The following is a 56775-nucleotide window of genomic DNA, read 5'->3' as shown; positions in this document are numbered from 1 at the left end:
TGCCGGTAGTCCTCGCCGAACGAGGGCGGGCTGACAGACACCACGTTCGGGCCCTGCGCCATGCGTTGGCGAATCGCGTCGAGCAGCGGCTCCTTCGCCGGAGCGGAAGCGGCGTTTCCGTCCGGGAAGGTCACCAGGACCCGCACCGGGCCGAGCGCACCGGCGCCCAGTGCCTCGGCCGCGGCGTTGACGCCGCCGCGAATCTCGTGTGTCGGCTCGAACTGACGCTGCATGCTGTTGCCGAGCATCATCGAGAACGCGGGCGCGGCCAGCGCGATCAGCAGCGCGGCGGCGGCCGTCGCCGACAGCCACGGCCTGCGCATCACCCAGCCGGTCCAACGCGTCCAGAACCGGGACTGGGTGGCTTCTGGGCGTCTCGACCAGTGCAGGTACGACGAGCGTCGCGCCGCCGCCCGCCCGAACGTCGCCAGCACGGCCGGCGTCAGCGTCGTGGAGGTGAGCACCGCGACCGCGACCGCGAGGATGGCGCCGGTGGCCATCGACTCCAGCACCGGGGTTTGAATGAGGTAGATGCCGGTCACCGAGGCGATCACGGTCAGCCCGGACAGCACCACGGCCAGACCCGAAGTGGCCATCGCGGCGTCGGCGGCCTGGTCGGGGTCCCGTCCGGCGCGCAGCTCCTCGCGGAAGCGCATGAGGATGAACAGCGAGTAGTCGATCGCCAGCGCGATGCCGAACATGGACACCGTCGAGGTCACGAACACCGACATCGTCGTGAACATCGAGAGCAGGTAGACCAGCCCCATCGTCACCGCGACGGTGCAGACGCCGAGCACCAGCGGCACGGCCGCCGCGGCCAGCGACCCGAACACGGCGAGCAGAACGATCAGGACGATGGGCAGGTTCCACCGCTCTGCCTGGGCGATGTCGGTCTTGATGGCCCCGGACGCCGCGGCGCCCAGCGCGCCCTGGCCGATGACGTACAGCTTGACCCGGCCGTTCTCGATCTCCCCCGGATCCTCGCCGTCGATGCCGACCTTTTCGCGCAGCTTCTTGGCCACGTCCGTGGCGCCGGTGTTGTCGAAGTCCAGCTGCAGCGTGATCACGTAGGGCCGGTCCGGCTGCGGCGGGGGCTGTTGCGGGTTCGGGACGATCTTGACACTGGGCACCTCGGCGGCCAGGCGTTCGAGGTGCGCGACGGCGACGTTCATGTCCTGATACGAGGCATCGGCGCGCGGTGCGGCGACCAACGCCAGCGGCGAGGCGCCCTGGTCGGGGAAGTGCTCTTCGAGTTCGTGCTGCACGCGCAGCGACTGGGAGCCGTCGACCTCGAAACCGCCACCGGTGAGGTGGCTCGACTGGTTGAGCGCCAGCCAGATCGAGGGGACGAGCAGGAGCACCCAAACGGCGAAAACCGCCCAGCGATATCTGCGCAGTTTGCTACTCAAGCGCAACATGAATTGCTGGATTGGATCCCCCGCTTTCTCCTCGGCGTTTCGTAGCCGAAGCGTACAACAACCTGCGGTAAGGTGCCGGTCCCTTCGGTCTGCTCTCATGGTGCCTGAACGATCGGCCAGCAACGCCTGACGATGTCCCGATTCGTTCTCGCAACCAAGCCGAACGGCGTTACCGCCGACCGTCGCCCACCGGCGCACATCGGGCCCACATCCCACTGAATTGGCGGGGGTGACGCGACCGGTGGCAGGATGTGGCTTGGCCGTTTTCGGCGTCGGGGACTGATTGCCGTCCATCGCGAGAGCATTTGCGGGCCGTTGGAGATCGTCCGCAAATCGTTAGGAGTTGTCATGAAAACGACCGCCGGGCTGATACGTCGCAGCGTCGTCGGCGTCGTCGCTGCCTCTGCCGCGGGCGGGGCCCTGGCGGCCGCGCTGGTGTTGCCGTCCCTCTCGTCCGCTCCGTCGGCGACCGCCGCAAAGGACCCGTGCGCGGCCAGCGAAGTTGCCAGGACGATCGGAGACGTCGCCACCTCGACCGGTGACTATCTCGACGCGCACCCGCAGACGAACCAGGCGTTGACGACGATCTCCAAACAGCAGGCCGGGCCGCAGTCGCTGGGTGCGCTGAAGGCGTACTTCGACGCCAACCCGGAAGTCGCCGAGGACTTGCAGCAGCTGCAGCAGCCGCTGGCGAGCCTGTCGGGCAGGTGCAAACTTCCGCTCACGCTGCCCCAGGTGATGGGGCTGATGCAGGCCGCACAGCAGCAGGGCGCAGGTCTTCCCGCGGATTTGCCGGCGCAGGCGCCGACCGCGAGCACCCCCGCGCTGACCGCGCCGGGCGCGACGGCCCAACAACATGGGGCGTCACCGGTCTCGCAGGGCAACTCGCATTCGCCGTCGTCGGCCATCGCCGGCCTGCCCTGACCCGAAACGACGCACAGCCATCCGTCGCGGGTGGGTTTCAGCTGCGGATTTCGCGTTTTCGGCGATTCGTTGATCGCAAGGCAAGAAAGTCTGCGGACATTCTGCTTAGCTTTTCTTCGTTGGTCCCAGTTGGTAGACGTCGCTAACCACCCTGGTTACGACCACCCCACTTCCGATGAAGGAGCTCACCCATGTTTCTCTCGGCCCGTTCTGCGCGTCGTGCGGTTGCTGGCGCGGTCGGCACCGGCGCGATCGCCGGTGCGATGTTCTTCGGCGCGACGCCGCTCGCGGCCGCGGAGCCACCGAACTGCACCGCGGCCGATCTCGCCGGTGTGGCCTCCGGCGTCTCGGCGTCGACGTCGGCGTACCTGTTCACACATCCGGACGTCAACTGGTTCTTCACCAGCCTCGAAGGCCTGCCGCGCGACGAGGTCCGGGGCAAGGTGCAGGACTACCTGAACGCCAATCCTGCGGTCAAGGCCGACCTGACAGGGATCCGTCAGCCGCTGGTCGACATCAAGAACCGCTGCGGTGACACCGACGGCGACGGCCTCGCCGACAGCTAGGCCTGCGTTCGTTTGACACCTGGGCCGTCCGCTCGGCAGGAGGGTGCAGGTCCCACCGTGCTGATGGTCGACGACGACCCGGACGTCAGGACCTCGGTCGCGCGCGGATTGCGCCACTCGGGGTTCGACGTGCGGGTCGCCGCGACCGCTAAGGAAGCGCTGCGTCTGCTGTCCAACGAGTCGCACGACGCGTTGGTCCTCGACGTGCAGATGCCCGAACTCGACGGCGTCGCGGTGGTCACCGCGCTGCGGGCATTGGGTAACGACATCCCGATCTGTGTGCTCTCGGCGCGCGACACGGTCAACGACCGGATCCCGGGCTGGAAGCCGGCGCCGACGACTACCTGACCAAACCCTTCGACCTCGGCGAGTTGGTGGCCCGGCTGCACGCGTTGCTGCGCCGGGCCAGCCACTCCGATCACCAGTCCGACACCATGACGGTCGGGCCGTTGACCATCGACACCGCGCGCCGCCTGGTGTTCGTCGCGGGAGAACGGGTCGATCTGACGAAGCGGGAGTTCGACCTGCTGGCGGTGCTCGTCGACAACGCCGGTGTGGTGCTGAGCCGGCAGCGGCTCCTGGAGATGGTGTGGGGCTACGACTTCGACGTCGAGACCAATGTCGCCGATGTGTTCATCTCCTACCTGCGGCGCAAGCTCGAACGCGACGGGCTGCCGCGGGTGATCCACACCGTGCGCGGCATCGGCTACGTCTTACGGGAAGAGTCCTGAGGCGAGCTTGCGAGCCGAACAACGATCAAGCGGCGAGCTTGCGAGCCGAACGATCGAGTACGGCCGCGTGAAGGTGCCGCGGGTCATGCGTTCGGCGTCGCTGCGCACCCGGGTGGCGGTCGCCGCGGGAGCGGCGGCGTCCGCGGTCGTCGCCGCGTTCCTCGTGCTCACGTCGGTGGTGTTGGCGAGCAACGATGAGGCACAACTCGATCGGCGGCTCGACTCGATCATCGACGCCAGCGTGTTGTCCGAACAGCAGCAGGGGACTTCGCCAGACGGCAGGGGAGACCCGCGCCGCGGCGTCTTGACGACCGGCCGCTCGCGATCGACGGGAGAGGTGGTGTTCCAGCGCGGTTTCCAGTTGCCGCCGCTGCCGCCGGGCACCGAAACCGTCGAGGTCAACGGTCTCGAATACCGCGTGCGCACCATTCCGGTGGACCAGGACGGCGGGGTGTTGATGTCGATCGGTATCCGTGCCGACAGTATCCTGCTGAGCCCCAACAGGATTCCGCTCTACACCGGCGTCGGCGCCCTGGCGGTTCTGGTGGCCGCCGGGATGGGCTGGTTACTGGCGGGCCCGGCGGTGCGTCCGCTGCGCAGGCTCACCGAGCACACCAAGAAGCTGGGCAAGGACACCGCCGGCATGCTCCAGGTGCGCGGAGTGCGCGAGGCTGAGGACCTCTCGGAGGCGATGGCCGAAATGCTCAGCCGGCTGGCGGCCGCGCGGCAGGCCACCACGAACTCCCTCCAGGCGGCGCAGGATTTCGCCGCCAACGCCGCACACGAACTGCGTACCCCGTTGACCGCGATGCGCGCGGACCTCGACACGTTGCGCATCCACGACCTGCCCGCCGACGAGCGCGCCGAGGTGGTGCAGGACCTTTCGCGGGCCCAGCGCAGGGTGGAGGCGATCATCACCGCGCTCGGTCAGTTGGCCTCCGGGCAGCTCGCACGCGCCGAGGACCGCGAAACCATCGATGTCGCAGAGCTGTTGGACCGGGTGGCCCGCGAAAACGCCCGCGCACGCGGTGCCCTCGACATCGAGGTCGAGGCCGACGACGACCTGGGCACGATCTGGGGCTGGCCCGGCGGGCTGCGCCTGGCGGTCGACAACCTGGTGCGCAACGCGATCACCCACGGCAGGGCGAGCCGCATCGTTCTTTCCGCGCACCGGATGAACGGCACGATGACGATCGTCGTCGACGACAACGGGTGTGGCCTTCCCGCCGACGAGCACAAGGCCGTTCTCGGGCGCTTCTCCCGCGGCAGCACCGCCGCGCCGGGTGGCTCGGGTCTCGGGCTCGCCCTCGTGGCGCAGCAGGCGGCGCTGCACGGGGGTCGCATCGAGCTCTCCGACGGACCGCTGGGCGGCCTGCGCGCGACCCTTACGGTGTCAGCGGCGAGTCATGACGTGGATCCCCACGCGCCAGCCGAGTAGCAGCACCGCTGTCGAAATCGAGGCGACCACAACGAAACTCGGCGCCACCCCGGCTGACGTCAGCTTGCGTAGCAGCATCCCCAGCACGATCGTGCACACCCACACCGCGAGGCCGGTCGGGATCAGGGAATAGGGGCGCCGCCACCCGAGTGAGAGCACCCACCCGGCAAGGGCGCCCGACATGAACGGCCACGCGGTCTGGGCGATACCGGTCAGATCCAGGCCCTCGTCGTGGCTGCGCCGCCCGATGGTGGCGAACACGATCAGGCAGGCCACGTCGGTGGCCAGTGCGGTCAGGGCGGGCCGGGCCTGTTCTGAGCTATCGATCGGCATAGGTCATCACATCCAGTTCCAGTGGCATGGCGGTCTTTTCGTCACGAGAGGCGACTCCGGGCTGAAACTGTGCGGAGGCACCCTCGAAGAGGGTGCCGATGGCGTCATCACCGTCGGCGAGCCTCGCGTCGAGCCGGAAGTCGTTGAATACAAACGGCAACCCGTTGGAGCCCAACGGGTCCGGTGAGCTCATGACCTGGAAGTGCAGGTGTGGTGCGGTGGAATTGCCGGTGTTGCCGACGTTGCCGATCACCTGCCCCGCGGTCAGTCGGTCACCGGGTTTGACGGCCACGGTGCCGGTTTTGATATGCGCATACAGCGCGTAGTTCCCGTCGCCGAGGTCCTGGACGACGTGGTTGCCTGCGTACTGGTTCAGCGGTAAGCCGGTCGGGTCGCGGCCGGGCACCTGCTCGGGCAGGCCGTCGAGCACGGAGATCACCCGCCCGTCACCGACGGCGTGGATGTCGGCGCCGAAGTAGGCGAAACTCTCGGGCTTCGACGGGTCGCCGGTGACCAGGCGTCCGTCGGGGTCGAGCTGGACGTAGTCGATCGCGAATCGTTCTGCGGCCCACAGCCGGCCGTTGACCGGGTTGAGCGCCGTGCGGTGGGCGCTGGTGCCGCAGCATCCGCCGCCGTCGACCCAGTTCGGCCCCCGCAACGGGGGCCGGATGACAACGGGTTCGCGGGGCTGCACTTCGACCGGGGCGATGTCGACGGTCTGATCGGCGGGAAAGAGTGGATCTTGGGGGTCGGGATTGGTCAGTGCGACGGCGTGCGTGAGCCGACTCGGCGTCTGCACGTCGTCGTCGAGGCTGACATCGAACAACACGATCGCCGTCTGCGCAGGACCGAGTCTCGTTGTGGGGCTGGGTATTCCGATGATCCGCGACCAATGCGCCAACTGGTCACCCTGGAGGTCGAGCAGGGCGACGTCGCGGTCCAGCACGGTGATCGACTTCATGGTCAACGGGTGCGGCAGCGTGTTGGTCAGGCTGATCTCGTACACCAGATGCTTCTTGCCGTCGGTGGCGCGCACCGGCACGGGCTGGCTGATGGCTTCTCCGATGATCGGCGTGGCCACCGACGGGGCGGGGCCTCTCCTCGGTCCCTGCGCCGCCGATGCCGTCGTGGTCTCGGGCGAGGGTGGGGCAGGCGATGTCGCGGCGGGGCGGTCGGCGCCCTGCGAACACGCGGCGATCAGCGCGACGGCGCCGAGAGCGGCTACTGCCGGTCGCATGCGTCGGGGTCGACGTCGGTGCCGGTGCGGAACATGAAGAAGAACACCACCCATCCGATCGCGGCGATGAAGATCCAGCTGATTAACCGGAAGATCAGCATCGCCGAGATCGCCGAGGCCAGCGTCATTCCGCTTGACACCAGGCCGGGCACCAGCACCGCCTCCACCACCAGCAACCCGCCGGGCATGAGGGGGATGGAGCCGACCGCGCGGGCGGCGACGTAGGCGACGACGACCCCGAGCAGCGACGGTCGCCCGCCGGCCGCGTAACAGGCGAACAACAGCGTGCCCACGCCGGTCACCAACGTGAACATCGACCAGGTGGACGCGACCGCGAGCTGGCGCCTGCTCAGCTTCACCGACTCGAGCTGAGCCAGCGTCTCACGCCATTTGGTCAGCCCGTTGTGGGCGGGTTTCGCGCGGACGTAGTTCACCCACGACAGCACCCGCACCCCGATGCCGTCGAGCAGATCCGGTCGCGAGGCCACCGCCTGCGCCAGCACGATCAGCATGATGAACCCGGCCAGCGTGAAGATCAGCGAGAACGGGTTGTGCTTGGCGCCGAGGAAGAACGCGCTGCCCAACCCCAGCAACGCCAGGCTGATCACCTGCAGCGCACCCGACATCACCAGCTGCCAGGAGGCGATGACCGGAGTGGCGCCCCAGAGCCGCTGCTGGCGGTAGATGAACGTCGCCGACAGCACCGGTCCGCCCGGAAGCGTCGTGCTCAGGGAATTGCCCGCGTAGAACGCGGCCTGCGAACGCCATTGCCGCACAGGAACTCCCGCGGACCGCAGCAGCTTGCGTTGGATGTCGCCGAAGAAGTGCATCGACGCCAGCGCGGTGCCCACCGCCGCCAGCACCCACCACCACTTCGCGGTGTAGAGGCTGTGCCACGCCTTGGCGAGCTGATCCCACACCAGTCCGAGTTCGACGCTCAGCACGACGGCGGCGACGGCGAGGACGGCCCACCGCAGCCACCAGTACTTGCCGCGCAGAGAGCGCCCTTGGCTGTGGGCCGCACTCGCAGGCGCGTCGTGTGCCACGGAGTAAGGGTAAGGCGTGGTGCTGCGCTTTTAAGAGATCCGTCGCGGCGACTGCCAGGCCGTTACGCTATCGGGATGCCTGGGGGCCCATCTGTTGATGACGAGTCCGTCTCACCTCTCGTTCGCAAGGGGGCAGCCTGGTCGTGGCGTCTTCTCGTCATCCTCGCCGCCCTCGTCGCCCTGCTGTGGGTGTTCAAGCAACTCGAGATCATCGTCGTACCGGTCGCGCTGGCGACGATCCTGGCGGCCCTGCTGATGCCTGCGGTCGACTTCCTCGACCGGCGGGGAGCGCCCCGGGCCGGGGCGGTGGCGCTGATGTTGCTCAGCGGATTCGCCGTGGTCGGCGGGATCCTGTCCTTCGTCGTCACCCAGTTCATCGAGGGTGCACCGGAGCTGACCCAGCAGGTCAGCCGCAGCATCGACGGCATGCGCAACTGGCTGATCGAGGGCCCGCTACACCTGAGCCGGGATCAGATCGACAACGCGGGTAACGCCGCGATCGAGGCCCTCCAGAACAACCAGGAAAGGGTGACAACCGGCGCGCTGTCGACGGCGGGCACGGTGACCGAGATCGTGACCGGCGCCGTGCTGGTGTTGTTCACGCTGATCTTCCTGCTACAGGGCGGGCGCAACATCTTCGCGTTCGTCACCCAGATCTTTCCCGTCCACGTCCGTGACCGGGTGCGCGACGCGGGCCGCGCGGGCTTTCACTCGCTGATCGGATACGTGCGGGCCACCTTCCTGGTCGCGCTCGTCGACGCCGTCGGCATCGGCACCGGCCTGGCGATCATGGGGGTTCCGCTGGCGTTGCCGCTGGCCTCGCTCGTGTTCCTCGGTGCATTCATTCCGCTGGTCGGCGCCGTGGTGGCAGGCGCGCTCGCGGTGGTCGTCGCGTTGATCGCGAAAGGCTTCATCTACGCGTTGATCACGCTCGGATTGGTCATCGCGGTACAGCAGCTGGAAGGCCACGTGCTGCAGCCGTTGGTGATGGGCCGCGCCGTGTCCATTCATCCGCTCGCGATCGTGTTGGTGATCGCCGGCGGCGGGGTGCTCGCGGGAATCGTGGGTGCGCTGCTGGCGGTGCCGGTGTTGGCATTCCTCAACAGCGCCGTGCGCGTGCTGACGGCGCGGGATCCCGACGTGGAGAAGGAAGCCCTCGAAGCCGACGAGGGTCCTCTGGTCAAGGCCGAAAGCGACGACGTCGACTGAACTTCGCGACGAAAAGCGGCTACAGCCGGCCTTCGCGCCGCAGCAGGTCCTGTGCGCTGACGCCGCCGCGGCGCTGACGCTCCTCATCCTCGCGGGTGTTGAGCTTCTCGGTCGCCGCCTCGGCGTCGTCGGCCTGCTTGCTCGGGGTGGGGATGGCTTGGGTCTTGTCAGAATCTCCGGCCGCGTCGGGATTCTGCGCCGCGGCGGGGTCGCGCACGGGCTCGGGCGGCCGCGACCGCGGTGTCGGGATCGCGGTGGTCGGCTCGTTGCCGGGCGCGGGAGGCGCAACGCGCGGGCGTTCCCTGCCTTCGGGCGCGGTCGGCATCGCCCTGGTGGGTTCGGCCGACGGCCGTTGCGGGGTGGGCGCCGGTGGCGCGGGCGGTGTGCCGGTGCCGCGCAGTTCGCCCAGCCACGACTCGATCTCGCGCTCCTCCCGCGGCGGGCGACCCCCGCCCGGACGGGCCGGAGCCGACGCGGGCGGGGCGGGCGGCGCCGGTGGCCGGGTGGCCTGGCGTGCCGTCGCCGCGGCATTGCTCACCGCGTTGCGCACCGCGTTCTTCGCGATCGACAACCGGGTGGTCTGCGGTTCGTCGGCCGGTGCCGCGGGTGGTGGGGTCGTGCTGGGGATGCGCGTCGTGCCGGAGGCCGAGGGGACCCGCTGCGGCGCCGCGGCGCGGGTGGCGCCGGGGCGCGACCCCGAGACCGGATGCGTCGGATCGTGCGGCGGGCGCGGCCGAGGCGGTACCGGTGCGCCCGCACCGACCAGCGCCTCGGGGTCCTCGACGGTCTCGCGCACCGCGGGGCGTTTGCGCTCGTCGGGCAGCTCGGTCTCACCAAGGCCCATGCGCTCCTGGATGCGCTTCATCCACCGCGGTGCCCACCAGCAGTCGTCGCCGAGGAGCTTCATCACGGCGGGCACGAGGAACATCCGGACGATGGTGGCGTCGAGAAGCAGCGCGATCAGCAACCCGAATGCCAGGTACTTCATCATCACCAGGTCGGAGAACACGAACGCGCCCGCGACCACCGCGAGGACCAGCGCCGCACCGGTGATCAGCCGGCCTGTGGTCGCGGTGCCGACACGGATGGCTTCGGCGGTGGACAGACCGCGCTCGCGGGCCTCCACCATGCGGGACACCAGGAACACCTCGTAGTCGGTCGACAGGCCCCAGATCACCGCGATGATCAACCCGATCATCGGCGCCATCAGCGGCTGCGGTGTGTAGTTCATCAGCCCGGAGCCGTGCCCCACGACGAACATCCACGTCAACACGCCCATCGTCGAACCCAACGTGAGCGCGCTCATCACCGCGGCCTTGATCGGCAACACCACCGATCCGAACGCCAGGAACATCAGGATCGTCGTCGTGACGATGAGGATGGTCACCATCAGCGGGAGCTTGTCGAACAGGCTGTGAATGCTGTCCTGCTCCAACGCCGGGGTTCCACCGACCGAGATCGACAACCCGCGCGGGGGCACGATGTCGCGAAGTTCCTCGACCTTCTTCGCCGCGTCGTTACGGTTCACGAGGCCGTTCTGGATCACCCGAACCGAGGGGTCTTGCGAGCCGCCCTCCTGGTAGGGGCGGGGCTGCCACATCTTGGTCGGGTCGTCCTCGGGCTGGATGAAGCCGGGGATCGTCAACGCCTTGCTGCGGATCTCCGCGACCTGCTGATCGGTGACGGGTTCGCCGTTGTCGTTCTCGATCACCAGCGTCAGGGGCTCGGTGCGGAAACCGGGGAACGACCTGTCGAAGGCCTCCTGCGCCTGGCGCACGGCGTTGTCCGGCGGTAGGTACTTCTCGCTGATGCCGCCGAGCGAGAGCTGCCCCAGGGGGATGATCATGAGGATCATCACGATGACGATGGGTGCGGCGAAAGCGATCGGCCGCTTCATCACCCGGTTGACCAGCTTGCCCCAGAAGCCCTTCTCGACCTCGGCGCGGGTCTTGGTCTTCTGGGTCTTCTCGGCCAGCCAGTTCAGCCACCACACCGTCGGCTTGCGAACCAGCGGGCTCATGCTCGCGGCAGCGAGCACCAAGATGGTGCCCGCGACGAAGATCGCGATGGCCAGCAGCAGATAGAAGATTCCCGTTCCGAGGGTGTCCTTCGCGGCGAACAGGCCGACGAAGATCCAGGCGAACGAGCCGATATAGCCGAGCACCAGGCCCAGCAGGGCGTAGTTGGCGCCCTTGTCGTAGGTCCGGCGGATCTGCGCCCTGGCGATGTGTCCGACGGGGATCGCAGCGAACGGCACCAGCACACCGAGCGGGATCGACGCGATCGCCAGCGGGTTGGTGCGGTCGGTGGTCTCCGCGGGTGACGGGGCCGGATAGGGCTTGGTGAACCGCAGCAGGGTGCGCACACCGAGCGCGTCCACGCGGGGGCCGAGCAGGGCCAGCGCCGCGGCCAGCACTGTCACCGACAGGATCGCGGCCAGCATGACCGAGGCGATGATCGCGTAGGTGATGGACTTCAGGAAGCCCTGCGGGAACAGCAGCAGCGGCACCGACGACGCCACCAGGATGACCGCGGAGAACATGATCGTGCGGCCCGAGGTCATCACGGTGCGGCGAACCGCCGCCTCGGTGTCGTAACCCTCGGCGATCTCCTCGCGGAACCGGCTCACCATGAACAGGCCGTAGTCCACCGCGATACCCAAGCCCATCAGCGTCACCACCGGCTGGGCGAAGAAGTGCACCGGCATGAACTCCGCGAGCAGCCGCATGATGCCCAGCGCGCCGGCGATCGTCAGACCGCCGATGAGGCCGGGGAGCGCCGCGGCGACGACACCACCGAAGACGAAGAACAGCACCACACACACCAGCGGGATGGCGGCGACCTCGGCGCGCCGCTGGTCCTCGCCGATGCTGCCGGTCAGTTCACTGGCCAGCGGGTTCAGGCCGGCCAACTCGATGCGACCGCCGTTGAGCTGTTGCAGGTCCGATTCGACGGCCTGGTAGTTCTTCAGGATCTCGTCGTCGGTGTTGCCCTGCAGGGGGATGCTCACGAACGTCTTCGACAGATCGCTGGTCTTCATCTGCTGGACGGTCGCGTTTGCGGCGTCCGGCGCCCGCAGCCAGCCGACCCAGCTCACCACCTGGTCGGGATGATCCTTGACGAAGTTGTCGAGCTCGCCGACGACGTCGCTCTGCCATTGCGGGTTGTCGACCTTCTGCCCGTCGGGCGGAGTGAGTATGGCCACCACATGGCTGGTTCGGTCGCGGCCGAAGGCCTCGTCGGCCACCACCGATGCGTGGACCGACTGGCTGCCTTCGTCGTAGAAGCCGCTCTGGGTGACGTGGTTGCCGAGGCTGATCCCGAAGATGCCGCCACCGAGGCAGAGCGCGACCATGACGCCGATGACGATGTATCGATACCGGTACACCGTTCGACCCCACCAGGCGAACACGTAAGCTCCTTACTCGATTCTCTCGAAGTCGATGGCGACCTCTGAGCGGTTCAGTTGTTGACCCGCGAGGTCAATAGCGAGGACAGCGGCCGGAACGGCTGCAACCATGCCCCCTGCTCGGGCAGCGAATCGAGGCCGATTCGCGGTAACGGCTCCCGGAAGACATTGGGGATGTCCTCCAGGTCGACGAACTCCAAGGTATCCGACGCTAGCGCCCAGCTCGCATGTTCGCGAAATCCGAGCACCTGGACGGGGATGCCGTCGCGGGCGATCTCTTCCAACGGTTGTTTGAAGGCCTGCCCGTCGGCCGAAGCCACCACCAGCCCGGCCAGACCCTCGTCGCGGCGCAGCGCGATGTGGTCCAGCATGTCGCTGTCGACGTCGCTGTCCTCGTCGATCTTCGGCTTGGCGAAGACCGCGAACCCCACGTTACGCAGCGCCTCAACCCAAGGCCGGACGACGTCGGCGCTGCCGGGTGCGATGTTGGTGAAGACGGTGGCTTCCGGCTCGAGCGAGACGGGACGGGCAGTTCCCTCGAGTTGGGAAGACAGTTCGGCCGTGCGCGTCAGCAGCCAGCGGCCCAACGCGTCGAAGCGTGGCCGGTGCGCGGCCGTCGGCCTGCCGCCGAGGATCGAGCCGAGTCCCATGTCGAGGTTCGGCGCGTCCCAGACCAACAGCACCCGGGCCGTCGCATCGGCCGGGGCCGGCGACTCGGGAGGCGCCACATCTTCCATGTGCCCGATGTCCTCGGTGAGGCTCATAGCCTCTCCCACAGCAACTCGGTGACGGCGCTGCCGGCGTGCTGCGCCTTGCCTTCGTATTTGGTGACCGGTCGTTCGACGGAGATCGGAAGCGCGTCCGACGGGCTCACCCGCCGCAGCCGCGGCTCCGCATCGCCGACCTCGGCGATCTGCTCGGCGTACCCCGCGTGATCGGTCGCTGCGTGGAAGACACCGCCGGGACGCAGCCGGTCGGCGATCAACCCGACGGTGGCCGGCTGCAGCAGACGGCGCTTGTGGTGGCGGGCCTTGGGCCACGGGTCGGGGAAGAACACCCGCACTCCGGTCAGCGAGCCGGGTCCGAACATGTGCTGCAGCACGTCGACGCCGTCGCCGCGGACCAGCCGGATGTTGGGCACCCCTTCGCGTTCGATGCCGGACAGCAGCTGGGCCAGCCCCCGTCGGTACACCTCGACCGCGACGACGTCGAGATCAGGCTCGGCCTTGGCCATCGCGAGCGTCGAGGTGCCGGCCCCGCAGCCGATCTCCACCACCACGGGTGCCGACCGCCCGAACCACCCGTCGGTGTCGACCAGCGGAGCGGGCACATCACCGTCGCGCGCCTGCATGCCGATCTCGGGCCACAGCCGATTCCATGTCGCCTGCTGTGCGGCCGACAGCGTGGTACGCCGCGTGCGGAAGCTGGTGACGCGGGGATAGCGGTGCTCTGGGCCGGCCGGTGGACGGGAAGCCTCGGGTCCCGAAGTCGACCCCTCGGCGACGTCGGGCCCGGGCAGATGCATTCGTCCATGGTCGCTCATCGACAGTGGAGTACCCGCATCGTGGTACAGATTGATACCCACTAGAGACCTGTGAGCGCCGTGCTCCGCCAGCGGAAACGCTGATGGAAGGGGAGCGCACATGGACCAATATCCTGACCCACGATTTCTGGGCGGTGCTAAGTGACGCCCAAGCTGCTGTTTAAGCGGACGCGCACGCTCACGCCGGGCGGCCACCCAGGCGCCGGCATCACGGTCCACTCGCGCGGCGACGGGATCATCGTGCGCATCAACGACCAGGTCGGGCGCTGGTACGAGGTCTTCCTCGACACGGCCGCCACCGAGAACCTCGTCGAGATGCTGACCGAAGACCCCACGGTGTGGGGCTGGCGGCCTACCGCCCGACCTTAGGCGCTTGGTCTCCCTATCAGCGCATTCCGGTCGTTGAATGTCGTCAATTCAGCAATTTCACTATAGGAACTCTATAACTGGACTATAGGTTTGCTATAGCTCCACTATAGCTGTACTATAGGCTTTATCGAAACACGCAGAAGCAGCTAATACGTCAAAAACCGGCCATTATACCTGCCTAGTGATTAATTAGCTAGACCTTGATTCTTGCGCGCTGCACTCACTATTGTTAGCCCAAGTCTGAACCGCGGAAATACCGTCGGAGGCGGACCGGCCTTTGGAGGGCAGAATCATGAGTGAAATCGGTACCACGGAAGTCGGCGCGCACCTCGTGCTGAGCTGCCCGTTGAATCATCACGTCGGCAACTTGACGCAGGCGTCGCCGGACGCTCCGGACGACCTCGTCTTCGGCCAGCAGCCGTGGGGCGTCTACGTCGAGGGTGAGAACTTCGTGGTCGAGTGCCCCGACTGCGGCGGCGGCACCAAGGTGTACGACAACGCGCAGGCGCTCAAGGACGAGCTGAACGCGGAGCTGGCCGAATACCCCGAGGGGTCGCGCGTGACTCACAACCTCGCCTTGTGGAAAGGAAACTGACCGGCGCGCTGCCGACACGGAACGCGTTCCACGTCGTTGTCGGATCTGCCCTCTACCCTTGATAAGGAGGGAGGCTGATTCTGTTGGCAGGTCGCGGATGGGGACCGTGGTCGCGCATCAAGCTGAACGCGCTGGAGGACTACCTCAACGCGTTCACGACCGCATCATCCCGCACCAAGACCCTCTACCTCGACCTGTTCGCGGGCGCGCCGCAGAACTTCGAGCGCGGGAAAGGCACGGTGATACTCGGTTCCGGTCATCGCGCGCTGGCGGCAGCCCCACCGTTCAGCCGGGTGGTGCTGTGTGAGCTTCAGCCGAGAACCGCAGCGCGACTGGATAACACCCTCCGAGAGGCGCATCCAGGGCGCGACCTAGCTAGTCGTCCTCGCCGGAGACTGCAACGTAGAGATGCCCAGATACCTGCGAACGCTCACGCCCGACTGGCGAAGGTACGCAGCGGCTTTCGCGATGGTGGACCAGTACAGCGCCGAGGTGACCTGGGACACGCTGAAATTCCTGTCAGAGTGGCGGCAGAACCAGCGGGGGTTCAAGGTCGAACTCTTTCTGTACTTCGGCCACGGGTTGTTGCCGCGGGGCCTGAAGCTGGCGGGCAAACCCGACCCCGCATACGCGGCCAAAGTCGATGCCATGTTCGGCACCCGCCAGTGGCGGGAGCTGTGGGACGCTCGGTACGACGGCGTGATCGACGCGGCGCAGTTTCGCGCTGAACTCGTGAACCTTATGCGGTGGCGCCTCGAGCGCGATCTCGGATACCAGACCACGATTCCGCTCGAGTTCACCAACACCACCGGCCATCCGATCTACACGGTGATCTTCGCGACGTCCAACGACACCGGCGAGAAAATCATGGCCGATGTATTCGCGAAACATGGTGTCGCGCTTGAGCGTATGAGGAAGTTGGCGAAGGCCGAACGCCAGCTGAAGAAGGAGGACCCGGGTCTGTTCCTCGCTGACGAAGTCGCTGACATGCTGATGAGCGGAACTGATGGCCGGGAGCCACTACTTCCGCCGATCGAACCGATGCGCTACACGCGCAACCCTATGCAACAGCACTAGGCATCTCGTCCCAGACGCGCCCATCAAGTTCCCGCCCAAGCGATTTCGGTGTCCGACCACCCCACTGCTTGAAGAAGAACGCGATGTTGGCGTCGGTGCATGCATCACGGATTCCGCGTGCCCAACCGACCTGCATGGGTCGGTAGTTCGGCCCCGATTCGCCTCCGGCGATCACCCACTGGATGCCGTCCAAGTTGATGCCGTCGAGAGGCCCGATTAGGGGTTCGCAGGACAGGAAGCGTACTGCGGCGGGTACTTCTCGCAGGTGATCCACCCGCTTCAGCGCCGCCCCGTTCTCCACCGACACACCCATCCAGAGGTTCGGCGGCCAGTCGAGGTTGTCGGCAACCCGGCGCAGGCGGAGACTCCGTTTCGTCAGTACCTGATACGTGTGCTGTGGGGTGTCGCGGCAGACGTCGAACACGTCCCGGATGAACGCTATCGGGACCCTGGCGTGGAACAGGTCGGACATCGAGTTGACGAACACCGTCCGTGGATTGCGCCATCGGCGCGGCTCGTCTAGCGCCTTGTGATGGATCGTTACGCCGAATCCTGGACCAGAAGTTCTCGGGTCGCCATCGTTCTGGTACTTGAGTGATCCCATCGCCTTCAAACGCTTCGCGAGCGACATGGCGTAGCAGTGCTCGCAGCCCGGAGAGACTCGGTCGCATCCTGTGACCGGATTCCAGGTCGCCTCAGTCCATTCAATCGCCGAGCGATCAGACATGCCACTCTCCTTCCCCCACGCCCCCAAAGGCACTGAATTACAGCGATGTAATTCAACCAGAGGTTAGTGGGCAATACCGACAGTGTCGCCGACGGAACGCCTCCGACAAGCTGGATTGCTACGCCTTGCTCACACGGCCAGAAAGTGCCAGACCCAGGCGACATCAGAGAAGCAAGGCCAACCGCGGGGTGACGTGTACCGGGCAGGGGCCATACCGGCGGCTTATCCCCAAGTTCAAGCACGGCCGCTCCCACGACGCCGTCCGAGGTGTCACGATCGTCGAAGGCGGGCCGGGGGTGCTGTTCACCCGCGCCCACGACAGGGGAAGGTCACCAGATTTTCGTCGACACGTTGCTGCAAATCTGTGAAGACCGCCGCGATCCGCGGCTGACGGCGATCGCCAGGCGCCTCTGCGCGCCGACGCGGGTCGCGGTGCGGGGCCGCGAGGGCGTGGGCCGCGCGACCGTGGCCGCCGCGTTGACGGCCGCGGGCGTGGTCGTGTCATCCGACGGCGCCGATGTCGGCGTGCTGGTGATCGCCGAGGCGCTCAAACCCGAGGACCGGACACTTCTCGAGGAGACCGGGGGACCTGCCGTCGTCGTCATGAACAAGGCCGACCTCGCTGGCTTCGGCGCGGCAGGGCCGATGGCGCACGCCTATCACCGAGCCGCCCGGTGTCGGGCCCTGACCGGGCTGCCGACGGTGCCGATGGTCGCGCTGCTCGCCGACGTGAACCTGACCGGCGAGTTGCTCGATGCGCTGGCGACTCTGCTCACCGAACCCGCCGACCTGTCGTCGACCGACGCGTTCGTGGAGGCGCCGCACCGGCTGCCGCGGGAGGTGCGCGAGCGGTTGCTCGCTGCGCTGGACAGGTTCGGCATCGCGCACGCGGTGCTCGCGCTGAGCCGCGGCGCGAGCCTCGAATCGTTGCCGAACCACCTGCGCAAGCTCAGCCAGGTCGACCGGGTCGTGGAGTACGTCGCTGCGGAGGGGGCGCCGCTGCGGTACCGGAGGCTGCGCACCGCGGTGACCCAGTTACGCGCGCTCGCAACGCAATCCGACGATTCGCGGCTGGCCGACCTGTTGGTGACCGATGATGCCGTCCTCGCGGTGATGACGGCGGCAGTCGATGTCGTCGAGGCCGCGGGGGCGAGCGTCGACCGGGGCGACGACGCGGATTCGCATCTGCGCCGGGCCGTGCAGTGGCGGCGATACGGCAACGGCCCGGTCAACGCGCTGCACCGCGCCTGCGCCGCGGACATCAGCCGAGGTTCGCTTCGCCTGTTGGGACGGTCCCGATGACGGCCGACGTGACGAGCGCCGATCAACTCGCGTCGGCCGATGCGGTGGTCGCGGCCGTCGAACCGGGGTTGGCCCCGCCGGCGGTGCGCCCCCGGGATGTCGTGCTGGTGACGGGGCCCTGGCTGGCGGGTACGACGAGCGTGGCGGCGGCGCTGCGGGAGCGGATGCCCGAGCACACCTTCGTCGAGGCGGAGGATCTCGGGCAGGCCGAAGCCCCCGCAGCTGTGGTGTTCGTCGTGTCGGCGGTGTCACCACTGGCCGAATCCGACTGTGAGCTGGTCGATTTGGTCTCGCGACATACCGACCTCGTGGTCGGTGTGGTGTCGAAAATCGACACCCACCGCAACTGGCGCGAGGTGCTGGCCGCCGATCGCGCCGCACTGGCCAACCGCTCGCCGCGGTACGCCAGCGTGCCGTGGGTGGGCGCGGCCGCCGCGCCGGATCTGGGGGAGCCGCGGGTCGACGAACTCGTGGGCCTGCTGCGGCAGCGGCTGGCCGACCCTGAGCTGGAACGACGAAACCGCCTGCGGGCGTGGGAGACTCGGCTCGAATCGATGGCACGCCAGTACCGCGCCGACGGTGACGGCGCCCATCGACGCGCCCGCGTGGCGGCGTTGCACGAGAGTCGTGACGACATCGTGCGGACTCGCCGGGTGTCGAAGTCCGAACGCAGCATCGCCCTGCGCACCCAGATTCAGCAGGCCCGCGTTCAGTTGGGATATCTCGCGCGTAACCGCTGCACCGCGGTGCGGGCCGAACTCGCCGAGGACGCGTCGGCGCTGGGCCGCAGGGCCCTCGGTGACTTCGAGTCGCGGGTGCGCCGGCGACTCGGCGAGGTCGTCGAGGAGGTCGACCAGGGTGTCACCGCGCATTTGGCCGAGGTGGCGGCTCACGTCGGATTGACCGCTCCGACAGTGTCCGACGCGCCGACGGTCCCCGAGATCGTCCCGCCGCGGTTGAAGTCGCGGCGGCTGGAGAGGCAGCTGACGATGATCCTCGGCGCCGGCTTCGGTCTGGGCGTGGCGCTGGCCGTCACCCGTTTGTTCACCGGACTGGCGCCCGGTCTGACCGTCGCCGGTCTAATGGCCGGGGGTCTGGTGGGGCTGGTGTTGACCGTGTGGGTGGTCGGCATTCGTGGGGTGCTGCAGGACAGGGCGATGCTGGACCGCTGGCTCACCGACGTCACCGCCGCGGTCAAGGCCGCGCTCGACGAACGTGTGGCGACGCGGGTGCTGGCCGCCGAGAGTGCGCTGGCGTCGGAGTTGGCCGCCCGGGACGAACGCGAGGCCGCCAGCGCCGCGGAACGGATCACCGCGATCGATGCCGAACTGCGCCAGCACGCGCTCGAGACCGCACGAGCCGCCGCCGAACGCGACCGCAGGCTGCCGTCGCTGCAGCGCGCGCTGGACGCCGTACGCGCGGAGTTGTACGGGCGTGTGGATTCGCCGAGGGTCTCCGCGGACGACCCTCAGCCGACCGAGGGCGATCGCTTTCCGGGTTGACACGCGTCAAGTCACGGCGTTCGATCGGGAAAAGACCTGTGAAACAGCTATCTGAATCGTTCCTGTGAGTGATCGGACACACTCCCGATTCACCGCGGGCTTCTCACCCGCGATAACCTCGGTATAGGGAGACCGCAGCGCTGCCTGTCCCTGTCTGGGTGGCGCACACGGAGCCTTGGGTCCTGGCAGCAACAGACACAGGAGATTTTTCATGACCGCAGCGACCATCCCGGGTTTGGACACCGCACCGACGAAGCACAAGGGTCTGCTCGCTTGGGTTCAAGAGGTCGCCGAGCTGACGCAGCCCGACCGCGTGGTTTTCACCGACGGATCTGACGAAGAGAACGCCCGGCTGTGCGAGCAGCTGGTGGCGGCGGGCACCTTCACCAAGCTCGACGAGAAGAAGAAGCCGAACTCGTACCTCGCGCTGTCCGACCCGTCCGACGTGGCCCGTGTGGAGTCACGCACCTTCATCTGCACCGAGAAAGAGATCGACGCCGGCCCGACCAACAACTGGATGGATCCGTCGGAGATGCGCGGCATCATGACGGACCTCTACCGCGGGTGTATGCGCGGCCGCACCATGTACGTGGTGCCCTTCTGCATGGGCCCGCTGGGCGCCGAGGACCCGAAGCTGGGCGTCGAGATCACCGACTCCGAGTACGTCGTCGTGTCGATGCGGACGATGACCCGCATGGGCAAGGCCGCGCTCGACAAGATGGGCACCGACGGTTTCTTCGTCAAGGCGCTGCACTCGATCGGCGCGCCACTGGAGCCCGGCCAGAAGGACGTGCCCTGGCCGTGCAACGACACGAAGTACATCACCCACTTCCCGGAGACCCGCGAGATCTGGAGCTTCGGCTCCGGTTACGGCGGCAACGCGCTGCTGGGCAAGAAGTGCTACTCGCTGCGCATCGCCTCGGCGATGGCGCACGACGAGGGCTGGCTCGCCGAGCACATGCTGATCCTCAAGCTGATCTCCCCGGAGAACAAGGCCTACTTCGTCGCCGCGGCGTTCCCGTCGGCGTGCGGTAAGACCAACCTCGCGATGCTGCAGCCCACGATTCCGGGCTGGCGCGCCGAGACCATCGGCGACGACATCGCCTGGATGCGCTTCGGCAAGGACGGACGCCTGTACGCCGTCAACCCCGAGTTCGGCTTCTTCGGCGTCGCGCCGGGCACCAACTGGTCGTCGAACCCGAACGCGATGAAGACCATCGAGGCCGGCAACACGGTGTTCACCAACGTCGCGCTGACCAGTGACAACGACGTGTGGTGGGAGGGCCTCGAGGGCGAGCCGCAGAACCTCACCGATTGGAAGGGCCGCGAGTGGACGCCGGACTCGGAGGAGAAGGCCGCGCATCCGAACTCGCGCTACTGCACCCCGATGTCGCAGTGCCCCACGCTCGCGCCCGAGTGGGACGACCCGCAGGGTGTGCCGATTTCGGCGATCCTGTTCGGCGCCCGCCGCAAGACGACGGTGCCGCTGGTGACACAGGCCCGCGACTGGCAGCACGGCGTGTTCATCGGTGCCACGATGGGCTCCGAGCAGACCGCTGCCGCCGAAGGCAAGGTCGGCACCGTCCGCCGCGACCCGATGGCCATGCTGCCGTTCCTGGGTTACAACGTCGGTGACTACTTCGCGCACTGGATCGACATCGGCAAGCAGTCCGACGAGTCGAAGATGCCGAAGATCTTCTTTGTTAACTGGTTCCGCCGCGGCGACGACGGCCGCTTCCTGTGGCCGGGCTTCGGTGAGAACAGCCGCGTGATGAAGTGGATCATCGACCGCATCGAGCAGAAGGCCGGCGGCCGCACCACACCGATCGGCACCGTGCCCACGGCCGAGGATCTCGACCTGAACGGGTTGGATGTCGATGCCGCCGACGTGAACGCCGCGCTCGAGGTGAACGTCGACGAGTGGCGCCAGGAGCTGCCGCTCATCGAGGAGTGGTTCGAGTTCGTCGGCGAGAAGCTGCCGACCGGTATCAAGGACGAGTTCGACGCGCTCAAGCACCGCCTCGACGCCGAATAACCCCGCGAGCGTGCGTGTTTGCACACAACACGCCGCGCAAATACGACACTTTGAGCACGCTCACCGCACTGTGAGCGTGCTCAAGTGTCGTCGGGGGCTCTCGGACCGTTGGAACCCGGTTCACTCGCCGTGATGCGGGACCTCGCGAGCACGCCGGCATCGGAAACCGACACCACTTGACACCTGTCAACTCGGCGCATCGTAGAGTCAGCCCATGCAGATCCGCGAACATGCCGAGGCCACGCCCGACAAGCCCGCCGTCATCATGCATCCCAGTGGCATCACGGTGACGTTCGCCGAGCTCGAGGCGCGCGCCAACCGGTTGGCCCACCACTTCCGGCAGGCGGGACTGGTCGAAGGGGACACCGTCGCCGTCCTGATGGAGAACAACGAACACCTGCACGTCGTGATGTGGGCGGCCCGGCGCAGCGGCCTGTACTACGCGGTGATCAACACGCACCTGACCGCAGCCGAAGCGGCCTACATCGTCGACAACAGCGGCGCCAAGGCGATCATCGGATCACAGGCGATGCGTAAGGTTTGCGAGGAGCTGGCGGAGCACCTGCCCAACGGACTGCCCGATCTGCTGCTTCTCGCCGACGACGACCTCGATGGCTGGCAGCGTTACCCGCAGTGCGTTGCGGATCATCCGGAAACCCCCATCCCCGACGAGATCGAGGGTGACCTACTGCAGTACTCGTCCGGAACCACCGGACGCCCCAAAGGGATTCGCCGCGAGTTGCCCCATGTTTCCCCCGCGCAGGCCGGCAACATGCTGTCCGCCCTGCTGATGGCCATCCAAATGGACAGTGATTCGGTGTATCTCAGCCCGGCGCCGCTGTACCACACCGCGCCGTGTATGTGGACGATGTCCGCGCAGGCCATGGGGGCCAACACGGTGATCATGGGGAAGTTCGAGCCCGAGGAGGCGCTGATAGCCATCCAGAAGTACGGGGTCACCAGCGGGCAGTTCGTGCCCGCGATGTTCGTCCGAATGCTCAAACTCCCGGCTGATATCCGCGAATCGTATGACCTCTCGTCGATCCGCCGAGTCGTGCATGCCGCCGCGCCCTGTCCGGTCGACATCAAGAAGCAGATGATCGACTGGTGGGGTCCGGTCATCGACGAGTACTACTCGTCCTCCGAGGGTGCGGGCATCACCTTCATCACCGCCGAGGACTGGCTCAACCACCCGGGCTCGGTGGGCAAGCCGCTGCTGGGTGAGGCGCATGTGCTCGGTGAGGACGGCGAGGAACTGCCGCCGGGACAGCCCGGGCAGATCTACTTCGACATGGGCCCAATGAGTTTCGTCTACCACAACGATCCGGTGAAGACGGCCGAGTCGCGTGAGAGGCACGGGTGGGTAACGGTCGGCGACGTGGGCTATCTCGACGAGGACGGCTACATGTTCCTCACGGACCGCAAACACCACATGATCATTTCCGGTGGGGTGAACATCTATCCGCAGGAAGCCGAGAACCTATTGATCACCCATCCGAAGGTGTTGGACGCAGCGGTGTTTGGAGTGGACGACGAAGAGATGGGCCAGCGCGTGAAGGGTGTGGTGCAGACCGTCGACCCCGCAGACGCGACCGACGAGTTCGCCGAGGAACTGCTCGAGTGGCTGCGGGAACGCCTGGCCCACTACAAGTGTCCGCGGTCGATCTCGTTCGAGGCACAACTGCCCCGTACGGAGACCGGTAAGATGCTCAAGCAGGAGCTGGTCAAGAAGTACTCGTGACCCACGTCGAATTGCCCTCGGGCATCATCGTGGCGATCGAATCGCCCACCGATGAAGCCACATTCACCCTGTCCGAACATGACTCCGACGACCGTCGGGTCATCACGGTCGCGTCTGTGGCCGATGCCCTCGCCGAAGTGACGCAGCGGTGCACCCAGTGGCCGCATGCCGCGGGCATCTGCGACGACGTCCTTCGCGCCGTCGACCCCACCGCCCCCACCGTCGCCGGCGTCATCACCGAATCGCTGGCGTATTCCACGCTGCAGTCGGGGCCGGAGTTCGCACGCTGGCTCGAGGAGCGCGGACCCTCGCAGGTTCCCGAGATCCCCGATCCCGTTGTGGCCGAACGTATCGACGATACCGTCCATGTGCGGTTCAACCGGGTGCGGCGGCACAACGCGTTCTCCACCGACGCCCGCGGCGCACTTCTGGAGGCGCTGGAGGTCGCGCGGGTCGACCCGTCGGTCACCGAGGTGATCCTGTCCGGCAACGGGCCGTCGTTCTGCAGCGGCGGTGATCTCGCCGAGTTCGGTAGCTTCGTCGATCCCGCAAGCGCACATTTTGCCCGCACCCGCTACAGCCCCGCGCTGGTGCTGGCCGAGTTGACTGACCGCCTCGGCAAGCGCTGCCGTGCGCGGGTTTACGGTCAAGTACTCGGCAGCGGATTGGAGATGGCGGCGTTCTGCGGGCACATCGAGTCGAGCCCGAACGCCGTCTTCGGGCTGCCGGAGCTGACTCTCGGGCTGATCCCCGGTGCCGGCGGCACGGTGAGCATCACCCGTCGGATCGGCCGCTGGCGCACGGCCTATCTGGTGTTGTCGGGCCGCACCATCGATCCGCCGACGGCGCTGCGGTGGGGGCTGATCGACGCCATCGTGTGATTTCGGTGCTGAAACGATCGCTGCGCGACTGTTAGGACACCGAAGTCACGTCAACCCGAGCGGCGCAACGTCACCCGGTAGGTGTACTGCTCGGGCAGGAAATGGCTGACCGACAGTTCGACCGGCCGGCGTTCTGCATCCGAGTACAACCGGTCGACACGCAGCATCGGATGACCGGGTTCGCACCGCACCGCGTCCGCGACCTCACCATCGGCGGGGGCGACCGTGATCGATTGTGCGGCCTCGACAATCGGTGCACTCAGATGCGGCTCGAGCAGTCCGATGACGGTTTGGGTGCCGACCGCCCCGTCGGTCAACTCCGGTGAGTCCGCCACCGCCGCTGCCACCGTCGGCGCCAGATGCACCGTGGTCAGCACGAACGGCACCCCGGGGTCGGTGCCGTGCAACCGCCGAAACACCACCGTGTACACGATGTCGTCGTCGAGTCGCAACCTGCTGGCGGCTTCGACGTCGACCCGGCGCCGCAGTCCGCCCAGCACCTCCATCGTGGTGTCGTCGGACAGGCTCATCAGGTCGTCGATCGAGCCGAACTGGCGCAGATAGCGCCGCCCCGAACCGCTGGCGTACGTACCGCGGCCCGGCACCCGGTACACCACACCCTCGGCCACCAGGTCCTGGAACGCCCGGCGCACGGTCTGGCGCGACAGACCATGCGCGGCAACGAGTTCCGATTCCGTCGGAAGCCTGGCCCCGTCGCGGTAACGGCCGGCCGCGATCTGCTCGCGCAACTGGTCGCGCAGGGTCTGGTACGCCGGCGCGGACCTCATCGCCTACAGGCCACCTCGTGACACCAACTGCGAGGCGATCACGTTGCGCTGGATCTCGTTGGTGCCCTCGCCGACGATCATCAACGGCGCGTCGCGGAAATACCTTTCGACGTCGTACTCCGTGGAATAGCCGTACCCGCCGTGGATGCGGACCGCGTTGAGCGCGATCTCCATCGCGACCTCGGAGGCGAACAACTTCGCCATCCCGGCCTCCATATCGCAGCGCTCGCCGCTGTCGTAGCGCTCGGCGGCGTAGCGCGTCAACTGGCGGGCGGCGGTGAGCTTGGTGGCCATGTCGGCCAGGTAGTTGCCGATCGACTGGTGCTTCCAGATCGGCTGCCCGAAGCTCTCGCGCTCCTGCGCGTACCGAAGCGCATCCTCCAACGCGGCCGTCGCCACGCCGAGCGCCCGCGATGCGACCTGGATACGGCCCGTCTCAAGGCCTTTCATCATCTGGGCGAAGCCCTTACCCGGTTCGCCGCCGAGGATCGCCGACGCGGGCACGCGGCAGTCCTCGAATACCAACTCACACGATTCGACGCCCTTGTACCCGAGCTTGGGCAGATCACGCGACACCGACAGCCCCGTCATGCCCTGCTCGACGAGCACCACCGAGATTCCCTTGTGGCGCGGAGTCGCGGCCGGATCGGTCTTGCACAACAGCGCGATCAGACCGGATCGCCGCGCATTCGAAATCCAGGTCTTCACCCCGTTGATGGTCAGGCCGTCGCCTTCGGACGGCAGCGCCGTCGTCGACATGTTCTGCAGATCCGAACCACCGCCGGGTTCGGTCAGCGCCATCGTCGCGCGGATCTCGCCCGTCGCCATCGCAGGCAGATAGCGGCGCTTCTGCTCCTCGGTGCCGAACAGCACCAGGAGCTTGGCGACGACGGTGTGCCCGCCCATCGCCCCGGCCAGGCTCATCCAGCCTCGGGACAGCTCCTGGGTCACCTCGACGTAGCAGGGCATCGACACCGGCGAACCGCCGTATTCCTCGGGGATTGCCAGACCGTATATGCCGATCTGCTTCATCTGCTCGATCCACGCCTCGGGGTATTCGTTGGCGTGTTCGACGTCGCGTACTCGCGGTTTGACCTCGCGGTCGATGAAGGCCCGCACGGTGGCGACCAGCATCGTCTCTTCCTCGTTCATGTACGGCCATATTGACACTTTGTGCGGCCCAATGCCAGAGTGGGCATCCGTGAGCGGCCCGTACTTCGACGATCTGCACGTCGGACAGGTTTTCGACACCGCGCCGCCGATGACGTTGACCTCGGGTGCGGCCGCCGTACACCAGTCGATCGTGGGGGACCGGCTACGCCTTGCGCTCGACGGCGAGCTGGCGACCGCGGTCACCGGTGCGACCGGTCCGCTGGCGCATCCGGCCCTGGTCTGCGACGTGGCGATCGGTCAGACCACCCTGGCCACCCAGCGGGTGAAGGCCAACCTGTTCTACCGCGGCCTGGTGTTTCACCGGTTCCCCGTCATCGGTGACACCCTGTTCACCCGCACCGAAGTGGTCGGGCTCAAGGAGAACTCCACCAAGCCCGGCAGGGCGCGGACCGGATTGGCCGCACTGCGGATGACCACCGTCGACGACCTCGGCCGCCTGGTGCTCGACTTTCACCGCTGCGCGATGCTGCCGCTGCGCGACAGCGCCGGCGACACCGGGCACGCCGACGACCTGTCGACGATCGGCGCCGAGACCCCGCCCGTACCCGATCCGACCGCGGACTGGGACGCCGAGGCGTACCGCGCGAAGGTGCCGGGGGCCCACTTCGCCCCGGGACTCGCGGGAACGGTGCTGCACAGCTCCGCCGACGTGGTGAGCAGCGCACCCGAGCTCGCCCGGTTGACGTTGAACATCGCTGCGACACACCACGACTGGCGGGTCAACAACCGGCGGCTGGTCTACGGCGGCCACACCATCGGGCTGGCGCTGGCCCAGGTGACGCGGGTGTTGCCCAACTTGGTGACCGTCCTCGGTTGGCAGTCCTGCGACCACACCGGGCCGGTGTACGAAGGGGACACGCTCTACAGCGAGGTGCACATCGAGAAGGCCGAGCCGCTTGCGGACGGTCGCGGCGGCCTTCTGACGGTGCGCTCGCTGGTGTACGCGGTCGATGAGCAGGACCGCAGCGTGCTTGATTGGCGCTTCACCGCCCTGCAATTCTGAGCCGCTCCCACCCCGGGCGGCGCACGCGTGCGAAGTAAGCCGACAATGGGCGCGTGACGTCGACGATGTTGACTGTCCCCACCGCCGTGCTCGACCGGGCCGGGCGGGTCGCTGACGCCTTCGAAACCTTCACCGGCGTGCGGGTCGACGCCGCCGAGTTGATCGGCGGGCGAGCCGCGCTGCTGGGCCGCTCGCCGGCCGGGCAAGTGTCGGCGGGCGGCGCAACGCGCCTGATGCGCAGCCGTGACGGCTGGTGTGCCCTCACGTTGGCGAGACCCGACGACATCGCCGCGGTTCCGGCGCTGATCTCGGCCGATGAGGTCGACGATCCGTGGGCGGCCGTGCAGGGCTGGGTCGCCGAAAACGACTGTGCCGACATGACGGAGCGCGCCCGGTTGCTCGGCCTGCCGGCCGCGGGCCTCGCCGAGACCCCTGCCGAGGCCCCGCGGGTGTACCCGTTCGGCGCGGCCACCGCGACGCGGGGTCCAGAGAGCCTCCTGGTCGCGGACCTCTCGGCGCTGTGGGCAGGACCGCTGTGTGGACGGTTGCTCGCGTCGGCGGGCGCGACCGTCGTCAAGGTCGAGAGCGCCGCACGGCCCGACGGTGCCCGCCACGGGCCGCAATCGTTCTTCGACTGGATGAATGCCGGAAAGCTGTCCTACAGCGTCGATTTCGATGAGCCCTCAGGTCTGCGTACGTTGCTGGCCGCCGCGGACGTCGTGATCGAGTCGTCGCGGCCCGCGGCGTTGGTTCGCCGCGGTCTCGCCCCGACCGACGTGACGCCGCGAGACGGCCGAGTGTGGCTGCGGGTCACCGGTCACGGTACGGACGGTGGCCGCGAGAACTGGGTCGCGTTCGGCGATGACGCCGCCGTGTCGGGCGGCCTGGCCGGGGGCGAGCCCGACGAGCCGGAGTTCTGCGGCGATGCGATCGCCGACCCGTTGACCGGTCTCGAGGCGGCGCTGGCCGTCGCGCAGTCGTTGCGCAGCGGGGGAGGCGAACTGATCGAGATGTCGATGGCCGCCGTCGCCGCCACCTACGCGCAGTTACCGCGGGACGACCAATCACCCTGTGCCGCTGCACCGCAACTGTCGGCCGCCGCGTCACCGCTGGGGGCGGACAATGAGGAAGTGGAGCAGCTGATCGAGCAGCGACGGCTCGCGACTTGCTGATCCAGCGGGCCACCCTGCTCGACGGCACCGCCGTCGACATCCGGGTCGCGGAACGCATCACCGCCGTCGAGCCGACGCTGACGCCTCTTCACGGCGAGCCGGTCTACGACGCCGCCGGTCGGACCGTCATACCGGGACTTCACGATCACCATGTCCACCTGCGGTCCGCCGCAGCGGCTTTGCGGTCGGTGCGGGTCGGCCCGGCCGAGGTGCGCAACCGGGCGCAGCTGGCCCGCGCGCTGGCGAACGCGGACCCCGGCCCCGACGGCTGGGTACGGGCCGTGGGTTATCACGAGGCGGTGGCCGGCCACCTCGACCGCGCCGTGCTCGACGAGGTGGCGCCCACACTTCCGGTCCGGGTGCAATACCGCAGCGGGGTGCTGTGGACACTGAACTCGGCGGGACTGGCACACGTCGGAATGGCAGACCACCCCGACGGGCGCTTGCTCAGCGTCGACACCTCGTGGTCGGATGCCCTGCAGCGCAACGACACCGGACTGGGTGAGGTCAGCGAACGGCTCAGCGGTCTGGGCGTCACCGGCGTCACCGACGCCACCCCGGACCTCGAGATCGACGACATGGTCCGGCTTTTGGATACCCATCGCCGCGGCGAGCTGCAGCAGCGCGTGCTGTTCCTAGCGCCCGGTAAGCGAATCCTGCACGACACCGACCTCGACCTCGACGGTCTCACCTCGTGGATCGCCGGACGGCACGACGAGGGCGCACCGGTCGCCGTGCACTGTGTGACCGCAGCGCAGCTCATCGTCACTCTCGCCGCGCTGCAGGCGTCCGGAACGCATCCGGGGGACCGCATCGAGCATGCCTCCGTCGTTCCCGACGACGGCATCGCGTCCCTCGCCGCGAGCGGTGTCACCGTGGTGACGCAGCCGAACTTCGTCGTCGAGCGCGGCGATCAGTACCTCGATGACGTGCCCGCCGACCAACACCATGAATTGTGGCGCGTCACTTCGCTGTTGCGCGCCGGTGTGCCGGTCGCGCTGTCGACCGATATGCCGTTCGGCGAGGGTGACCCGTGGGCGACGATGCGTGCCGCGGTGCGACGGGTGACCGGCAGCGGCGCGGTGCTCGGTGCGGACGAACGCATCACCGCGCCCGAAGCGCTGGCCATGTTCTTCGGTACCGGGGATGATCCGGTGCGGCGCCGAACTGTCGCGCCCGGGGAGCCAGGCGATCTGGTGGTGCTCGAGCCGTCCCCCGACGATGTGTTCGGGACGCTGGCGTCGGATATGGTCGCCGCCACCGTGATCGCGGGCGAGGTGGTGTTCGAGCGCGGGTGACTCAAGCGGCCGCCGGCGCCAACGCTCGCTGCAGCATCGCGCACTGGCTGTCGAAGAACCGTTGTGAAACAGAGGCTTTCGGGACGATGCCGTCGAATCCGTGGAACGCGCCCTCGACGATCTCGACGTCGCACGGCACACCTGCGGCCTTGAGTCGTTCGGCGTACTCGAGATCCTCGTCGTGGAAGAGGTCCAGCGTTCCGACCCCGATCCAGGCCGGTGGCAACCCGGCCAGGTCGTTGCGGCGAGCCGGCACGGCCACGGCGGGATCGGCGCCGCCGAGATAGGCCGACCAACCGAACTTGTTACTCGACTTGTTCCACAGGCGAAGCCCGGGGTTGTCCAGTTCGCGGCGATCGACGGTGCGGTCGTCGAGCATCGGGTAGACCAGCAGTTGGGCTGAGGGTGTGACTTCGCCGCGGTCGCGCGCCAGCAGCGCCAGTTGGGCGGCCAATCCGCCTCCGGCGCTGGCGCCTCCGATCGCGACACGGCCTGAGTCCACGGACGGCAACGCCGTCAACCACTTCAGCGCCGCATAGCAGTCCTCCAGCGCGGCCGGGTACGCGTGTTCGGGCGCCAACCGGTAGTCGACGGAGGCCACCGTGACGCCCAGGCGCCTCGCGAACCGGCGGCACAGTTCGTTGTCCTGGCCGGGATGGCCGATGAGATAGCCCCCGCCGTGAATCCACAGCAGCGCGGGCCCAATTCCCGTACCTCCGGGCGGCCGGTACAGCCAGACGTCGACTCCCGACGGCAGGGTCAGCGCCTCGACATCGCGTGGCACCCGGCGCCACATGCGCCGGGTGACCATGCGCACGATCGGCAGCGTCGCGGGGGTGATCACCTGCTTGGGGGCGAGGCGGGCAGCGCGGCGCAGGTCGGGATGGAAGTCGGTGAACGGCATCCGACCAGTATTACGTCACCGGCGCCAAGCGGCGTGCCATATTGTTTATACAAACGGGCTTGTATAAACTAACGGCAGCTCGTGGTAGGAGAACCCGTGATGCACAGATCAGCCGCCTATGTCGCACTGGAGCATGAACACCACGAGATCGACCGCGCAATGGAAGGCTTTCTGGAAAAGCTCCGCGCCGGCATCCTCGAACCCGAAGCGCTCACCCCGGCACTCGAAAAGCTGCGCCGCCACATCTACCTCGAAGAGGTCATCGTGTTCCCGCCGATCCGTGAGGCCGGGATGGTGATGCCGATCTTCGTGATGATGCGTGAACACGGCCAAATATGGCGAGCCATGGACACATTGGACGATCTGCTCGCAGCGTCTGACACCGACAGGATCGAGGCGGCCTGCTGCATGCTGCTCGATCAGTTGCACGAGCACAATTCCAAAGAGGAACCAATTGTCTACCCGCACATCGACACTGATCTCAGTGCGCATACGCGCGCGGAATTGACTCGGTTATCCGAGACGGGCCTCGTTCCGGAGGGATGGGTCTGCAGGCACGCCCGTGGTGTGGGCGCGATTCCCCGGTAAGGCCGATGAGAACTGAACCGCTGATCAAATCAAGGAGGCGTCATGCGCGTTGTAGTGGACCGCGATCGGTGTGAGGGCAATGCGTTCTGCGTGAAGTATGCGCCCGAGGTTTTCGAACTCGATGACGACGACTACGCGGTGGTGATCGCGGACCCGGTGCCGCCCGAGTTCGAGGCGCACGCGGCCAGGGCCGTCGACGAATGCCCGCGCGCGGCGATCACCCGCCAGGACTAGGCTTCGCGCCGGTGTTCGGACGTCTGTGAGAACTCGGAGGGTCGATGACACGACGCGATGAGGTACTGACGGCGCTAAGGGCTGCGGGGACGCCCTTGAGCGTCCTCGACGTGGCCGAGCGGTTGTCGATCCATCCCAACACCGCGCGCTTTCATCTGGAGGCGTTGCTCGAGCGCGGGCGGGTCGAGATGATCAAGCCCAGCCGCACGAAACCGGGTCGGCCCCCGCTGATGTTCCGTGCGACAACGGGTATGGACCCGGACGGCCCCCGCGACTACCGGGTGCTTGCCGGGGTGCTCGCCGATGCCTTGGCGCGCCAGCGCGACCCGCAACGACGTGCGGTCGCTGCCGGCCGCGCTTGGGCGAAGAAAGAGGCCGACGGCGCCGAACAGCCGATTGACCGGGATCAGGCCTTCGAGCGCCTCACGAACCTCCTCGACGCAATGGGATTCGCCCCGCAAGAGCGCTCGCGCAACGATGATCTCGATGAGATCGGGTTGCACAATTGCCCGTTTCTCGAGCTGGCGGACACCCGCCGCGACATCATCTGTCCCGTGCATCTCGGTCTCATGCAGGGCGCGTTGACCGCTTGGGACGCGCCGATCACCGTGGACGCGTTGACCCCCTTCGCAGAGCCAGGGCTCTGTATCGCACATATGGCGCCGAGGAGGCGAGTTCAATGACAGTCGCACAGGCCGTCTCGATCGCGGTCACCTTTGTCTGGTTGGGCATGGTGCTCGCCATCTCGTTCATCGAGGCCCCGCTGAAGTTTCGGGCCCCGGGGGTGTCCATGCAGATCGGGCTCGGCATCGGCCGGTTGGTGTTCCGCGCACTCAACAGCATCGAGGCCGCGCTGGCTGTGGTCCTGGTCATCGCCGTGGCGATTGCGCGGCCGTCAGGGGTTGCTGTCATCGCGGTCGGTGTCGTCGTCGTGGCGTTGGCCGCTCAACTGGTCGCGGTCCGTCCGGCGCTGAACCGCCGCTCGGATGTCGTGCTGGCCACCCCGCCGGGACAGGCGCCGACGGGCCGGTCACGCGCCCACTACGGTTACGTCGCGCTCGAGCTCGTCAAGGTGGTCGCGCTGATCGTCGGCGGAATCACGTTGCTGGCCTGACTATTTCAGCAACGGGTCGCGCGGCAGTCCGAGGATGCGCTCGGCGATCGTGTTGCGGGTGATCTCGGAGGTGCCGCCGGCGATCGTCATCGCCCGGTTACCGAGATAGGCCAGCGTCAACGTCGGGGTCTGTCCGACGACGGCCGCGGAACCGGCCAACTCCATCGCCAGTTCGGTCATCCGCTGCCCGGATTCGGCGACCAGGAGCTTGGTGACGTTGCCCTCGGGCCCGGGTTCCGAACCCGCGATCGCGCGGGTCACCCGCCGCAGGTTCAACAACCGCAACGTGTGCGTCTCGGCGATCACCTCGCCGGCCCGCCGCAGGTACGTCGCCCGGGTCTCGGCCGAGGCGTTGTCGAGCAACTTGACCAGATCGGCCGCGGTGAACCCGGTCGTGCCACCCGAACCGCCGCCGATCGAGATGCGCTCATTGCCCAGCGTCGCGCGGGCCACCAGCCAACCCTTGTTCACATCCCCGACGACGTCGGCGTCCGGGACGAAGACGTCGTCGAAGAACACCTCGTTGAAGTGCGCATGGCCGGTCAGCCCGCGAAGCGGATTCACCGTCACACCAGGGGCTTTCATGTCGATGGCCATCATCGTCACGCCCGCGTGCTTGGGTGCGTCCGGGTCGGTGCGCACGGTGGCAAGACCCCACTGGCACTGGTGGGCCAGACTGGTCCACACCTTCTGGCCGGTCACGCGCCAGCCGCCGTCGACCTTTTTCGCCGATGTGCGCACGGCCGCGGCATCGGAACCCGCGCCGGGTTCGGAGAACAGCTGACACCACATCACCTCGCCGCGCAGCACGGGTTCGACCCAACGCTCCCGCTGGTCGTCGGTTCCCGCCTGGGCGATGGTCAGCGTGACCCAGCCGGTGATGCCCAGGTCGGGCCGCTCGACGTCGGCGAACTCCTCTTCGATGACCAGCTGCTCGAGCACCTCCGCGGCGCGTCCCCACGGTGTGGGCCAGTGCGGCACCAGATAGCCGGAGTCGACGAGGAAGTCGCGTTGTTGGTCGGCGGGCAGGGAGCGCAGCTTCGCGACCGCTTCGCGCGCCTGTTCGCGGAACTGCTCGGCTTCCGGCGGCAGGGTGAACGTCGCACCACGCGCCTGGCCGCTGCGCTGCGCTTCGACGACATCGAGCAGCGGATCGCCGGCCTCGGCCATCAGCGCCGCGAGCGTTCTCGCGCGTCGCAGATACAGGTGGGAATCGTGTTCCCAGGTGAAGCCGATCCCGCCGTGTAGCTGAATGTTGGTCTGCGCGTTGAAGATCTGTGTTCGGATGGCGTGCGCCGCTGCGACCGCGGCGGCGAACGACGCACTGTCCAGGTCATCGGCGCGGGCGGCATCCCATGTCGCGGCCGTTGTCACCTCGGCGTTGACGAGCATGTTGGCCGCGTGGTGCTTGACGGCCTGAAATGTCCCGATCGTCCGGCCGAACTGCTCACGGACCTTGGCGTATTCGACGGCCATCTCCATGCTGGCCCAGCTCACGCCGACGGCCTCGGCCGATGCGAGGATACGAAAGACCGTGTGCACCTTACGGGCTGCGCCGCGAAGCAGACGCTCCTCGGCGACCGTCACACCGCTCAACGTGACCTTGCCGAGGCTGCGCGAGGTGTCCATCGACTCGAGCGGGATGATCGTGACGCCCTCGGCCGCGGAATCGATGACGACGACGTCGTCACCCGCGACCACGACCAGCAGGTTCGCGTCGGGAGCGCCCAGCACCGCGGGGCTCTCACCGGTCACGACCAGATCGGATCCGATTGTCACGCTGCCCGAGACCGCGAGCGCACCGACGGTGCTGCCGTCGGCCAGACCTGGAAGCAGTTGCGCGCGAAGTGAATCGGATGCACACCGGTCGATCACGACGGCCGCCGCCACGGTGGGCAGAAACGGCCCGGGGCACAGTTCGCGTCCCTGGGCTTCGAGCACCACCGCCAGCTCCGCGAGCCCGAAACCGGACCCGCCGTACTCTTCGGCGACCGCCAGGCCGGTCCATCCCAGGCCCGCCGCGGCCGACCAGATCTCGGCGGGGTGCGACGAGCCGCCCTCCAGCGTCGAGCGGGCTGCCGCCCGGCTGTTGACACGGTTGAGCTGGCCGAACGCCGCATCGGCGAGGTCGACGTGCTCTTCGGTGATGGCAAGCGCTGACTTACTCACGTGGGAGTCCTCTTCGAAGTTGACGGTCGGCAAGTCACGCTAAACCATCTGCGCAGGTCACGGTATAGGCCTCCGACATCCCGAAATGTGAACGGTAGACACTTCAAGAAGTTGTCTTGTCCGTACGGACCGCCGAGGTACAGTCGCGCAATGACGGTGCGACCGGATGCCCGGTACCCAGGTCCGACCTTCTGGACACGCGCGCGGTGGTTGCTGAACGCCGGCCCCTCCGACTACATGCTGGCGATGAGCGTGGCCTCGGCTTCGCTGCCCGTCATCGGAAAGCACCTGGAGCCGTTGGGCACCCTGGCCGCGGTGACCGCCTGGGGCTCCCGCCACGCGCCGGACTTTCTGGGCTCGACGGTGAAGTCGTGGTTTAGCCCGGGCGACGCCGAGCAAAAAGAGGCCGAGCGCAACAGCACCAACGCCGTCACCCAAGCCGCGCTGCGCGGCGTCGTCAACGCCAAGGACCTCGCGATCGAGTGGCCCGCGCCCGAGTCGGTGCCGCCGTTGTGGAAGCTGCGCGAGCACCGGCGCAACGTCTATCGCACGTCGGTGCAGTACGGGCCGCGGCCTTCGCAATTGCTCGACGTGTGGCGGCCCAAGGAGTTACCCGCCGAGCCCGCTCCGGTGCTGATCTTCGTACCGGGCGGCGCATGGGTCCACGGCAAGCGCATCCTGCAGGGTTACGCGTTGATGTCACACCTCGCCGAGAAGGGCTGGGTCTGCCTGTCCATCGACTACCGCGTGGCGCCACACCACCGGTGGCCGGCGCATATCCACGACGTGAAGACCGCGATCGCGTGGGCGCGCGCGAACGTCGACAAGTTCGGCGGCGACCGCGACTTCGTGGCGATCGCGGGCACCTCGGCGGGCGGGCACCTGGCGGCGCTCGCGGGCCTGACACCCAACGATCCCGAGCTGCAGGCCGATCTGCCCGACGATTCGGACACGTCCGTCGACGCGGTGGTCCCGATCTACGGACGCTACTGCTGGGAGGATCGCTCGACCGTCGAACGCGTGCGGTTCATCGACTTCCTGGAACGCGTCGTCGTCGGACACAAGGTGGCCCGAGATCCCGGTGTCTATCGCAAGGCGTCCCCGATCGCGCAGGCGCATCCCGACGCACCGCCGTTCCTGATCGTGCACGGCACCGGCGACAGTGTCATCCCGGTGGCGCAGGCCCGTGCGTTCGTCGAACGGCTGCGGGCGGTGTCGCGGTCCGTGGTGAGTTACATCGAACTGCCCGGCGCCGGGCATGCGTTCGATATGACCGACGGCGCCCGTACCGGATCTGCCACGACGGCAATAGGATTGTTTCTGAACCAGATTCACCGGAACCGGGCGCTGGTCGGGGCCAAAGAGGTTATATAGGCTCCTCCGGAGGGAGGGGTGGCGACGTGAAGAGGCTCAGCGGCTGGGACGCGATCCTGCTGTATTCCGAGACCCCCACGGTGCATATGCACACCCTCAAGCTGGCGGTGATCGACCTTTCCGAGCTGGGTGATCGCCCCTTCGGCGTCGACGAGTTCCGCCGCGTCATCCACCGGCGGCTCTACAAACTCGACCCGTTCCGCTACGAGCTCGTCGACATTCCGTTCAAGTTCCATCACCCGATGTGGCGGGAGAACTGCGAGGTGGACCTCGAGTACCACGTGCGGCCCTGGCGGGTGGACAGTCCCGGCGGGCGCCGCCAGCTCGACGAAGCGATCGGCCAGATCGCCAGCACACCGCTGGACCGGAGCCGGCCGTTGTGGGAGATGTATTTCATCGAGGGCCTGGCCAACGGACGCATCGCGGTGCTCGGCAAGATCCACCACGCCCTGGCCGACGGGGTCGCCTCGGCGAATCTGTTGGCCCGCGGTATGGATCTACAGCAAGGACCGCAGGCCGAGCGCGACTCGTACGCAACGGATCCACCGCCGGGGAGGGCGGAGTTGGTGCGGACCGCGTTCACCGACCACCTGCGTCAGATCGGCCGGCTGCCGGGTGTCATGCGCTATACGGCGCAGGGCATCCAACGGGTGCGCAAGAGCGCCAAGAAGCTCTCCCCCGAACTCACCCGGCCGTTCACCCCGCCACCGTCGTTCATGAACCACCGCGTCGACGCGCAACGCAAGTTCGCCACGGCCACCCTGTCGCTCGCCGACATCAAGGAGACGGCCAAGCATTTGGGCGTCACCGTCAACGACATGGTCCTCGCGATATCGGCGGGCGCGTTGCGCGAGCTGTCCCTGAAGTATGACGGGCACGCCGATCATCCTCTGTTGGCTTCCGTCCCAGTCAGTTTCGACTTTTCACCCGACCGGATCTCCGGCAACTACTTTTCCGGGGTCATGATGACCGTGCCCATTCAGCTCGAGGATCCGCTGCAGCGGGTGCAGGCGGCACACGACGCCGCGGTGGAGGCCAAGGAGACTCATCACCTGATGGGTCCGGAACTGGTGAGCCGGTGGTCGGCGTACTTCCCGCCGCGGCCGGCCGAGCGGCTGTTCCACTGGCTGGCCGAAAAGGACGGCCAGAACAAGGTATTGAACCTACCGATCTCCAACGTGCCCGGCCCCCGCCAACCGGGTCGGGTCGGCGGGGCGTTGGTCACCGAGATCTACTCCGTCGGCCCGCTCACCACCGGCAGCGGCCTCAACATCACGGTGTGGAGCTACGTCGACCAGCTCAACATCTCGGTGCTGTCCGACGGTGCGACACTCGACGACCCGCACGAGCTGACCGACGCGATGGTCGCCGCGTTCGTCGAAATACGCCGGGCGGCAGGGCTTTCCGATGAACTGACGGTGGTCGAGTCCGCGATGGCGCAATAGGACGGCTTGCGCTCAGACAGCTACGCGCCGGCCGATTTCGCCTGCGGCAACTGGCCGCTCGATCGTTGCCGCTGCGCGTGCACCCACGACAGAAACCGCTCGACCGCGGCAGCGGTGTAGTGCGCACGCGGTGAGCCGTAGAAGTCGAATGCGTGCTGAGCGTGCGGGATTTCGGCGTATGCGACGGTGGACGTCGACACCTTGCGCAGCGCCTCGACGAACTCGCGGCCCTCCTGCACCGGGATGATCGAGTCGTCCTGGCCGTGGAGCACGAAAAACGGTGGGGCGTCGGGACGTACGCGCATGATCGACGAGGCGTCGACGTACGTCTGCTTGTGCTCGGTGATGGGCTTCTTCACGACGAACTTCTGCAGGAAGGCGATGAACTCCTTGCGGCCCGAGCCCCGCGCCGACACCCAGTCGTAGCGGCCGTAGATCGGCACCGCGGCCGCCACGGACGTGTCGGCGTCCTCGAATCCCGGCTGCCACTGCGGATCATCCGGCGTGAGCGCGGCCAGCGAGGACAGGTGGCCGCCCGCGGAGCCACCCGTGATCGCGACGAAGTCGGGGTCCCCGCCGTAGTCGGCGATGTTCTCCTTGATCCACGCCAGGGCGCGTTTGACATCGATGATGTGTGCGGGCCAGGTGTTCCGCGGGCTCACCCGGTAGTCGATCGACACGCACACCCAGCCGCGCTCGGCCATGTAGCTGAGCAGGGGATAGGCCTGAGGTCTGCGCATACCGATGGCCCACGCACCGCCGGGCACCTGCAGCAGCACCGGCGCCTTGCCGTCGCGCGGCAGATCGGCGCGCCGCCAGATGTCGGCGCGGTTGACCCGGCCGTGGGGCCCGTACTGGACGGTGTTGGCCCGCTCGACGTAGCGGCGGCGCACCAATTCATTCGGCGGGATGCCGACGCCGGCGAGTCGGCTCCGCCGTGCGGGCTGCGACGACGAGGCCACCTGCTCGTAGTCGTCGCCGAGCGCCTCGCGCAGCGGTTCCTCGAAATACCGCTTCGACGTCACGTTGCGGTACATGATCAGACCGAGCAACGCCCATGCGATCGCGGTGAGCGCCAACGCGATACGGCCCTTCGCGCCGCGGAAGTCACCCCGCAGGCCGCGTCGCCCGGCGTCCAGCACCGACCCGGCCAGATACAGCGGCGCCGCCTCCGACGTCGGCCAGCCGAACGCGAAGACAGGCAGGGTGATGTAGCCCTCGCGACCGAGCGGTTGCACACCGTTGGCGGCATTGGCGAGTTCGGCCGCCGCGCGCAGCAGCGGAAAACGGCGTCTAGTCATCGAGGTCCGTCATAGCCCTCTGATGCCTGTCCGAAACAAGTCTCAGCCCAGGATCGGGAGGCGGCGCTCGGTGGCCAGCTCGTCGAGTGCCCGTTGCATCACCCGGCGCACATGAGCGTCGACCTCGTCGATGTCGGGGTCCTCGCCGAACTCGGCCACGATGTCGATCGGCGGCAGCACCTGCATGACGATCTTGGACGGCAACGGGATGTTGGGCGGCACGACCAGCGACAGGCCGAACGGGAACCCGAAGGAGACCGGCAGGATCTTCGTGCGGGCCAGGCGCGCGATCGGCCCGAGGCGCTCTGCCAGCCAGGTGCCACGCGACAGGAAGATCTGGGTCTCCTGGCCGCCGATGCCGACCGTCGGAACGATCGGCACACCGGCGTTGAGCGCGGCCTTCACATAGCCGGTCCGCCCGCCGAAGTCGATGACGTTCTCCGAGAACGTGGGCCGGTACACGTCGTAGTCACCGCCGGGGAACACCACGACCAGACCGCCGGAGCGCAGCGCACGGTCGGCATTCTCATGGTTGGCGCTGATGTAGCCGATCTTGCGGAAGAAGTCGCCGGTCGGCCCGACCATCAGCATGTCGTGGCTCAGCGTGTAGATGGGCCGGTCGTAACCGTGATGCTCGTAGAAGTCCGCGGCCAGGATCGGCACGTCCATCGGAAGCATGCCCCCGGAGTGGTTGGACACCAGCAGGGCGCCGCCCGCCGGAATGTTCTCGAGCCCCCGCACCTCAGAACGGAAGTAGCGCTTGAGGAAGGGACGGGTGACGGCGAAGAACCGTTCGGTCAGACCCGGGTCCCACTTGGTGAGCTGCGACGGCTCGGTGTCGGCGGTGGCCACCGGACCCCCTCTGATCGAAAACTGAAACGTGTTCTAGTTTAGCGGAGCGCCCCTGTCCAGCACAAACAGCGGGCGTTTGCCCTCAACTGGCTTCGGCTACCTTAACGGCATGGACGGCCGCGCCCTACTTGCGGACCGCTACGAATTGCGAGGTGTACTCGGTCGCGGCGGGATGGCCGAGGTCCACGACGGATGGGACACCCGTCTGCATCGGCCGGTGGCGATCAAGCTGCTGTATCCCGCCTTCGCCACCGACCCCGGCATGCGGCGACGGTTCGAGGAGGAGGCCCGCGCCGCCGCGGCACTGAACCACCCCAACATCGTGGCGGTGCACGACTCCGGCGAGCATGCCGGCAGCCCCTTCATCGTCATGGAGCGCCTGCCGGGACAGACACTTCAGGACGAGATCGCGATGGGGCCGATGCCGCCACCGCGTGTTCGCAAGGTGCTTGACGACGTGCTCGGCGCGCTGGCCTGCGCGCATACGGCGGGCATCGTCCACCGCGACATCAAACCGGGCAACGTGCTGATCAACCCGAACAGCGGTGCGATGAAGGTCGCCGACTTCGGCATCGCCAAGACCGCGGGTTCCGCGCTCACCGCCACCGGCCAGATCGTCGGCACGATGGCCTACATGAGCCCGGAGCGCGTCGCGGGCGCACCGGCCTCGGTGGTCGACGACCTCTACGCCGTCGGCGTGATGGGCTATGAGGCGTTGACGGGGCAGCGGCCGTTCCCGCAGGAGAATCCCGCCGCCCTGCTGCACGCCATCCTCGATGCACCGCCTCCTCCGATCAGCGCGGTACGACCCGACGTCGACCCGGCGTTGGCCGCGACGATTGACGGGGCCATGGCCCGTGACGCGAACCAGCGTTTCACCAGCGCCGAGCAGATGCGCGCAGCGCTGATGGGCGCCCCCTCCGCGCTGCCGACATCGGCACCCGCAGCGGCGCCACGACCCGCAACCAAGATCCTCGCCGAACCGCTCGCGCCCTCGGCCAACTACTTCGTCGCTCCGGCGCCGCGGCGGCGGCCGATGAGCCGCGAGCGCAAGCTGCTGTTGGCCGCCGCGGGGCTTGTCGCGGTCGTCGTGGCCGGCCTCGCGTTGGCGCTCGACCCGTCGTCGAGCACACCGCCGCCGCAACAGGTGTCCACCAGCACGCCGGCACAGCCGCCACCTCCGCCGCCGACCACCGCCGCGCCGCCACCGCCGAGCGCGGCCCCGATCGTCGAGCAACCCAAACCGCCCAAGCCGCCCAAGAAGGGCAACGGCAACGGCAACGGGCGCGGCAACGGCAACGGCAAGAAGGGCGACTGAGGCGTTTAGGCGCCGCACCCCGCGGCTATCCACCGTCGACAATCGGGCCGGCTCGCGTCCCCTCCGCACCGCAGCGGACGGGTGGACCGCGACCGTCGAGCAAGTTCGGAGCGATGGCGACACGTCACCAACGACTGATCCCGGGCATGGCGATCGGGGGCCGATACCGGCTGATCGCCCCGCACGGCGGCCGCGCGCTGCTGGAATTCTGGCAAGCGCTCGACATCGCGTCGGGCCAGCACGTCGCGCTGACCGTCGTCGACGTTGCGAACGAATTGCCCGACGAGTTCGTCCACGAGATCCTCGCGCGCACCATCCGGCTCCGAGGTCTCGACACAGCAGGCATCGCGCCGGTGCTCGATGTGCTGCACACGGGCGCCTTCGGGGTCGTGGTGTCCGACTGGCTTCCCGGAGCGAGCCTCCGCGAGGTCGCCGACGAGGGGCAGGCGCCCGACTCCGTGGCCGCCATGACACGAGCGCTGGCCGCGGCCGCCGAGGCGGCGCACCGCGCGGGTCTCGTGTTGTCGGTCGACGATCCCGCACGGTTGCGGGTGGGCGCCGACGGGCACGTGGCGCTGGCATTTCCGGCCGTCCTGCCCGACACCACCCCGCAGACGGATCTGCGTGGAATCGGCTGCGCCCTCTACGCGCTGCTCGTCGGCCACTGGCCGACCGAAGCCCAACCCGAGGAGCCGGCCGAAGTCGACCCGCGAATCCCCTTCCTGATCTCCACAACGACCTCGGCGCTCCTGCGGGACAACGGCGGAATCGGAAGCGCCGCAACGCTGCTCACCTTGCTGGAGCAGGCCGCGGCACCCGACGTCGAGTCGACTCACCGAGTGATGCCGCCCCTGCCGACGCCGAAGCCCGGACGATACGCCGAATTCCGTAACTTCGGACCCGAGGAACAAAAGGAGGTGGCCCGCCGCACCATCCTCCGCACGGGACTCGGTGCCGCCGCCGCCATCGTTGCGGTGGCGATCCTGGCGCTGGCCTCGTCACTCAACGGTCTGCTGGAAACCAAAGACGACGACGTCGCGATGGACGCGGACAAACTCGGGCTGGTACCGACGACCGCGGCGCCCCGACCTCCCGAACGGACCGAGACCGTGCGCGGGCTGGCTCCCGGGGATCGCATCCCGTTGGAGGCGGCGACGGTCTTCGCCCCCGACGGATCTCCGGACAGTCCCGACGATGCCGGTTTGGCGATCGACGCCAAGCCCGACACGGCCTGGTCGACCGACCGCTACTACGACGCTGACCCGTTCCCGAAGTTCAAACCCGGCGTGGGTCTGCTCATCTCATTGCGTGAGCCGACGCCGATCACCGCGGTCACCGTCGACCAGAACAGCGCCGGCTCGATGATTCAGGTGCGCGGCACCGACGTCCCCGGAGAACCCAAGGCACTGGCCGACACCTTCGAGCTCACACCCGCCACACCCGTGCAGCCCGGCGTGACGAGGATCCCCGTGACTGACCCACGGCCGGCCTCACGCGTGGTGGTGTGGATTACCAAGTTGGGCACCGCCGACGGGCAGAACCGGGCCGCCATCGCCGAGATCGGCGTGCACGCGGCCGCTGCGCCCGCATGACCGGGTCCGCGGGCCGTTACGATCAGCCGCGTGAGTGACAACACCGAACCAGTCGTGCTTGTCGAACAGCGCGACCGCATCCTGATCATCACCATCAACCGTCCGCAGGCCAAGAACGCGGTGAACGCCGACGTCAGCCGCGGCCTCGCCGACGCCATGGACCGACTCGACGGCGATGCCGGCCTGTCGGTGGGCATCCTGACCGGAGCCGGCGGCTCGTTCAGCGCGGGCATGGACCTCAAGGCGTTCGCGCGCGGCGAGAACGTGGCCATCGAGGGCCGCGGCCTGGGCTTCACCGAGCGCCCGCCCGCCAAGCCGCTCATCGCGGCAGTGGAGGGCTACTGCCTCGCGGGTGGCTGCGAGCTGGCGCTGGCCACCGACCTGATCGTGGCGTCGAAGGAATCCGCCTTCGGCATTCCCGAGGTCAAGCGCGGGCTGGTCGCCGGCGGCGGTGGACTGCTGCGGTTGCCGCAGCGGATTCCCTACGGCCTCGCAATGGAACTCGCGCTGACCGGTGAGAGTCTGTCCGCACAGCGCGCCCACGACCTCGGGATGGTCAACGTGCTCGCCGAACCGGGTCAGGCGTTGGAGGCGGCCGTCGCCTTCGCCGAGAAGATCACCGCCAACGGTCCGCTCGCGGTGGCGGCGACCAAGCGGATCATCGTCGAGTCGCGCGACTGGAACTCCGGCGAGATGTGGAAGAAGCAGGTCGAGATTTTCGGGCCCGTCTTCATGTCCAACGACGCCAAGGAAGGTGCGATCGCGTTCGCCGAGAAGCGGGCGCCGAAGTGGACGGGAACCTAACGGGTTTCATAACCGCCGCCCGGGGCAACCGTTAGACGTGGAAACGTTGTCCCGAGCGCGGTCCGCGCAGAAGCGCATCTTCAAGGTGCAGCGACGGTTGTGGTTGATGCAGGCCGCGATGTGGCCGACGCTGGCGCTCGCAGGTGTCGGAGCGGTCGCCGCGGTGATCGTCCGGTATCGCGGACGCGCCGACGGGCCGGGGACAGCGATCCCCTCGCCGACCGACGGCCTACCTCACCTCTAAGGAGACAGCGCATGGCGCCGAGCGACGACCTGCCGATCACCGACTACGACCAGCTGCCGCTGACCGAGTTGCGACACCGCATCCGTGCGCTCGACGAACCCCAGTTGCGGGCGGTGTTCGACCACGAGACCGAGCACGGTAACCGCATCCCGGTTCTCGAGGTGCTGCATGCGCGGCTCAAGGAGCTGACGCATGGCGCCGAGCCGTCGTCCGGTGACCCGGCCAATGCGCCCGAGGTGAGCGGTACGGCGGGCGGTTCGCCCGTGCAGGAGTCGACGGCCGCGCAGGCCAACACGCCGCTTCGGCACGGCGTCGCGAACCAGACGCCGGCCCGCGGCAAGCCATAAGCCCCCTTGCGCGCGTTCGGCGCGCCATCCCGCGGCAACCATTGACCTGAACGGCGGTTGAGGCCGCAAGATGTGGGCATGGCAACCGACGTGACGGCTGCGCTCGACGTGGCGGCCTACCTGGACCGGGTCGGCTACACCGGCTCGACGGAGCCGACGCTGTCCACCCTGCGAGCCCTGGTGGCGGCGCACAACCGGTCGATTCCGTTCGAGAACCTCGATCCGCTCCTGGGTATCCCGGTCATCGACTTGAGTGCGGGCGCGCTGTCCCGCAAGCTGGTGCGCCGTCGCCGCGGCGGATACTGCTACGAGCAGAACGGCTTGATGGGGTACGTGCTCGAGGCCTTGGGCTACAGCGTGCAGCGGCTCGCGGGCCGGGTGGTGTGGATGAACCAGTCGGGTGTGCTGCCCGCGCAGACGCATCAGGTGCTGTCGGTGCGCGTCCCGGCAGAGGACGGACCATGGTTGGTCGACGTCGGGTTCGGCGGACAGACGCTGACGTCGCCGATCCGGCTCGAAGCCGGTCCCGTGCAGGCGACGCGTCATGAGCCCTACCGGTTGCGCGAGCACGACGACGGTTTTCTGTTGGAGGCCGAGATCCGCGGGGAGTGGCAGCCGCTGTACACGTTCGAGACCCGACCGCGGCCACAGATCGATCTGCAGGTCGGAAGTTGGTACGTGTCAACGTTTCCCGAGTCGGGCTTTGTCACCGGCCTGTCGGTGGCGCTGGTCACCGACGACGCCAGGTGGAATCTGCGCGGCCGCAACCTCGCCGTTCACAGCGGGGGAGGGACCGAACGAGTGCGCCTCGACACGGCCGCCGACGTCCTCGCCGAACTGACCGGCCGCTTCGGGATCGACCTGACCGATCTGGGCGATCACCGTGATGTCGAGGCCCGGGTTCACGAGGTGCTCGACAGCTGAACGCAGCAGGAATCGTCATGTTCTTTCGCTGGCGCCGCGACCATACTCGGTGTTCGTGACCACCGGACCGCGCCGCGACCGCCTACGGGAACTGCTCGACGCGGTCGTCGCCACACCCAACAGCGGGGTGGACAGCATGGCCCGCAGCACCCACGCCTCCGAATTCCACTTCTCGCGGGAAGTGCGTCGCCTGACCGGCGAGTCGCCCGCGGCCATGCGCCGCCGCATCATGCTCGAACGTGCGGCATGGCGGTTGCAGCAGGGTGAGCGCGTGTCTGCCGTCGCGGGCGACGAGGGATGGTCGTCGGTCGAGGTGTTCTCGCGCGCCTTCCGGCGCACCTTCGGTGTGCCGCCGTCGAGGGCCACCGACGTCGAGTTCAGGGTCACCGCACCCAACGGTCTTCACTTCCACCCGCCGCATTCGCTGTGGCTCGACAACGCGGGGGACACGAAGGAGCCCGACATCTCTGTGCTGATGGTCGCGCACGACGTCGCCGACACCGCGTATCTCCTGGACCGCGCGAGGGCCTTGACCGAAGACCAATGGCGAGAAGAACTCTCGCCCGGACAGGTGGTTCTCGACTGGGACGGTCCCGAACCCAGCGTCGGAGCGGTGCTCGGTGCGGTCGTGTGGACCAAGCAGGTGTGGTTGGCCACGATCGAAGGCCGCGATTTCCCGGACCGCTCGGCCACCCGACCCGAGACCACCACGGCCGCGCAGTTGTCCCGGCATCACGACGACATCGCAAAGCGCTGGACGACAATGGTTTCCGAGTACGCCGCCGACGGCCGGATGGGGGACACCGTCATCGACGCGCTGTGCGATCCGCCCGAGTCGTTTCAGTTGTACGGCATCGTCGCCCACGTTCTGCAGTATGCGGCGCACCGGCGCGGGCTGGCCCGAACGATGCTGGCCCGCCACGGTGTCGATACTCACCGCGGCGATCCGTTGGAATGGATGAGGGGCAACTGATTTGGCGACGGTCTACTACACGGCGTCCAGCTTGGACGGTTTCATCGTTGACGAGCACGACAGCCTGGACTGGCTGACATCACGCGACATCGACCGGAACGGACCGTTCCATTACGACGAGTTCATCGCCACGATCGGCGCCGTGGTGATGGGTTCGGCGACCTACGAATGGATCGTGCGCAACGAGCCCGGTGACTGGATGTACGAGCAGCCGTCGTGGGTGCTGACGCGGCGTCCGCACATCGTCGAGCGCGGGCACGACGTGCATACGTTCGCCGGCGACGTCGCCGATCTCCATCCGGAGTTGCTCGCCGCCGCGGCGGACAAGAACGTGTGGGTGGTCGGTGGAGGCGATGCCGCCCGACAGTTCGTCGAGGCGGGACTCATCGACGAGATGATCGTCAGCTACGCGCCGTGCTCGCTCGGTGCGGGTTCACCGGTGCTGCCGGTCCGCTCGGAGTGGCAACTCGTCGAGGCGGCGGTGAACCGGGACTTCGTCTGCGCGCGGTGGCGCTGCGCTCAGTTGCGGTCGGGCACACCGTAGCGGCAAATGAAATCCCTTGACCTGATCAGGAATTCGACCTGCGCGGCGACGTCGTGGAGCGGGCCGACCGAGCGCGTCGAGCGGCACAGCACCACCGCGCCCTCGAGTGCCGCGATGCAGGTGATCGCAAGGGAGGCCGCGTCGGATTCGTCGAAACCGTCGGAGACGAACGCGCGGGTGAGCGCGTCGCGCCAGTGGCCGAAGATGCTGCCCGCCACGGTGGTCAGCTGCGGTTCCTCGGCGGCCGACCCGATCGCCGCCGCCACCACCGGGCAGCCGGCCGCGAAGTCGCTTTCGACGAGCAGTTCTTCCCAGAACGTCACGAAGTTGCGGACCAGATGCATCCCGCCCTTGGCTGCCGCGTCGTCGATCTCCTTGGTGATCGCGTCACCGGCATAGCACAGCGCCTCGCGCAGGATCTGGTTGCGGCCCCCGGGGAAGTGGTAGTACACCGACCCGCGTGGCGCGCCGCTGCGGGCGAGTACTTCGTCGATCGTGACGCCTGCCGCGCCGCGCTCCCGCAGCACTTCGGCGGCGGCGACCAACATCTTGGTGCGCGTCGAACCGCGTTTGTTCACGGTTTTGGTCACGACGGAAGACAGGTCAACCTCCAATGGCGCGGTCAAGCTGCGGGCGTGCGACGCAGGTGCGCCGGGCGCCAACCGAGCGTACGGGGGCTGAGTCGAAAGATCCGACGATCGTGCACGCGATGGGTGAACCGGTATCCGGCGACGTTGACTTCAATGACCCACATCGGGTGCCTCCCTGCTATGACGTCGAGCATAAAACCCGCAACACACAGGAGCAACTAATGTATTCCACATCACAACACGCACCTTGATAGGCCCAGCTAGATACCCGTACCGGTGTCGGTCGCCCGCGCGGAGTCGCGACCGTCGATTATGTGCAAGACCATAATTTGGACCGGCACGGTGACCTGAGCTGAAGTGCAGGTCGCGGCTGGATCGGACGGCTACGCTCGGCCCCACGCGAACGAAAGGCGCTCGTCATGGGCCACTACAGAAGCAATGTGCGGGATCTCGTATTCAATCTCTTCGAGGTACTGGGTCTCGACAAAGCGCTCGCGACCGGCGAGTTCGGCGAACTCGACGGCGATTCGGTGCGGCAGATGCTCGACGAAGCGGCCCGGCAGGCCGAGGGGCCGCTCGCCGAGTCGTTCGCCGAATCCGACCGACACCCGCCCACGTTCGATACGGCCACCCATGAGGTGACCCTGCCCGAGCCGTTCAAGAAGTCGTTTCGGGCCTGGCAGCAAGGCGAATGGTTCCGCGTCGGGATGGCCGAGGACATCGGCGGCGTGGCGGCGCCGGCCGCCGTGGAGTGGGCGATCAACGAGTTCGTCCTCGGCGGCAATCCGGCGGTCTTCATCTATCAGGCCGGATCGAAGATGGCCGACATCCTTTACGGCATCGGCAACGAACTACAGCGACACTGGGCCGCGCTGATGGTGGAACGCGACTGGTGCGCGACGATGGTCCTGACCGAACCCGACGCCGGTTCCGACGTGGGAGCCGGCCGCACCAAGGCCGTCCAACAGTCCGACGGCACATGGCATCTCGACGGCGTGAAGAGGTTCATCACCAACGGCGACGCCGGCGACCTGTTCGAGAACATCGTGCATCTCGTGCTGGCCCGCCCCGAGGGCGCGGGACCGGGCACCAAGGGCCTGAGCCTGTTCATCGTGCCGAAGTTCCACTTCGACCCCGAGACCGGCGAGCTCGGCGAGCGCAACGGCGTCTTCGTCACCAACGTCGAGCACAAGATGGGGCTGAAGGTGTCGGCGACGTGCGAGCTGACCTTCGGTCAACACGGTGTGCCCGCCGTCGGATGGCTGGTCAACGACTCCCACAACGGCATCGCCCAGATGTTCAAGGTCATCGAGTACGCCCGGATGATGGTGGGCACCAAGGCGATTGCCACGTTGTCGACGGGTTATCTCAACGCGCTGGACTACGCCAAGACCCGTGTGCAGGGCGCGGACATGACCCAGATGACCGACAAGACCGCGCCGCGGGTGACCATCCTGCACCACCCGGATGTGCGCCGCGCGCTACTGACGCAGAAGTCCTATGCCGAGGGCCTGCGGGCGCTCTACCTCTACACCGCGGCCCACCAGGACCCCGCCGTCGCGCAGATCGTCTCCGGGGCCGACGCCGAGATGGCCGGGCGCATCAACGATCTGCTGCTGCCGATCGTCAAGGGTGTGGGATCGGAACGGGCATACCAGTGCCTGACCGAATCCCTACAGACGTTCGGCGGTTCGGGCTTCCTGCAGGACTATCCGATCGAGCAGTACATCCGCGACGCCAAGATCGACTCCCTCTACGAGGGCACCACCGCGATCCAGGCGCAGGACTTCTTCTTCCGCAAGATCGCCCGTGACCAGGGTGCGGCGCTGGCGCATCTGGCCGGTCAGATCCAGGAGTTCGTCCGCAGTGACATCGCGCGTGCAGAACTCGCCGGCGGGCGCGCCCGGCTGGCCTCCGCGCTGCAGGACGTGCAGGCAATGGTCGCGGCCATGACGGGATACCTGGTCTCGGCGCAGGAGAACCCGCGCGAGTTGTACCGCATCGGCCTGGGATCGGTGCCGTTCCTGCTCGCCGTCGGCGACCTGGTGATCGGCTGGTTGTTGTTGCACCAGGCCGAGATCGCGCTCGCGGCCCTCGACGGCGACGTCTCCGACAGCGACCGGGCGTTCTACACCGGCAAGGTCGCGGCGGCGAACTTCTTCGCCGAGCACATGTTGCCGCTGTTGACCGCTGCGCGAGGGATCATCGAGACCATCGGTCTGGACGCCATGGATGTGCCGGAAGACGCGTTCTAGTCCTCGGGGGTGTAGCCGAACGGCAGCAGCACGCTCTTGTGCTCGACGTAGGCCTCGATGCCCTCGGGGCCGTTCTCGCGGCCGATGCCGGAGTTCTTGTAACCGCCGAACGGAGCACCGGGATCGAACGCGTACATGTTGACCGCGTACGTGCCGGTGCGGATCTTCGATGCGACCTCGAGCGCCTTCTTGTTGTCGGTGGTCCACACCGAGCCCGCCAGCCCGTACACCGAATCGTTGGCGATACGGATCGCGTCCTCTTCGGTCTCATACGGAATGACCGCCAGCACGGGTCCGAAGATCTCCTCCTGGGCGATCGTCATCGAGTTGTCGACGTCGGCGAAGACGGTCGGCTCAACGAACCAGCCGTTGTCCAGACCCTCGGGCCGTCCGCCGCCGGTGACGAGGCGGGCGCCCTCTTCCACACCCTTCTTGATGTAGGACTCGACGCGGTCGCGCTGTTTCTCGGAGATCAGCGGGCCGATCGCCGCGTTGGGATCGTCGGGCAGGCCGACCGGCATGGCGCCGATGAAGTTGGCGACCTTCTCGACGACCTCCTCGTAGCGGGACCGGGGCGCGAGGATGCGCGTCTGCGCGACGCAGGCCTGCCCGCTGTTCATCACACCCGAGAACCCGAGCATCGGCAGGGTCGAGTCCAGATCGGCGTCCTCGAGGATGATCGCGGCGGACTTACCGCCCAGCTCGAGCGTGCACGGCTTGAGCTTCTCGGCGGCGATCTTGGCGATCTCCTTGCCGACCGCGGAGCTGCCGGTGAACGTGTACTTGTCGATCTGGTCGCTGGCGGTCAGCGCGCGACCGGTCTCGGGGCCGCCCGGGACGATCGACAGCACCCCTTCGGGCAGGCCGGCCTCGGCGAACATCTCGGCCATCGCGAACACCGACAGCGGTGTCTCGGCGGCGGGCTTGAGCACCACGGTGCAGCCGGCCAGCAGCGCCGGACCGAGCTTGTTGGCGGCCAGGAAGAACGGCACGTTCCACGCGGTGACGGCACCGACCACGCCGATCGGTTCCCGCACGACCATCGTCTGGCCGTAGATGCCGTCGCGGATCTCCTTCCAGGAGAACTTGTCGGCCGCACCCGCGTAGTACTGGAACGACGACATCGCCGCGCCGTACTGCATCATGTCGACGATGGTCTGCGGCTGACCGGTCTCGGCGGCCAGCAGGAACTTCAGCTCGTCGCCGCGCTCCTCCATCAGCTTCACCGCCGCCGCCAGCACCGCGGCACGCTCCTGCGGCGACTTGTGCGGCCAGGGACCCTCGTCGAACGCCTTGCGGGCGGCGGCGCAGGCCGCGTCGACGTCGGCGGCCGACGCCAGCGGCACCTTGCCCACCAGTTCACCGGTCGCCGGGGAGTGCACCTCGATCACATCGGAGGTGGCCGGTTCGACCCACTTACCGCCGATGAACAGCTTGTCCCATTGGGTCTTGAACGCGGTGCTCTGTGTCATGGCCGTCACATTACCTATCCCGGCGCAAAACGAGAACCTGTTGCAGTCGGGGGGCTCAGCACCAGCACCAGATTGCTGACCAGGAACTCCCGCAGCACCGGTACCCGGGTCAGCGGCCAGGCCCATCGCGGGTGGTAGCGGGGAAAAGCGGCGACGAGCGCGCCGGTGCTTTCCGCCCAGTCGAGCCCGTCGGCGGCCGACACCGCGAACAGTGACGAGCCGTAGTTGTTCTTCGGCCGATGGCCGTGCCTGCGGGTATACCGTCGCGCGGCGCGAGCGCCGCCGAGGTAATGCCACAACCCGGTCTCGTGCCCGCCGAACGGGCCCAGCCACACCGTGTAGGACAGCACCACCAACCCGCCGGGCCTGGTCACCCGCAGCATCTCGGCGCCCATCCGCCACGGGTGCCGCACATGCTCGGCGACGTTCGACGACAGGCAGATGTCGACGCTGTCGTCGGCGAACGGCAATGCCATCCCCGAGGCCCGCACAGAGGTGGCCGCGGTCGCCGTTCCGGGCGCGGCATGCATCTCGGCCGGATCCGGCTCGACGCCGATATAGCGAAAACCCCTGTCCGAAAAGGCTTCCGCGAAATAGCCCGGGCCACCGCCGACGTCGAGCACGATCCGACCGGCCGGCGTCGATCCGTCCGCATCGAGCCACAGATCGGCGACCATCTCGGCGGTGTCCTCGCCGAGCGCGCCGTAGAACCGTGCGGGGTCGGGTTGCTCGAAGCGGAACTCCGCGAGCAGGCGCAGCGACCGGGACAGCGTCGCCCGCTCGGCGAAGCGGTCCGGAACTGGCATGGAACCGAAGACTACGCAGCGACGCGATCGGACTACGCTGTTGGCGATGTCTGACCGTCCGCTTCGATCGGTGCTGCTGCTGTGCTGGCGCGACACCGGCCACCCTCAGGGTGGCGGGAGCGAGGCCTACCTGCAGCGCATCGGCGCGCAGTTGGCCGCTTCAGGTGTCGAGGTCACGCTGCGCACCGCGCGCTACCCGGGCGCCGCGCGTCGCGAGGTCGTCGACGGGGTCCGGATCAGTCGCGGCGGTGGGCGCCACACGGTCTACATCTGGGCGGGGCTGGCGATGGTGTTGGCGCGCATCGGGCTCGGACCGCTGCGCCGTGTGCGGCCCGACGTGGTGATCGACACCCAGAACGGCATCCCGTTCATGGCGCGACTGGCCTACGGTCGGCGCGTCGCCGTACTCGTGCACCACTGCCACCGCGAGCAGTGGCCGGTGGCCGGGCCGGTGAAGGGCCGAATCGGCTGGTTCGTCGAATCGAGGCTCTCGCCGCGCGCGCACCGGCGCAACCAGTACGTCACGGTGTCGCTGCCGTCGTCGCGCGACCTGGCCGCGCTGGGGGTGCGGCACGGACAGATCGCGGTGGTGCGCAACGGGCTCGACGAGGCGCCGGCCTCGACGTTGTCCGCGCGGCGCGCGCCGGCCCCGCGGGTCGTGGTGCTGTCACGTCTGGTGCCGCACAAGCAGATCGAGGACGCGCTCGAGGCTGTCGCCGCGCTGCGGGCGCGCTTCCCGGGGCTGACGCTCGACGTCGTGGGTGGCGGCTGGTGGGAGCAGCGCCTTGTCGAACATGCCGCGCTGCTCGGCATCTCCGATGCGGTGACGTTTCACGGCCACATCGACGACCAGGCGAAACACCGTGTGCTGCAAGAGGCCTGGGTGCATGTGCTGCCATCACGCAAAGAGGGCTGGGCGCTGGCGGTGATCGAGGCCGGTCAGCATTCGGTGCCCACGATCGGCTACCGGTCGTCCGGTGGGCTGACCGATTCCATCGTCGACGGTGTGACCGGCGTGTTGGTCGACGACTTCGACGGCCTGGTCGACGGTTTGGCAGAACTGCTGTCCGATCACGTGTTGCGCGAGCAACTCGGAGCCAAGGCACACGTTCGCTGCGGTGAGTTCTCCTGGCAGCAGAGCGCCGAGGCGATGCGCACCGTGCTGGAATCGGTGCACCGCGGCCAGTACGTCAGCGGCGTCGTCTAGCCATCGTCGCGAACAGCGACAGGCCCGCGCCGGCGAGAAGCATCGCCAGCCACGCCAGATGAGCGGCCACCACGACGGCCCGGCCGTCGGCCGGCGGCGATGATCCACCGACGCGATACAGCGTGAGGTCCTCATCGGTGTAGGCCACGGGCAAGGGCAAACGCTCTGTCGGACCGCCGGTTTCGACGCCGCTGGATTCAACCACGACCCATCCGACGCCCGCGTCGGCGAGCAGTTGACGGTCGGCGCTCTCGACGAGAATCTCCTGCACGTCGCGCGCACGCTGACCTTCCCCGTACACGGTCCGCTCGCCGATCTGCAGATCGCCGGTGGTCAACACGTCGGCGCGCACCCACCGGGGCAGCGGATCGAGCACCGGAGCCTCGCCCGCCCACTCGAAACGGCGCATGCTGCCCATCGGCATCACCGCGACCGTGCGCGGGTCGGCGTTGATGATCGCGGCCATCTTCGCCCATCCCGGCGGGTACTGCACGGCCGCGACCCGGCCGCCGACCCCCCACGCCAGGTCCGGCAGCGTCGCGATCAGCACGACGCAGCACAGCGCCGCGGTCGCCGCCGCCGGCAACCAGCGTCGCGCGAAGACCACCGCCGCCGCCCCGGCCACCGCATAGCCGGGCATCGCCAACGCCACCCACTTCTGCCCATCGCGGACCACCCCCAGGCCGGGCAGGGCGCGAACCGCCGCCTCGAGCAGGATGAGCCCGGGGCCGGTGGCCATTAGCGCGGGCACCACGACCGCAGCCCCGGCCAGGACCATCAGCGGAACGGCCGCCGGTCGACGCAGTACGACCGGTAAGCCGAGGGCGACCACACCGAGCAACACCGCGGTGCCAACGATCGCGAAAAGCGTTGTGCGCGAGGGTGGTACCGCGTCGGCGTTCCAGATGCCGCCCAACCCGGCCAGGCTGAACAGCGTTGCCAGGCCCGGCTCGGCGCGCGCGGCGAACGCGACGACGCCGTCGGCCTGCGACGACTCCAATGACTGCGACACCGTCGCCGCGACCAGCCACGGCAGCGCCGCCACGACCGTCATCGCCGTCGCCAGGCCCGCACACCGCCACCGCGCCCACCCGTCGCCGGGCACGAAAACACCCGCGAGCGCGACGGTCGCCGCCAGCATCAGCCCGGTGGGCGTCAGCCCGGCCAGCGCCATCCAGAACGCCAACGCCCACACCGGAGCCCACCGCGCCGACTCCCGCATCTGCAGGACGGCCGCGGCGACCCACGGCAGGCACCCGTAGCCGACGAGCAGGCTCCAGTGCCCCTGCAGTAGCCGCTCGGCGACATACGGGTTCCACACCGCAACCGTCGCCGCCACGCACTGACCGGCGAGCCCCGACTCGGGAATCAGCGCGGCGGCCAACCGCGCCGCACCCCAGCCGGCCAGCCACAGGCCCGCGACCAGCAACGCCTTGGCCACCACCCCGCCGTCGACCACCGACGACACGACGGCCATGAAGAAGTCCTGCGGAAGGGCCCGCGGTGCGGCCTCGGACAATCCGAGCGCGGCGTCGGACAGATACGAGCGCGGTGTGGACACCGCGTCACGCAACAGCAGATACCCGGGTGCGAGCAGCGGCGCCGTCACCACCAGGGCGAGCACCAATGCGTAGGCCGGTCCGACGACCGACCGCCCGATCAGACCGGTCTGTCCGGGGGCAGGTCGGTCGGTCGAGATGTCGGGATCTTCTCGGTCTTGGCTTCGGCGCCCGGGACCTTGATCCCCTGGGTGTCGAAGAATCCGTGGTCGGCCTCGTCGAGACCGGGGTCGATCAGCGCGGACTCCGCGCGCAGGCTGAACGAGCCGAGCAGCGCGCCGCCGACCAGCAGCACCAGCCCCATCGCGGTGAAGGTGATCGGCAGGATGCGGCCCCACAGCGCCACCCGGTCCCGCTCGTCGCCGGCGCTGGCGACCTGGGACTCGACGGTCTCCTCGTTGAACGTCACCTTGAAGTCGACGAACGTGACCTCGGGCTTGAGCGGCTCGCGGGCGTAGTAGTGGTAACCGTGCTCGTCCTTCTTGACGATCGTCCCCGATACCGGGTCGACCCAGAAGGTGCGCTGCGCGGCGTAGTACCGCGACATCGTGATCGGCTCGTCGGGCTCACCGGGCACACCCCACATCGCCGCGCGGGCGGTGACCTCGCTGTCGGCGTCGTCCTCGTAGAGCGACGCGTACTTCACCGGCTCCACGAGCTTGCCGTCGGAGTCGTAGCCGACGTTCTGGGTGAACCGGTAGGTGGTCAACCCGTTGACGTCTTCTTCGCCGTCGTAGTTGGCGTCGAACGCCTTCTGCGCGATCGGATCGAAGACGGAGTAGGTCTTCTTCTCGGTGTCGAAGGGGAACCGGAAGGCCAGGCCCTCGTGTGGCAGGGCGATGTTGGTCGGCGGCTTGTCGTCCTCCATGGCGCGCGGTTTCTGCACCGCGCCGCCCGGATTGCTCTCGCTGGACACCGCTTCGGCGGTGCTGCGGTTGACGGTCACGGTGTCGACCAGCGCCAACAGCAGGCCCGCGTCCTGCTGTTTGTCGGTGCGACGCAGCGTGGAGCCCACCTGCATCGTCACCACGTCGGCGTTCGACGGCGACTCCACCGTGAGCTGCTCCTGTTGGACCATCGGCACGTCCCGGTCGACGACGAACCGCTCGGCGTTCAGCGACGCGGGGTCGAAGGCCGTACCGCTGCCGTCGCTGATCAGCGTGGCATCGAGGTCCAGCGGGATCTTGGCGATCTTGCTGTGGGTGTAGGTGGACAGCAACAGCGCGGCGATCAACAGGGCAGCACCCAGCCCCAAGATCCCGCAAGCCGCAATCCGCAGCGCCACTGCGCGGTTCAAACCGTGCCTCCTTCAACTGCGGTATGCCCGCAGAAACCCGTTTGACCCTAACAGCACAATTTAAGGTCGTCGTCGGTCCAGAGGCATCCGCCGACCCGTGGTCACCGTGGTCGGCTCCACCGGGCACACTGATTCAGTGGCAGTTTTGGTGGCCGGCGAGACTCGCGACGAGCAGGTGGGCGGAACCCGCGGATTCCTGCCTGCGGTGGAGGGCATGCGCGCCTGCGCCGCGGTCGGCGTCGTCGTCACCCACGTCGCGTTCCAGACCGGCCACACCGGCGGGGTCAGCGGACGGCTGTTCGGCAGGTTCGATCTCGCGGTGGCCCTGTTCTTCGCTCTCTCGGGTTTCCTGTTGTGGCGTGGGCACGCCTCGGCGGCGCGCGGGCTGCGGCCGATCCCGCCGACCGGCCACTACCTGCGCTCACGGATCGTGCGCATCATGCCCGGATACCTCGTCGCGGTCGTGGTGATCCTGTCGCTGCTGCCCGAGGCCAAAGCGGACCTGACCGTGTGGTTGGCCAATCTCACCCTGACCCAGATCTATGTGCCGCTGACGCTCACCGCGGGCCTGACCCAGATGTGGAGCCTGTCGGTCGAGGTCGCGTTCTACATGGCGCTGCCGCTGCTGGCGTTGCTGGTGCGACGCGTCCCGGTGCGGGCCCGCATTCCCGTCATCGCCGCCGCGGGACTGGCCAGCCTCGGGTGGGCGGTGCTGCCGATCGCCACATCGGCCGGCGTCAACCACCTGAACTGGCCGCCCGCCTTCTTCTCCTGGTTCGCCGCGGGCATGCTGCTCGCCGAGTTGACCGTCACACCCGTCGGATGGCCGCACCGACTGGCCCGGCGGCGGGTCCTGATGGCGGTCATCGCGGTCGCGGCCTTTTTGGTCGCCGCCTCGCCGGTCGCCGGCCCCGAGGGCCTCACGCCGGGCACCGTCAGCCAGTTCGTCGTCAAGATCGCGATGGGCGCCGTGGTCGCGGGTGCACTGCTCGCCCCGCTGGTTCTCGACCGCCCCGACACCCCGCATCGGCTGCTGGGCAGCACGACGATGGTGACGTTGGGACGATGGTCCTACGGACTGTTCATCTGGCACCTCGCCGCGCTGGCGATGGTGTTTCCGGTCATCGGCGAGTTCGCGTTCAACGGGCACATGCCGGTGGTGCTGGTTCTGACGGTCGTGTTCGGATTTGCGATCGCCGCGGTCAGCTACGCGCTGGTGGAGTCGCCGTGCCGAACGGCGTTGCGGCGCTGGGAGTATCGCCACACCCGGCCGGTGCCGCCATTGGACTCGTCGGTCAGCAGCGTGCCTGAGCCCGTCGCGAGATGACCTCGTCGCGCAGCGCCG

General features: G+C 67.9%; 52 protein-coding genes and 2 pseudogenes (2 of these 54 cut by a window edge). 34 read left to right on the top strand and 20 right to left on the bottom strand.

The window, feature by feature from the left end; translation table 11 throughout:
- Window positions 1–1418, bottom strand: partial view of an MMPL family transporter gene (locus tag RMCN_RS20340; RefSeq protein ID WP_064413829.1) — the beginning only. The gene continues 1483 nt to the left of window position 1, outside the view; only the first 1418 of its 2901 coding nucleotides appear in the window; the start codon lies at window positions 1416–1418; its stop codon lies off the left edge, out of view.
- A gap of 348 nt (window positions 1419–1766) precedes the next feature.
- Between RMCN_RS20340 and RMCN_RS20335 the strand changes: the two genes are divergently transcribed.
- The 4 genes and pseudogenes from RMCN_RS20335 to RMCN_RS20320 all read left to right on the top strand — a co-directional run bounded on the left by RMCN_RS20335 (window position 1767) and on the right by RMCN_RS20320 (window position 5077).
- On the top strand, window positions 1767–2342 hold the full coding sequence (locus RMCN_RS20335; RefSeq protein ID WP_067392936.1) for a hemophore: 576 nt from the start codon (window positions 1767–1769) through the stop codon (window positions 2340–2342).
- A gap of 191 nt (window positions 2343–2533) precedes the next feature.
- On the top strand, window positions 2534–2908 hold the full coding sequence (locus tag RMCN_RS20330) for a heme-binding protein (protein WP_064413831.1): 375 nt from the start codon (window positions 2534–2536) through the stop codon (window positions 2906–2908).
- A gap of 63 nt (window positions 2909–2971) precedes the next feature.
- Window positions 2972–3639, top strand: a pseudogene (locus RMCN_RS20325) (response regulator transcription factor).
- 85 nt (window positions 3640–3724) lie between these two features.
- Window positions 3725–5077, top strand: a complete 1353-nt coding sequence (locus RMCN_RS20320; RefSeq protein ID WP_067393127.1) for a sensor histidine kinase — start codon at window positions 3725–3727, stop codon at window positions 5075–5077.
- On the opposite strand, the gene RMCN_RS20315 is transcribed toward RMCN_RS20320, so the two are convergent.
- From RMCN_RS20315 to RMCN_RS20305, 3 genes are read right to left on the bottom strand one after another with little or no spacing between them, the layout of a single operon-like run.
- A complete protein-coding gene (locus RMCN_RS20315) occupies window positions 5033–5410 on the bottom strand; it encodes a DUF3054 domain-containing protein (RefSeq protein ID WP_067392933.1) in 378 nt (125 codons plus the stop codon). The genes RMCN_RS20320 and RMCN_RS20315 overlap by 45 nt on opposite strands.
- On the bottom strand, window positions 5397–6647 hold the full coding sequence (locus RMCN_RS20310) for a M23 family metallopeptidase (RefSeq protein ID WP_067392930.1): 1251 nt from the start codon (window positions 6645–6647) through the stop codon (window positions 5397–5399). The genes RMCN_RS20315 and RMCN_RS20310 overlap by 14 nt, the downstream gene beginning before the upstream one ends.
- On the bottom strand, window positions 6632–7693 hold the full coding sequence (locus RMCN_RS20305; RefSeq protein WP_067392927.1) for a lysylphosphatidylglycerol synthase transmembrane domain-containing protein: 1062 nt from the start codon (window positions 7691–7693) through the stop codon (window positions 6632–6634). Before RMCN_RS20305 ends, RMCN_RS20310 begins: the two co-directional genes overlap by 16 nt.
- Before the next feature lie 75 nt (window positions 7694–7768).
- On the opposite strand from RMCN_RS20305, the gene RMCN_RS20300 reads away from it, so the two are divergent.
- Window positions 7769–8902, top strand: a complete 1134-nt coding sequence (locus RMCN_RS20300; protein WP_067392924.1) for an AI-2E family transporter — start codon at window positions 7769–7771, stop codon at window positions 8900–8902.
- Between the two features lie 19 nt (window positions 8903–8921).
- Here the strand turns inward: RMCN_RS20300 and RMCN_RS20295 are convergent, their stop codons facing one another.
- From RMCN_RS20295 to trmB, 3 genes are read right to left on the bottom strand one after another with little or no spacing between them, the layout of a single operon-like run.
- On the bottom strand, window positions 8922–12314 hold the full coding sequence (locus RMCN_RS20295) for an MMPL family transporter (protein ID WP_067392922.1): 3393 nt from the start codon (window positions 12312–12314) through the stop codon (window positions 8922–8924).
- A gap of 50 nt (window positions 12315–12364) precedes the next feature.
- Window positions 12365–13075, bottom strand: a complete 711-nt coding sequence (locus RMCN_RS20290; protein WP_067392919.1) for an NYN domain-containing protein — start codon at window positions 13073–13075, stop codon at window positions 12365–12367.
- Window positions 13072–13854, bottom strand: coding sequence for a tRNA (guanosine(46)-N7)-methyltransferase TrmB (gene trmB / locus RMCN_RS20285; RefSeq protein WP_067393124.1), 783 nt, complete (start codon window positions 13852–13854; stop codon window positions 13072–13074). The genes RMCN_RS20290 and trmB overlap by 4 nt, the downstream gene beginning before the upstream one ends.
- 141 nt (window positions 13855–13995) lie before the next feature.
- Here trmB and RMCN_RS20280 point away from each other — a divergent pair, with 141 nt between their 5' ends.
- The 4 genes and pseudogenes from RMCN_RS20280 to tcmP all read left to right on the top strand — a co-directional run bounded on the left by RMCN_RS20280 (window position 13996) and on the right by tcmP (window position 15895).
- Window positions 13996–14223, top strand: coding sequence for a hypothetical protein (locus RMCN_RS20280; protein ID WP_067392916.1), 228 nt, complete (start codon window positions 13996–13998; stop codon window positions 14221–14223).
- A 292-nt stretch (window positions 14224–14515) separates the two neighbouring features.
- Window positions 14516–14818 (top strand): hypothetical protein, encoded by a 303-nt coding sequence (locus tag RMCN_RS20275; protein ID WP_067392913.1) that lies wholly within the window; start codon window positions 14516–14518, stop codon window positions 14816–14818.
- An 83-nt stretch (window positions 14819–14901) separates the two neighbouring features.
- A pseudogene (locus RMCN_RS31875) lies at window positions 14902–15123 on the top strand (three-Cys-motif partner protein TcmP); the annotation flags it as partial.
- Between the two features lie 103 nt (window positions 15124–15226).
- Window positions 15227–15895, top strand: a complete 669-nt coding sequence (tcmP, locus tag RMCN_RS20270) for a three-Cys-motif partner protein TcmP (RefSeq protein WP_263987610.1) — start codon at window positions 15227–15229, stop codon at window positions 15893–15895.
- On the opposite strand, the gene RMCN_RS20265 is transcribed toward tcmP, so the two are convergent.
- Window positions 15879–16622, bottom strand: a complete 744-nt coding sequence (locus RMCN_RS20265; protein ID WP_067392910.1) for a DUF5131 family protein — start codon at window positions 16620–16622, stop codon at window positions 15879–15881. The genes tcmP and RMCN_RS20265 overlap by 17 nt on opposite strands.
- Before the next feature lie 354 nt (window positions 16623–16976).
- Here RMCN_RS20265 and RMCN_RS20260 point away from each other — a divergent pair, with 354 nt between their 5' ends.
- From RMCN_RS20260 to RMCN_RS20240, 5 genes are all read left to right on the top strand, one after another.
- Window positions 16977–17924, top strand: coding sequence for a hypothetical protein (locus tag RMCN_RS20260; RefSeq protein ID WP_409366063.1), 948 nt, complete (start codon window positions 16977–16979; stop codon window positions 17922–17924).
- Window positions 17921–19426, top strand: coding sequence for a hypothetical protein (locus RMCN_RS20255; RefSeq protein WP_067392907.1), 1506 nt, complete (start codon window positions 17921–17923; stop codon window positions 19424–19426). Before RMCN_RS20260 ends, RMCN_RS20255 begins: the two co-directional genes overlap by 4 nt.
- A 211-nt stretch (window positions 19427–19637) precedes the next feature.
- Window positions 19638–21461, top strand: a complete 1824-nt coding sequence (locus tag RMCN_RS20250; RefSeq protein WP_064413840.1) for a phosphoenolpyruvate carboxykinase (GTP) — start codon at window positions 19638–19640, stop codon at window positions 21459–21461.
- 214 nt (window positions 21462–21675) lie between these two features.
- The gene (gene fadD4, locus RMCN_RS20245; protein WP_067392904.1) at window positions 21676–23202 is read left to right on the top strand and encodes a fatty-acid--CoA ligase FadD4; all 1527 of its coding nucleotides are present in this window, start codon (window positions 21676–21678) and stop codon (window positions 23200–23202) included.
- Window positions 23199–24083 (top strand): enoyl-CoA hydratase/isomerase family protein, encoded by an 885-nt coding sequence (locus RMCN_RS20240; protein WP_067392901.1) that lies wholly within the window; start codon window positions 23199–23201, stop codon window positions 24081–24083. Before fadD4 ends, RMCN_RS20240 begins: the two co-directional genes overlap by 4 nt.
- Window positions 24084–24133: 50 nt before the next feature.
- On the opposite strand, the gene RMCN_RS20235 is transcribed toward RMCN_RS20240, so the two are convergent.
- Both RMCN_RS20235 and RMCN_RS20230 read right to left on the bottom strand, forming a co-directional pair.
- Window positions 24134–24871: a GntR family transcriptional regulator gene (locus RMCN_RS20235; protein WP_067392898.1), complete on the bottom strand. Its 738-nt coding sequence runs from the start codon at window positions 24869–24871 to the stop codon at window positions 24134–24136.
- 3 nt (window positions 24872–24874) lie between these two features.
- Window positions 24875–26023: an acyl-CoA dehydrogenase family protein gene (locus RMCN_RS20230; protein ID WP_067392895.1), complete on the bottom strand. Its 1149-nt coding sequence runs from the start codon at window positions 26021–26023 to the stop codon at window positions 24875–24877.
- A 31-nt stretch (window positions 26024–26054) separates the two neighbouring features.
- Between RMCN_RS20230 and RMCN_RS20225 the strand changes: the two genes are divergently transcribed.
- The 3 genes from RMCN_RS20225 (at window position 26055) to RMCN_RS20215 (ending at window position 29517) form a co-directional block, all read left to right on the top strand.
- Window positions 26055–27047, top strand: coding sequence for a MaoC family dehydratase (locus RMCN_RS20225; protein ID WP_067392892.1), 993 nt, complete (start codon window positions 26055–26057; stop codon window positions 27045–27047).
- A gap of 65 nt (window positions 27048–27112) precedes the next feature.
- Window positions 27113–28219: a CoA transferase gene (locus tag RMCN_RS20220; RefSeq protein WP_067392889.1), complete on the top strand. Its 1107-nt coding sequence runs from the start codon at window positions 27113–27115 to the stop codon at window positions 28217–28219.
- Entirely contained in the window at window positions 28213–29517 is a 1305-nt protein-coding gene (locus RMCN_RS20215) for an amidohydrolase family protein (RefSeq protein ID WP_067392886.1), read from the top strand. Before RMCN_RS20220 ends, RMCN_RS20215 begins: the two co-directional genes overlap by 7 nt.
- 1 nt (window position 29518) lies before the next feature.
- On the opposite strand, the gene RMCN_RS20210 is transcribed toward RMCN_RS20215, so the two are convergent.
- Window positions 29519–30421: an alpha/beta hydrolase gene (locus RMCN_RS20210; RefSeq protein ID WP_067392885.1), complete on the bottom strand. Its 903-nt coding sequence runs from the start codon at window positions 30419–30421 to the stop codon at window positions 29519–29521.
- 99 nt (window positions 30422–30520) lie between these two features.
- Between RMCN_RS20210 and RMCN_RS20205 the strand changes: the two genes are divergently transcribed.
- Genes RMCN_RS20205 through RMCN_RS20190 form a run of 4 tightly spaced genes read left to right on the top strand, consistent with a single transcriptional unit; the run spans window position 30521 to window position 32357 of the window.
- Entirely contained in the window at window positions 30521–31009 is a 489-nt protein-coding gene (locus tag RMCN_RS20205) for a hemerythrin domain-containing protein (protein ID WP_067392882.1), read from the top strand.
- A 42-nt stretch (window positions 31010–31051) separates the two neighbouring features.
- Window positions 31052–31243 (top strand): ferredoxin, encoded by a 192-nt coding sequence (locus RMCN_RS20200; protein WP_064413849.1) that lies wholly within the window; start codon window positions 31052–31054, stop codon window positions 31241–31243.
- A gap of 44 nt (window positions 31244–31287) precedes the next feature.
- Window positions 31288–31926: a helix-turn-helix transcriptional regulator gene (locus tag RMCN_RS20195; protein WP_064413850.1), complete on the top strand. Its 639-nt coding sequence runs from the start codon at window positions 31288–31290 to the stop codon at window positions 31924–31926.
- Window positions 31923–32357, top strand: coding sequence for a hypothetical protein (locus RMCN_RS20190; RefSeq protein ID WP_067392879.1), 435 nt, complete (start codon window positions 31923–31925; stop codon window positions 32355–32357). Before RMCN_RS20195 ends, RMCN_RS20190 begins: the two co-directional genes overlap by 4 nt.
- On the opposite strand, the gene RMCN_RS20185 is transcribed toward RMCN_RS20190, so the two are convergent.
- Window positions 32358–34526, bottom strand: coding sequence for an acyl-CoA dehydrogenase family protein (locus tag RMCN_RS20185; RefSeq protein ID WP_067392876.1), 2169 nt, complete (start codon window positions 34524–34526; stop codon window positions 32358–32360).
- A gap of 150 nt (window positions 34527–34676) precedes the next feature.
- Here RMCN_RS20185 and RMCN_RS20180 point away from each other — a divergent pair, with 150 nt between their 5' ends.
- Together RMCN_RS20180 and RMCN_RS20175 are read left to right on the top strand one after the other, a co-directional pair.
- Complete coding sequence (locus RMCN_RS20180; protein WP_067392873.1) at window positions 34677–35900, top strand: alpha/beta hydrolase; 1224 nt, start codon at window positions 34677–34679, stop codon at window positions 35898–35900.
- 26 nt (window positions 35901–35926) lie between these two features.
- Window positions 35927–37345: a WS/DGAT/MGAT family O-acyltransferase gene (locus RMCN_RS20175; RefSeq protein WP_067392870.1), complete on the top strand. Its 1419-nt coding sequence runs from the start codon at window positions 35927–35929 to the stop codon at window positions 37343–37345.
- A gap of 20 nt (window positions 37346–37365) precedes the next feature.
- Here RMCN_RS20175 and RMCN_RS20170 read toward each other — a convergent pair whose 3' ends face one another.
- Window positions 37366–38646, bottom strand: a complete 1281-nt coding sequence (locus RMCN_RS20170) for an alpha/beta hydrolase (RefSeq protein ID WP_064413855.1) — start codon at window positions 38644–38646, stop codon at window positions 37366–37368.
- 42 nt (window positions 38647–38688) lie between these two features.
- Window positions 38689–39498 (bottom strand): lysophospholipid acyltransferase family protein, encoded by an 810-nt coding sequence (locus RMCN_RS20165; protein WP_067392864.1) that lies wholly within the window; start codon window positions 39496–39498, stop codon window positions 38689–38691.
- Window positions 39499–39607: 109 nt separating this feature from the next.
- Between RMCN_RS20165 and RMCN_RS20160 the strand changes: the two genes are divergently transcribed.
- From RMCN_RS20160 to RMCN_RS20125, 8 genes are all read left to right on the top strand, one after another.
- Window positions 39608–40816, top strand: coding sequence for a serine/threonine-protein kinase (locus tag RMCN_RS20160; RefSeq protein ID WP_067392860.1), 1209 nt, complete (start codon window positions 39608–39610; stop codon window positions 40814–40816).
- 113 nt (window positions 40817–40929) lie between these two features.
- Window positions 40930–42408 carry a protein kinase family protein gene (locus RMCN_RS20155; protein ID WP_067392858.1) on the top strand — a complete coding sequence of 493 codons (1479 nt, stop codon included), beginning with the start codon at window positions 40930–40932 and terminating at the stop codon, window positions 42406–42408.
- 21 nt (window positions 42409–42429) lie between these two features.
- Window positions 42430–43212 (top strand): crotonase/enoyl-CoA hydratase family protein, encoded by a 783-nt coding sequence (locus tag RMCN_RS20150; protein ID WP_067392857.1) that lies wholly within the window; start codon window positions 42430–42432, stop codon window positions 43210–43212.
- A gap of 46 nt (window positions 43213–43258) precedes the next feature.
- Window positions 43259–43456 (top strand): hypothetical protein, encoded by a 198-nt coding sequence (locus RMCN_RS20145; RefSeq protein ID WP_131808583.1) that lies wholly within the window; start codon window positions 43259–43261, stop codon window positions 43454–43456.
- An 11-nt stretch (window positions 43457–43467) separates the two neighbouring features.
- On the top strand, window positions 43468–43803 hold the full coding sequence (locus RMCN_RS20140; RefSeq protein ID WP_064413861.1) for a DUF8129 domain-containing protein: 336 nt from the start codon (window positions 43468–43470) through the stop codon (window positions 43801–43803).
- A 78-nt stretch (window positions 43804–43881) separates the two neighbouring features.
- The gene (locus RMCN_RS20135) at window positions 43882–44727 is read left to right on the top strand and encodes an arylamine N-acetyltransferase family protein (protein WP_067392850.1); all 846 of its coding nucleotides are present in this window, start codon (window positions 43882–43884) and stop codon (window positions 44725–44727) included.
- 49 nt (window positions 44728–44776) lie between these two features.
- The gene (locus RMCN_RS20130; protein ID WP_234787727.1) at window positions 44777–45700 is read left to right on the top strand and encodes a helix-turn-helix domain-containing protein; all 924 of its coding nucleotides are present in this window, start codon (window positions 44777–44779) and stop codon (window positions 45698–45700) included.
- 1 nt (window position 45701) lies between these two features.
- On the top strand, window positions 45702–46244 hold the full coding sequence (locus RMCN_RS20125; RefSeq protein WP_067392847.1) for a dihydrofolate reductase family protein: 543 nt from the start codon (window positions 45702–45704) through the stop codon (window positions 46242–46244).
- Here the strand turns inward: RMCN_RS20125 and RMCN_RS20120 are convergent.
- Window positions 46220–46792 carry a TetR/AcrR family transcriptional regulator gene (locus RMCN_RS20120; RefSeq protein WP_067393116.1) on the bottom strand — a complete coding sequence of 191 codons (573 nt, stop codon included), beginning with the start codon at window positions 46790–46792 and terminating at the stop codon, window positions 46220–46222. The two genes, RMCN_RS20125 and RMCN_RS20120, sit on opposite strands and share 25 nt — an antisense overlap.
- 461 nt (window positions 46793–47253) lie before the next feature.
- Between RMCN_RS20120 and RMCN_RS20115 the strand changes: the two genes are divergently transcribed.
- On the top strand, window positions 47254–49089 hold the full coding sequence (locus RMCN_RS20115; RefSeq protein WP_067392843.1) for an acyl-CoA dehydrogenase: 1836 nt from the start codon (window positions 47254–47256) through the stop codon (window positions 49087–49089).
- On the opposite strand, the gene RMCN_RS20110 is transcribed toward RMCN_RS20115, so the two are convergent.
- The gene (locus RMCN_RS20110) at window positions 49086–50561 is read right to left on the bottom strand and encodes an aldehyde dehydrogenase (RefSeq protein WP_067392840.1); all 1476 of its coding nucleotides are present in this window, start codon (window positions 50559–50561) and stop codon (window positions 49086–49088) included. The genes RMCN_RS20115 and RMCN_RS20110 overlap by 4 nt on opposite strands.
- 14 nt (window positions 50562–50575) lie before the next feature.
- Window positions 50576–51367, bottom strand: a complete 792-nt coding sequence (locus RMCN_RS20105; RefSeq protein WP_067392837.1) for a class I SAM-dependent methyltransferase — start codon at window positions 51365–51367, stop codon at window positions 50576–50578.
- Window positions 51368–51413: 46 nt separating this feature from the next.
- Between RMCN_RS20105 and RMCN_RS20100 the strand changes: the two genes are divergently transcribed.
- A complete protein-coding gene (locus tag RMCN_RS20100) occupies window positions 51414–52574 on the top strand; it encodes a glycosyltransferase family 4 protein (protein ID WP_067392834.1) in 1161 nt (386 codons plus the stop codon).
- Here the strand turns inward: RMCN_RS20100 and RMCN_RS20095 are convergent.
- Window positions 52558–54198, bottom strand: a complete 1641-nt coding sequence (locus RMCN_RS20095) for an MmpA family trehalose lipid delivery protein (protein ID WP_084377581.1) — start codon at window positions 54196–54198, stop codon at window positions 52558–52560. The two genes, RMCN_RS20100 and RMCN_RS20095, sit on opposite strands and share 17 nt — an antisense overlap.
- 35 nt (window positions 54199–54233) lie before the next feature.
- On the bottom strand, window positions 54234–55430 hold the full coding sequence (locus RMCN_RS20090; protein ID WP_064413868.1) for a cell envelope lipid trafficking protein PgfA: 1197 nt from the start codon (window positions 55428–55430) through the stop codon (window positions 54234–54236).
- Between the two features lie 214 nt (window positions 55431–55644).
- Here RMCN_RS20090 and RMCN_RS20085 point away from each other — a divergent pair, with 214 nt between their 5' ends.
- On the top strand, window positions 55645–56757 hold the full coding sequence (locus RMCN_RS20085; RefSeq protein WP_064414030.1) for an acyltransferase family protein: 1113 nt from the start codon (window positions 55645–55647) through the stop codon (window positions 56755–56757).
- Here RMCN_RS20085 and RMCN_RS20080 read toward each other — a convergent pair.
- Window positions 56726–56775, bottom strand: the final stretch of a protein-coding gene (locus RMCN_RS20080) for an AMP-binding protein (protein ID WP_067392831.1). 1417 nt of this gene lie beyond the right edge of the window; 50 of the gene's 1467 nt are visible here — the last part of the coding sequence; the start codon falls outside the window, past its right edge — the gene reads right to left on this strand; the stop codon is at window positions 56726–56728. The two genes, RMCN_RS20085 and RMCN_RS20080, sit on opposite strands and share 32 nt — an antisense overlap.

This window comes from Mycolicibacterium novocastrense (genome assembly GCF_001570485.1).
GTDB classification, from domain to species: domain Bacteria; phylum Actinomycetota; class Actinomycetes; order Mycobacteriales; family Mycobacteriaceae; genus Mycobacterium; species Mycobacterium novocastrense.
This window is presented reverse-complemented; position numbering and strand designations above follow the sequence as displayed.

What these genes read in the sequence shown, in the direction of transcription:
- RMCN_RS20315 (WP_067392933.1), bottom strand. Translation starts at nt 5,410, where the DNA reads ATGCCGATCGATAGCTCAGAACAGGCCCGGCCCGCCCTGACCGCACTG.
- RMCN_RS20310 (WP_067392930.1), bottom strand. Translation starts at nt 6,647, where the DNA reads ATGCGACCGGCAGTAGCCGCTCTCGGCGCCGTCGCGCTGATCGCCGCG.
- RMCN_RS20250 (WP_064413840.1), top strand. Translation starts at nt 19,638, where the DNA reads ATGACCGCAGCGACCATCCCGGGTTTGGACACCGCACCGACGAAGCAC.
- RMCN_RS20210 (WP_067392885.1), bottom strand. Translation starts at nt 30,421, where the DNA reads ATGCCGTTCACCGACTTCCATCCCGACCTGCGCCGCGCTGCCCGCCTC.
- RMCN_RS20195 (WP_064413850.1), top strand. Translation starts at nt 31,288, where the DNA reads ATGACACGACGCGATGAGGTACTGACGGCGCTAAGGGCTGCGGGGACG.
- tcmP (WP_263987610.1), top strand. Translation starts at nt 15,227, where the DNA reads ATGCCCAGATACCTGCGAACGCTCACGCCCGACTGGCGAAGGTACGCA.
- RMCN_RS20085 (WP_064414030.1), top strand. Translation starts at nt 55,645, where the DNA reads ATGCGCGCCTGCGCCGCGGTCGGCGTCGTCGTCACCCACGTCGCGTTC.
- RMCN_RS20300 (WP_067392924.1), top strand. Translation starts at nt 7,769, where the DNA reads ATGCCTGGGGGCCCATCTGTTGATGACGAGTCCGTCTCACCTCTCGTT.
- RMCN_RS20265 (WP_067392910.1), bottom strand. Translation starts at nt 16,622, where the DNA reads ATGTCTGATCGCTCGGCGATTGAATGGACTGAGGCGACCTGGAATCCG.
- RMCN_RS20290 (WP_067392919.1), bottom strand. Translation starts at nt 13,075, where the DNA reads ATGAGCCTCACCGAGGACATCGGGCACATGGAAGATGTGGCGCCTCCC.
- RMCN_RS20220 (WP_067392889.1), top strand. Translation starts at nt 27,113, where the DNA reads ATGTTGACTGTCCCCACCGCCGTGCTCGACCGGGCCGGGCGGGTCGCT.
- RMCN_RS20190 (WP_067392879.1), top strand. Translation starts at nt 31,923, where the DNA reads ATGACAGTCGCACAGGCCGTCTCGATCGCGGTCACCTTTGTCTGGTTG.
- RMCN_RS20275 (WP_067392913.1), top strand. Translation starts at nt 14,516, where the DNA reads ATGAGTGAAATCGGTACCACGGAAGTCGGCGCGCACCTCGTGCTGAGC.
- RMCN_RS20170 (WP_064413855.1), bottom strand. Translation starts at nt 38,646, where the DNA reads ATGACTAGACGCCGTTTTCCGCTGCTGCGCGCGGCGGCCGAACTCGCC.
- RMCN_RS20225 (WP_067392892.1), top strand. Translation starts at nt 26,055, where the DNA reads ATGCCAGAGTGGGCATCCGTGAGCGGCCCGTACTTCGACGATCTGCAC.
- RMCN_RS20335 (WP_067392936.1), top strand. Translation starts at nt 1,767, where the DNA reads ATGAAAACGACCGCCGGGCTGATACGTCGCAGCGTCGTCGGCGTCGTC.
- RMCN_RS20255 (WP_067392907.1), top strand. Translation starts at nt 17,921, where the DNA reads ATGACGGCCGACGTGACGAGCGCCGATCAACTCGCGTCGGCCGATGCG.
- RMCN_RS20180 (WP_067392873.1), top strand. Translation starts at nt 34,677, where the DNA reads ATGACGGTGCGACCGGATGCCCGGTACCCAGGTCCGACCTTCTGGACA.
- RMCN_RS20330 (WP_064413831.1), top strand. Translation starts at nt 2,534, where the DNA reads ATGTTTCTCTCGGCCCGTTCTGCGCGTCGTGCGGTTGCTGGCGCGGTC.
- RMCN_RS20205 (WP_067392882.1), top strand. Translation starts at nt 30,521, where the DNA reads ATGCACAGATCAGCCGCCTATGTCGCACTGGAGCATGAACACCACGAG.
- RMCN_RS20230 (WP_067392895.1), bottom strand. Translation starts at nt 26,023, where the DNA reads ATGAACGAGGAAGAGACGATGCTGGTCGCCACCGTGCGGGCCTTCATC.
- fadD4 (WP_067392904.1), top strand. Translation starts at nt 21,676, where the DNA reads ATGCAGATCCGCGAACATGCCGAGGCCACGCCCGACAAGCCCGCCGTC.
- trmB (WP_067393124.1), bottom strand. Translation starts at nt 13,854, where the DNA reads ATGAGCGACCATGGACGAATGCATCTGCCCGGGCCCGACGTCGCCGAG.
- RMCN_RS20100 (WP_067392834.1), top strand. Translation starts at nt 51,414, where the DNA reads ATGTCTGACCGTCCGCTTCGATCGGTGCTGCTGCTGTGCTGGCGCGAC.
- RMCN_RS20155 (WP_067392858.1), top strand. Translation starts at nt 40,930, where the DNA reads ATGGCGACACGTCACCAACGACTGATCCCGGGCATGGCGATCGGGGGC.
- RMCN_RS20160 (WP_067392860.1), top strand. Translation starts at nt 39,608, where the DNA reads ATGGACGGCCGCGCCCTACTTGCGGACCGCTACGAATTGCGAGGTGTA.
- RMCN_RS20105 (WP_067392837.1), bottom strand. Translation starts at nt 51,367, where the DNA reads ATGCCAGTTCCGGACCGCTTCGCCGAGCGGGCGACGCTGTCCCGGTCG.
- RMCN_RS20140 (WP_064413861.1), top strand. Translation starts at nt 43,468, where the DNA reads ATGGCGCCGAGCGACGACCTGCCGATCACCGACTACGACCAGCTGCCG.
- RMCN_RS20200 (WP_064413849.1), top strand. Translation starts at nt 31,052, where the DNA reads ATGCGCGTTGTAGTGGACCGCGATCGGTGTGAGGGCAATGCGTTCTGC.
- RMCN_RS20135 (WP_067392850.1), top strand. Translation starts at nt 43,882, where the DNA reads ATGGCAACCGACGTGACGGCTGCGCTCGACGTGGCGGCCTACCTGGAC.
- RMCN_RS20120 (WP_067393116.1), bottom strand. Translation starts at nt 46,792, where the DNA reads ATGTTGGTCGCCGCCGCCGAAGTGCTGCGGGAGCGCGGCGCGGCAGGC.
- RMCN_RS20110 (WP_067392840.1), bottom strand. Translation starts at nt 50,561, where the DNA reads ATGACACAGAGCACCGCGTTCAAGACCCAATGGGACAAGCTGTTCATC.
- RMCN_RS20115 (WP_067392843.1), top strand. Translation starts at nt 47,254, where the DNA reads ATGGGCCACTACAGAAGCAATGTGCGGGATCTCGTATTCAATCTCTTC.
- RMCN_RS20320 (WP_067393127.1), top strand. Translation starts at nt 3,725, where the DNA reads ATGCGTTCGGCGTCGCTGCGCACCCGGGTGGCGGTCGCCGCGGGAGCG.
- RMCN_RS20235 (WP_067392898.1), bottom strand. Translation starts at nt 24,871, where the DNA reads ATGAGGTCCGCGCCGGCGTACCAGACCCTGCGCGACCAGTTGCGCGAG.